The organism is Acidiphilium acidophilum (genome assembly GCF_033842475.1).
Lineage (GTDB): Bacteria > Pseudomonadota > Alphaproteobacteria > Acetobacterales > Acetobacteraceae > Acidiphilium > Acidiphilium acidophilum.
Genome location: NZ_JAWXYB010000018.1, coordinates 284896 through 342566, shown reverse-complemented (window position 1 = coordinate 342566; position 57671 = coordinate 284896). Strand labels below are relative to the sequence as shown.

Below are 57671 nucleotides of genomic sequence, written 5' to 3'. Positions count from 1 at the left end.
CAAGCGGTGTGGCAGCCAAGTCTTCGATCCCTTCAAATCCTTCGGTGACAAGCAGGCCGGCGATCACGTCGTCGACGTCGAGCGCATCGACGAAGAGATGCGACCGGCGACGGAATTCCTCCTGGCGGCGTTCGCTTTCCTCCGCCTCGGTCAGAATGTCGATATCCCAGCGGGTCAGCTGCGAGGCGAGCCGCACATTCTGCCCGCGCCGGCCGATCGCGAGCGACAACTGGGTATCGGGCACCACGACCTCGACCTTGCCGGCCTCCTCGTCAAGCACGACTTTCGACACTTCCGCCGGAGCGAGCGCATTGACCACGAAGGTCGCGGGGTTGGGCGACCAGGGAATGATGTCGATCTTCTCGCCCTGCAACTCGGCCACCACCGCCTGCACCCGCGAGCCGCGCATGCCCACACAGGCGCCGACCGGATCGATCGAGGAATCGCGGCTGATCACCGCCATCTTCGCCCGCGATCCGGGATCGCGCGAAACCGCCTTGATCTCGATGATCCCCTCGTAAATCTCCGGCACTTCCTGCGCGAACAGCTTGGCCAGAAAGCCGGGATGGGTGCGCGACAAAAAGATCTGCGGCCCGCGCGGCTCTTCGCGCACGTCGTAAATGAACGCCCGCACCCGGTCGCCATTGTGCAGATTCTCGCGCGGAATGGTTTCATCCCGCCGCAGCAGCGCTTCGGACCGGCCGAGATCAACCATCAGATTGCCGTACTCGGTCCGCTTGACCACCCCGGTGATGATCTCGCCGACCCGGTCCTTGAATTCGTCATACTGGCGCTTGCGCTCATATTCGCGCACCCGCTGCACGATCACCTGCTTGGCGGTCTGCGCCGCGATGCGCCCGAAATCGATCGGCGGCAGCGGATCGATCAGATGACCGCCCAACTCGATATCCGGCTTGAACTTCTTGGCGATATGCAGCGGAATCTGGGTCTCCTCGTTTTCCACCACCTCGACCGCCTCGGTCCAGCGGGACAGCCGGACATCGCCGGTCTTGCGGTCGATCGTCGCTCGAATGTCCTTCTCGTGCCCGTATTTGGCACGACCGGCCTTCTGGATGGCCTGTTCCATCGCTTCCAGCACTTCGTCGCGGTCGATCTGCTTCTCGCGGGCAACGGCGTCGGCGACGAGGAGCAGTTCGGGGCGGGCAATCGCGGTGTCCATGGAATTCTCGCTCTTTTGCTCTGGATAGTTCAGTTAGGGGGAGACGGCGTTTCGGTCGCCTTGATCAGATCTTCGGTCAGGACGAGCTTGGCCTTGCGGATATCATGATGCGGCAGATCGACCGTCTCGCCGGTATCGAGCTTGACCCGTGCGGCGGTGTCATCCGCACTCAGCACCGTCGCGGTCACCCGCTTGCGCCCGGCGGCGATCGGCACATCCATCTCGATCTTGGCGAGGTGTCCGGCAAACCGGTTCCAGTCCTTCACCCGGGTCAGCGGCCGGTCGATCCCGGTGGAACTGACCTCCAGGGTCCAGGCCGTGCTGATCGGATCATCGACATCGAGAACCGCCGACACCAGATGGCTGATCCGCTCGCAATCATCGAGCGAGAGCTGGGTCTGGTCCGCCCGGTCCGCCATGATCTGCACCGTCGGCGTCTGCTTGCCCATGATGGTGACGCGGACGAGTTCGTACCCGATCGATTCCAGCCCGGGGGCGATCAGATCGGCGATGCGGCCTTCGAGGCCGGTATGTTGCGGACGTGTCTGGTTCAAGCAATCGACTCGTATCAGGATCATCAAGTCTGGGTAACAGGCAACAAAAAAGGCGGCCCGTTGAGGCCACCTCCGTGAAGGTTGGAGTATTATTTTTCGTCTCTATAGACCCCGGGACGCACAAAGGCAATATGCGCCCCGGGGGTCGGGCGCTATGTCAACTCAGCCAGCCTGCATACGCGCAAGCTGCTGCTTCATCGCATCGAGCAGCGCGCTCACTTGGCCGCCATGATCATTGATCACACTGGAATATTCCGAACGCTCGGTCACCCGCAGCGAGGTTCCCTCGACCACGACGTCGACGATTTTCGGCTGGCCGCCCACAGTGTCGACCACCCATTGCACATGAGCGGGCGACTGGCCCTGACGGCTGACCTCGGTGCTGACCATCTCGCCCTCGGGCCCGGTGGTCGCCCGACCCGTGGTGAACGTGACACCTTTATAGGCGCGGATCTGGGTGGTGATGTTATAGGCGAGCGTCTGGTGGAACAGTTGCATATACTCGCTGCGCTGCGCCGGCGTCGCCACCTGCCAGTACCGCCCGAGGACGAATTTACCGATCTGATCGACCGCCACGATGTTATTGACCAACGCGCGCAGCCGGGCGGATTTCTCGCTGGTCGAGCCCGGCCCGTTGATGATCCCCACCAGTTTCTGGCCGGAATCATTGATGAAGGTTTTCGCGGCCGAGGCACTGGGGGACGCCGCGTAGGCACTGGTGGCGGCAATGATCGGGGCGGTGGCGAGCACCGGCATCACGGCGAAGGCGCCGAGCAGAACCCGGCGGAAATAGGCAGCCATAGGGCAGTCCTTTCTGAAGTTCGATCTAGTTCGAGGCGTCGTATTCTTCATGCCGCATCGCCTTGCGCTGCGCGGCGGAATACCAGGCCGGCGGCGTCGCGACATCGCGCTTGTTGATCTCCTTCAACAGTGCGGCACGATGTTGGCGATAAAGGCTCCGGAATGTGGCATAGGGGTCGAGCGAGGTTTTCCTGATATTGGAAATCGTCCCGTGCAGTTGCGCGCGGGTGTTCACCACGCTCAGCGCATCCGACCCGTAGTTGAAAATGGTCAGGCCGGTCGAGGGCGGGGCCGGGAAGGTCGGGGTCAGCACGATACTCGCCGGAATCCCGGTCGCGTCACGCAGATCCGAAGGTCCGGCGAAGGGCAGATAGAGATACGGCCCTTCCGGCACGCCATAACCCGCGAGGGTCAACCCCAGATCGGTATAGACCCGATGATACCCGAGCGCACCGGCGGGATCGAACAACCCGCCGATCCCCACGGTCGAATTGACCAGAAAACGCACCAGCGTGGTCCCGGCATCGCGCGGCTTTCCGGCGGCCATGAATTCCAGCAGCTGAGCCGGCGCATCGGTATTGCTCATGAAATCGGCCACATGCGCCCGAATGCCCGGCGTCGTCACATCGATATACCCGAGCGCGATCGGCTTCAGCACATAGGTGTCGAGCTTGTTGTCGAAATGATAGGAGACCTTGTTGAACGGCTTGAGCGGATCATTCTGCTGCTCATAGGCCTCGTAGGCCGCGTGATTGGACTGCGGCGGCGCGGTGGCACATCCGGCCAGGAGAGCACCCACCGCCAGCAGCGGCGCAACCGATTTTACCACGATGCCCATAGGCCTCCTTCATCGACCCCGAAAACCGGGACCGCCTTTCCATTATACGATCGTCACTATCACGACCGGCGCGTTCCGCCGAAGCCGGACGCGTTTGCGAGCCCGCCTAGTTCACTTTATGTAGCGCAGTGGTGCGGCTGATCAACCGCACCGCACAACGATCAGTCATGCCGCGCGCCGACCCGTTCGCGCCACGGCGTTCGAGCCTTGCCCCACCGATCGCTTGCTGCCACGAAATCGACCGAGGAGAAAGTGCGATGAACCACGAATCCCCAAGCCCGTTACCGCAGGCCTCGCTCGAACGCTGGCTCGCGAGCCCGCGCATCGCGCCGCTGCCCACCCGCGCGCCGCGCGCGCCCGCCCCGGCGATCTCGTTCGAGTTCTTTCCGCCCAAAACCGAGGCGCTGGAAACCCAGCTCTGGTCCTGCATCCGCCGGCTCGAAGCGCTGGCCCCGCAATTCGTCTCGGTCACCTACGGTGCCGGCGGCTCGACCCAGGAGCGCACCCACGCCACCGTCACCCGCCTCGTGCGCGAAACCAGCCTGACACCCGCCGCCCACCTCACCTGCGTCGGTGCCTCACGCGGCGAGGTCGACGATGTTGCCCGCCGCTACTGGGATGCCGGGGTGCGCCATATCGTCGCCCTGCGTGGCGATCCGCCGTCGAAAGCGCCCTACCAGCCCCATCCGCAAGGCTACGAATACGCCGCCGACCTCGTATCCGGGCTCAAGCGCGTCGCCGATTTCGACATCTCGGTCGCCGCCTATCCCGAAACCCACGCCCAGGCCGAAAATCCGCAGGCCGACCTCGACAACCTCAAGCGCAAGCTCGATGCCGGGGCCAGCCGCGCGATCAGCCAGGTGTTCTTCGAGACCGGAAACTTCCTCGACTTCCTCGACCGCGCCCTCGCCGCCGGGATCACCGCCCCGATCATCCCCGGCATCATGCCGGTCTCGAACTTCGCGCAGGCGAAGCGGATCAGCGAAATGGGCGGCACCTACGTCCCCGGCTGGATGGCCGAAATGTTCGACGGCCTCGACGACGATGCCGAAACCCGCCAGATGGTCGCCGCCGCCATCGCCGCCGAGCAGGTCCGCACCTTGCAGGCCAATGGGATCGACGAATTCCATTTCTACACGCTGAACCGGGCCGACCTCACCTACGCGATCGCGCGGATTCTGGGGGTGAAGGCGAAGGAGGCAAGCGCTTCTTTTTTTGAAAAAAAAGAAACAAAAAAACTTTGATCCCGATTGGCCCGTGCCGGTAAAATCTCCCATGCCCCAGACAACCGAAAGTTTTTTGTTTCTTTTTTCCAAAAAAGAAGCGCTTCCTGACCTTACCTGCCGCCGCGCATGACCGACTACCTCACCCGCCTGAACCAGGCCCAGCGCGAAGCGGTGGAAGCAACCGACGGCCCCGTCCTGGTCCTGGCCGGCGCCGGCACCGGCAAGACCCGGGTGCTGACCACCAGATTCGCGCATATCCTGCTCAGCCGCCGCGCCTTCCCCAGCCAGATCCTCGCGGTCACCTTCACCAACAAGGCGGCGCGCGAAATGCGCGAGCGGGTTTCGGCCCTGCTCGACCAGCCAGCCGAGGGCCTTTGGCTCGGCACCTTCCATGCCCTCGCCGCCCGTATGCTGCGCCGCTACGCCGAGCGGGTCGACCGCACATCGAGCTTCTCCATCCTCGATACCGACGATCAGTTGCGCCTGCTCAAACAGGTGATGGAAGCCCGCCGGATGGACACCAAGCGCTTCACCCCGCAGGGGCTGATGGGCACAATCCAGCGCTGGAAAGATCGTGCCCTGCTGCCGGATGCGGTGCCGCGCGATCAGGATATCGATTGGGGTGCCGAATCCGCCCGCGACCTCTATGCCGCCTATCAGGACCGCCTGCGCGCCCTCAACGCGTGCGATTTCGGCGACTTGCTGCTGCTCGCCTACGATCTGCTCCGCCGCGACCCCGAGGTTCTGGCCGACTACCATCGCCGGTTCCGCTACATTCTGGTCGATGAATACCAGGACACCAATCTGGTCCAGTATTACTGGCTCCGCCTGCTCGCCCAGCATTCCAGAAACATCTGCTGCGTCGGCGATGACGACCAGAGCATCTATTCCTGGCGCGGTGCCGAGATCGAGAACATCCTGCGCTTCGAGGCCGATTTCCCGGGCGCGAAAATCGTCCGGCTCGAAGCCAATTACCGCTCGACCGCCCCGATCCTCGCCGCCGCCTCCGGCCTGATCGCCCATAACGAAGGCCGCCTCGGCAAAACCCTGCACGCGGGCCGCACCGATGCCACCGGCGAGAACGTCGAGGTTTTCGCCTTCTGGGATTCCGACGAGGAATCCCGCGCCGTCGCCACCCGCGTCGAAACCCTCCGCCGCGAGGGGCACAAACTCGCCGAATGTGCCGTGCTGGTCCGCGCCGGGTTCCAGACCCGCGCCTTCGAGGAACGGTTCATCGCGATCGGCCTGCCCTACCGCATCATCGGCGGATTGCGCTTCTACGAACGCGCCGAAATCCGCGACGCCATCGCCTATCTCCGCGTCCTCGCCCAACCCGCCGACGACCTCGCCTTCGAACGCATCGTCAACACCCCCAAGCGCGGCCTGGGCGACACCGCCTTGCGCGCGATGCACGAACGCGCCCGCGCCGATGGCGTCCCCCTCGCCGAAGCCGCCGCCCGGATCGCGGCGGAAGCGACATTGCGGGGCAAGGCACGCGACGGGCTGCGCGACCTGATCGCCAAATTCGCGGACTGGCGAACAACCCTCAAACGCGACGGCCATGTCATCACCCTGTCCACCCTGCTCGACGAAAGCGGCATCATCGCGATGTGGCAGGAGCAGAAAACCCCGGATGCCGCCGGGCGGATCGAGAACCTCAAGGAACTCGTCCGCGCGCTGGCCGATTTCGACACGCTCGAAGGCTTCCTCGAACATGTTTCGCTCGTTATGGACAATGATAACGAGGTGGATGACGATAAAGTGTTCCTGATGACCCTGCATGCCGCCAAAGGTCTGGAGTTCGACACCGTCTTCCTGCCCGGCTGGGAGGAAGGCGTATTTCCCAACCAGCGCGCGCTCGACGAAGGCGGGGCCAAGTCGCTGGAGGAGGAACGCCGCCTCGCCTATGTCGGCATCACCCGCGCCAAACAGCGCGCGATCATCTCGCATTGCGCCAACCGGCGCATCTACGCCAACTGGCAATCGAGCGTGCCCTCGCGCTTCATCGGGGAACTGCCGGCCGATTTCATCACCCTCGGCGGCTCGGCGAGCCTCGCGCGCGACCAGCGCCTGTCCGCCCCGCCGGTATTCGCCACCGCAACCCCCCTGCTGGCCCGGCGTGACGACGCCTGGAACACCCCGTCCCGCCCGGCCCGCGCCGACAAACTCACCGAAGGAACCCGCGTGTTTCACCAGAAATTCGGCTACGGCATCGTCATCGACGCCGATGACGACCGGCTCGACATCCGGTTCGAGACCGCCGGCGAAAAACGCGTGCTCGACCGTTTCGTGGAGCGCGCGTGATGCCCCAACCCGAACATCTCGAACGCATCGTCCTCACCGTACCGGCCACCGCCCTCGAAGCCTTCGAGGCCGCGCTCGGCTGCTGCTGCCGCACCGTCGGCTTCTTTCTTAACGAAGCCACCAACACCTGGGTCGTCGAGGGATTGCGCGAAATCGACGGCTCGGACGGCGATCTGGTGACCGCGCTGATCCTCGCGGAAGCCGCGAGCGGCATCACCCCCGAGATAGAGCGGATCAGGGTTCCTGCCGGCGGCTGGCTCGCGCGCAGCTACCAGGGCTTTCCCGAACAGAAAATCGGCGATCGATTCGCCATTCGCGGCACGCACATCAAGGATAAAAAGCCCGCCGGGCGCCACAGCATCACGGTCGATGCCGGGCTCGCCTTCGGAACCGGCGAACACGGCTCGACGCGCGGCTGCCTGCTCGCCCTGGAAATGATGGCCAAGCGCCGCCGCCCGCTCAATATTCTCGATCTCGGCACCGGCTCGGGCGTGCTCGGGATTGCCGGGGTGAAAATCTGGGGCCGCCCGGTGCTCGCCACCGATATCGACGCGCGGGCGGTCCGGGTCGCCACCGCCAACGCGGCGCTCAACGGCACCGCCCGCCTGTTCCGCGCCCGCCGCGCCGATGGCTGGCTCAGCCCGGTGCTGCGCCGTCACGCACCGTATGATCTGGTCTTCGCCAACATCCTCGCCCGTCCGCTCACAGCGATGGCGCATCAGCTGGCGGCCAAACTCGCCCCCGGCGGCATCGCGATCCTCGCCGGCCTGCTCGACCGTCAGGCCCGCTGGGTGCTCTCGGCCCACCGACGACACGGGCTGGTGCTGAAATCACGGATCGACGATGGCGAATGGACCACGCTGATTCTCGAAAAGCCGATGCGCGCCCCCGCCATGCGCGCCCCCTCAATGCCCACCACAGCAAAAACCCGGATCGATCCCCCCTTCGCATGAAAGGGGAATCGACCCGGGTTTGCCTTGTCAGGCCCGCGCACCGGAATGCGACGGCCTGCGGTCGCAGTGGGTCAGACGCGCGTCGGGAACTTGCCGCGCACCACGTTGCGGATATCCGAGCGCGCGATGCCGAGATCGGCGAGTTCGCGATCGTTGAGCTGCGACAATTCGCGGAACGCCGCGCGTGCCGTGCTCAGCTGCACGAAATAATCCCGCACCCGGTCGAACATCGCGACGGTCCGGTTGAAATTATCGCGCAGCGCGGCATCGATCGCGGCGTTCTGCGAGGCGATCGCGTGCGCGACCGGCGAGGCGAGCTTGGTTGAGGTAGATGTCGAGGTGGCCATGGTATTTCACTTTCAGATCAGGGAACCGACGGCGATCCGGGAACTGTTTTCGTCGTTACCGATCGTTATCGTCGTCTTGCAGCGCAACATAGGCCTCCGGCCGCGCCTTGTGGAGCGAAGGATTCCTCGGTCAGCTATGCAAAAACATGATAGGAATTTGGTTAAGATATGATGAAAGAGCGCATCTCATCCTTGCGGGCGGCATTGCGGGCTCAGGGTCTCGACGGTTTCATCCAGCCGCGCAACGATGAATTCCTCGGCGAATACGTCCCCGATTCCGCCGCCCGCCTCGCCTGGCTGACCGGCTTCACCGGCAGCGCGGGCCTCGCCATCGTCCTCGCCGACAAGGCAGCGGTGTTCTCCGATGGCCGCTACACGCTCCAACTCGCCAGCCAGACCGATCCGGCGCTGTGGGAGCGCTGCCACATCACCGAAACCCCGCCCGAAACCTGGCTGAAAACCACCGCCCCCGGCGCCCGGATCGGCTACGATCCGTGGCTGATGAGCGCCAATACGGTCGCGAAATTCAGCGATGCCGGGCTGGTCATGGTGCCGGTCGCCAACCCGATCGACCCGTTCTGGAACGACCGCCCGGCCCCGCCCGCCGCCGCCGCCATGCCCCATCCGCTCGATTATGCCGGCGAGAGCGCGAGCGCCAAGCGTCTGCGCATCGCCGACATCATCGGGCGCGACGGCGCGGACGCCGTGCTGCTGACCGATCCCCACGCCGCCGCATGGCTGCTCAACCTGCGCGGCGGCGATCTGCCGCATACCCCGATCGCCTTGGCCTTCGCCTTGCTGCGTCGCGATTCCTCGGCGGTCCTGTTCATCGATCCCGCGAAAATCCCGCCGGAAACCGCGTCCCATCTCGGCCACTCCGTCACCATCGTCCCCCGCGACGCCATGGCCGAAACCCTCGCGACCCTGCGGGGCAAACGCGTCCGCCTCGACCCCGCCACCGCGCCGATCCGCCTGACCCAGATGCTGGGTGACGCCGGTGCCATCACCGTCTCGGGCGACGATCCCTGCGTCCTGCCACGCGCGATGAAAAACCCGGTCGAACAAGCCGGTGCCCGCGCCGCCCATCGCCGCGACGGCATCGCGATGTGCCGCTTCCTCGCCTGGTTCGCGGCCACCGCCCCCACCGGAACCCTCACCGAACTCTCCGCCGCCGCCCGGTTGCGCGAATGCCGCGCCGCCACGCCGGATTTCCGCGCCGAGAGCTTCAACCCGATCTCCGGTGCCGGCGAGCACGGGGCAATCATCCACTACGCCGCCGATGCGGCGAGCAACCGGCCGATCCACCCCGACGAAGTCTACCTGATCGACAGCGGCGGCCAGTACCCCGACGGCACGACCGACATCACCCGCACCCTCTGGACCGGCCCCGATGCGCCGCCCGCCCTGATCAGGGACCGGTTCACCCGGGTTCTCGCCGGCCATATCGCGCTGGCCCGGGCGCAATTCCCGCTCGGCACCACCGGCCCGCAGCTCGACGCCCTGGCCCGCGCCCCGCTCTGGGAGGCCGGGCTCGATTTCGATCACGGCACCGGCCACGGCGTCGGCTCCTATCTTTCGGTGCATGAAGGCCCGGTCAGCTTCCACAAACTGGCCAAACCGGTGCCGCTCGCGCCGGGCATGATCCTGTCGGACGAACCCGGCTATTACGAACCCGGTGCCTTCGGCATCCGGCTCGAAAACCTCCTCCTGGTCACCGAAGCCGCCATCACCGGCCCTCGCCGCTTCCTCAAATTCGAAACCCTCACCCTCGCCCCCTTCGACCGCACCCTGATCGACCCCGCCCTGCTCGACCCCGCCGCCCTCGCCTGGATCGACGCCTACCACGCCCATGTCCACCAAACCCTCGCCCCCGACCTCCAACCCCCCGAAGCCGCATGGCTCGCCACCGCCTGCGCGCCGCTCGACGGATAACCGATGCCTATGGCGCCGCGCTCGATCCTGATCACCAACATCACCCTGCGTACCCGTACCGGCACCGAGGTGATGACCGCCGAACTCGCATTCGCCCTCGCCGCGCGCGGCCACCACGTCGCCATCTACAGCCCCCGGATCGGCGACCTCGCCATGAGGGTGATGGCCCATGGCATTCCCGTGACCGATCGGGTCGAAACCCTGACCAGCCCCCCCGACATCATCCACGGCCACCACAATACCCCTCTGGCCGTCGCAATGGTCCGTTTTCCGGCGACACCGGCCATTTTCGTCTGTCACGATGTCGCCACACCATATGACGAACCGATCATCGCCCCCCGGATCGGCGCCTATATCGCCGTCGATCAAGGCAGCGCCGCCCGCCTGCTGACCCAGGGAGTGGAGGCGGCCCAACTGCACCTGATCCCCAACGCGGTGGACCTCGACCGATTTATCTGTCGAACGAATTTCGCCGCCACGCCACGTACCGCCCTCGCGGTCACCAAGGCACGCGCGCCCTGGTTGCCCGCCGTGCGCGAAGCCTGCGCCACCGCAGGAATCGCGCTTACCGAAGTCGGACCCGGAGTTAACCGCAGCGTCGATGACCTCCCGGCACGCATGAGGGACGCGGACATCGTGTTCGGCTGGGCGCGGAGCGCTATCGAAGCCGCAGCCACCGGTGCCAGCGTGATCCTGTGCTCCGAGTACGGATTCGGCGGCCTGCTCACCACCGCCATTGCCGAGCGCTACCCCGAAGGCCAACTCGGCCGCCAGATCCTGCCAATGGCGGTCACGCCGGCCAGCATTTCCGATGCCATTTTGCGCTACGACCCGGTCGATACCGCACGTGTCGCCACGATCGTCCGCCAGAAACTCTCGCTCGACGACATGACCACACGCTACGAAGCGATCTACGATCAGGTACTTGCCGCTCCCGCCGAAAGCGCAAGCACGGGTCTCGCGACCTTCCTCGAACGCACCTTTCCCCGCTTCGACCTGCCGTCGGATCTGCACCATGACGCGCTATCTCTCGACGCCCGCCTGATCCGCCTCGATGCCTGGCTGGATCGGCGGACCCGTCTCGAACAGCTCCCCGTGCCCGATCTGCCATTCGACAACATGAGTCCCGCTCTCGGCCTGCTCCACACCGGCTGGGCCGACCCCGAAGCCTGGGGGGTCTGGACCATCGCTCCGGTCGCGACGATCGACCTGCCGATCGCGCATCTGAACGCATGGGATGGCAATCTCGTTCTCCGCTGCAACCATTATTTCCCCGCCGGCGACGAACAAGACCGGCTGCGTCCCGTTGAAATCCGCGCCGCCGGTCGCCTGCTCGCCCGATTGAGCTTCCTGCGCCGCGACTACGGGCGCTCCGAAAGCATCATTCACCGCCTTGCGATCCCCGACTCGCTCTGGCGCGGCCAGTCCGGCGCGCTGCGTCTCGCGTTTCACATCCTCGCCCCCCAATCGCCGCTCGACGCGGGCGAGGGCGACGACCCCCGCCGCCTCGGCCTCGCGCTGGAGTCAATCTCCGGCCCGTAGACCACGCCTTGCAATCGCCGCCGAAATCGCCAAACTCATCCTATGTCCGGATTCGCCCCGCGCGTGAAAGCGGTGCTCGGCCCCACCAACACGGGCAAGACGCATCTCGCCATCGAGCGTCTGCTGGGCCACGCCTCAGGGATCATCGGATTTCCCCTGCGCCTGCTCGCCCGCGAAAACTACGACCGGATGGTCTCGATCAAAGGTGCCCGCCACGTGGCACTCATCACCGGCGAGGAAAAGATCGTCCCGCCCGACGCGCGCTGGTTCTCCTGCACCGTCGAGGCCATGCCGCTCGACCGCGCGGTCGAATTCATCGCCGTCGATGAAATCCAGCTCTGCGCCGACGCCGATCGCGGCCACGTCTTCACCGACCGGCTGCTCCACGCCCGCGGCATGGTCGAAACCATGTTTCTCGGAGCGGAAACTATCCGCAAGCTCCTCAAGCGCCTGGTCCCGGAAGCCGAAGTCGAAACCCGTCCCCGCCTGTCCCAGCTCAGCTTCGCCGGTCACACCAAACTCTCCCGCCTGCCGCCGCGCTCCGCCATCGTCGCCTTCTCCGCCGCCGAGGTCTACGCCATCGCCGAGGCGGTCCGCTCGCGCCGGGGCGGCTGCGCCGTGGTGATGGGCCGGCTCAGCCCGCGCACCCGCAACGCCCAGGTCGCCCTCTATCAGGACAAGGAGGTCGATTTTCTGGTCGCGACGGATGCGATCGGGATGGGGCTGAACATGGATGTCGACCACGTCGCCTTCGCCGGCCTCTCGAAATTCGACGGTCATCGCCCCCGCCCGCTCGCCGCCGCCGAAATCGCGCAGATCGCCGGCCGCGCCGGTCGCGGCATGCGCGACGGCACCTTCGGCACCACCGGCCGCTGCCGCCCGCTCACCGAGGAACTGGTCACCGCCGTCGAAACCCACGCCTTCGAACCGCTCGAACAACTCGCGTGGCGCAACGCAAACCTCGATTTCACCTCGATCGACGCGCTGCTGGCGAGCCTTCTCGCATCGCCCGAACGTCAGGGCCTCACGCGCGGCCATGACGCATCCGATCTCCTCACCCTGGTCAGCCTGTCCGGCGATGCCGCCACCCGCGACCGCACCCGAACCCCCCGCGCGGTCCGCCTGCTGTGGGATGCCTGCCAGATCCCGGATTTCCGTAAACTCGCGACCGATGCCCACACCAAACTCTGCGCCCGGGTCTTCCAGCACCTGCTCGATGACGGTTCCCTGCCCGAAGACTGGGTCGCGGCCCAGATCGCCGTCCTCGGCCGCACCGACGGCGACATCGACACGCTGATGCAACGCCTCGCCGATGTCCGGATCTGGGCCTATATCGCGGCGCGGCCCGACTGGGTCCGCAACGCCCTGGTCTGGCAGAACCGCGCCCGCGAAGCCGAAGACCTCCTGTCGGACGCGCTGCACGAAAAACTCATGGCCCGCTTCGTCGATCGCCGCGCCGCCAAAATCACCCGCAGCCTCGATGCCGGGGAACCCGCCGGCCTGATTTCCGCCGTGACCTCCAGCGGCGAAGTCGTGGTCGAGGGCCATCCGGTCGGCCGGATCGACGGATTCCGCTTCGAGCCGGACGCAACCATCGGCGGCGCCGACAAGCGCCTCGTCCTGCGCGCCGCCCGCCGCGCCCTCGGCGGCGAAATGCCCCGCCGCGTCGCCCGCGTCGAGGCCGCACCCGACGCCGACCTCGCCCTCCAGCCCGACGGCGTGATCACCTGGCGCACCGCCCCGATCGCCCGGCTCCGCCAGGGCAGTGCCCTGCTCGCCCCCGCCATCGAAATCATCGACAGCGAATTTCTCGACGGCGCCCAACGCGAAACCCTCCGCGCCCGCCTCGCCCGCTATGTCGAAACCGTCATCGCCCACGACCTCATGCCGCTCTTCGCCGCCGCCCGCGCGGCTGACTCCACGCCCGAACTGCGCGGCGTGGTCCACCGCCTCGCCGAACAGGCCGGAATCCTCCCCGCCACCCCGATCGATGCCGCCCTGCGCCCAGCCTTGCGGCGGATCGGCGTGCGCGCGGGTCACTTCGCCCTCTATCTGCCGGCCCTGCTCAAACCCCGCCCCGCCGCCCTGCGCGCGACCCTCTGGGCCGCATGGCGCAAACGCTGGCTGCCGCCGCTGCCCGCCCCCGGCCGCATCTCGATTGCAACACCCGACTGGCCCGCCGGCCTCGCCACCTATCTCGGCTGGCTCGATTGCGGCCCCCGCGCGATCCGGCTCGACATCGCCGAACGCATCGCCGCCGAACTCCGCCACGCTGCCCGCCGCCGCCCGGTGCCACTCCCCCACGGCCTCGCCTCGCGCCTCGGCATCGCCCCGGTCGACCTCGCCCCGGTGCTCCAGGCACTCGGCCTGCGGTTGATCCCGCCTGAAATTCTCGACGATGCCGCTTTCGGCCCGCCGCAAACCGCCCGCATCGCCATCACCGCCCTCCGCCGCCCCGCGACCGCATCACATGCCGAGCCTGCCCGCCCGCACAACCCCGACCACCCCTTCGCGGTCCTGGCCGCCTTCCGCCGTGAAGCCTCCTGACCCGCTCACCGAGGATGTCGGCTGGCAGCGGCTCGACAAATTCATGTTCCACGCCCGGCTGGCCAAATCCCGCAGCATCGCCGCGAGCCTGATCGGCGCCGGATGCGTGCGGATCAACCGCCAGATCACCGAAAAACCCCACGCGAAACTCCGCCCCGGCGATGTCCTCACCCTCGCTCTGCCGCGCGACGTGCGGGTCATCCGGGTCCGCGCGCTGGGTCTCCGCCGCGGTCCCGCCGCCGAGGCGCAAGGTCTCTACGAGGTCGTGGAAGCGCCGTAATCTTGCGTAAATGCCGGGGCGGGGGCATATCGCGATCAAGTTTTAATTGTCTCAGGAGTGCCCGATGACCTATGTGGTCACCGAAAACTGCATCAAGTGCAAGTTCATGGATTGCGTCGAGGTCTGCCCGGTCGACTGCTTCTACGTCGGCGAAAACATGCTCGTCATCCATCCGGACGAATGCATCGATTGCGGTGTCTGCGAACCGGAATGCCCGGCGGAAGCGATCGTGCCGGATTCGGACGACAAGGCCGCCGCCTGGCTGGAAAAGAACCGCGATTTCGCGATCGCCTGGCCCAACATCACCCGCAAGGGCACCCCGCCGGACGATGCCGACGAATGGAAGGACAAGCCCGGCAAAGCCGCCCTGTTCTCCGCGGAACCCGGCGTCGCCTGACCCGCCTGCCGGGCCGACGTTCCCGGCGCGGCAATTCTGTGATATGATCATGAGATTCAGCGGGCTCGATGCGCCGCGGCCGATGGGCGCGCGGCGGCGCATCCGCATCTCGATGGGGTTGATCATGACCGAAACCAAGCCGCGGTCGCGCGCGGCCGCCGCCAGCAAGGGCGCGTCGCGCAAAACCGGCGACACGTCAACCACTCCTTCCGAATCCAAGGCAAAACCGGCCCGATCCAAATCCGCTGCCCCTCCTCAATCGACCCGACCCGACAGCGCGGCTCCGCCGCCGGCAACGAAAAAAGGCTCCTCCCCCGACATGACCGCCGCTTCAAAAACCGCCGCCAAACCCACAGCGAAACCCGCCCCCGAGAGCGAGCCGCCGGACGATCAACCCGAGATGCCCGCGCCCGAGGCCGAAGCCGCCGCACCGGCGGTCGAACGCGATGCCATGCCGCCGCCCGGCCCCCGCCCGGTGCTGCCACAACGCGCGATCGCCAAGGCGGAAAACTTCAAACCCGGCGATCACGTGGTCTACCCGACCCACGGCGTCGGCAAGGTCGATCGCATCGCCGCCGAGGAAATCGCCGGCCAGAAACTCGAACTCATCCACATCACCTTCGATGAGAACCGCATGACCCTGCGGGTGCCGGTCAACAAGGCCCGCACCGCCGGCCTGCGCAAACTCTCCAGCAAAAAATCGTTCGACGAGGTGCTCGCCACCCTCAAAGGCCGCGCCCGGGTCAAACGCACCATGTGGTCCCGCCGCGCCCAGGAATACGAAGCCAAAATCAACTCCGGCGACCCGATGGCGATCGCCGAAGTCGTGCGCGACCTCCACCGCAACGCCGGCCAACCCGACCAGAGCTTCTCCGAACGCCAGATCTTCGAAGCCGCCCTCGAACGCCTCGCCGCCGAATACGGCGCCCTCGAAGGCCTCGGCAAACAGGAAGCCATCGATAAACTGCTGTTGTTTTTGAAGAGCGAGTAAGGAAGGCGGGGGGCTTTGCCCCCTCGACCCCCACTAAGGGCGGAGCCCTTAGAACCCGCTAGTTTTAGGCAAGGGGAGGGCGCTGCCTCGGATTTTCCAATGATCTGGCCCGGGTCGCCCTCCCCTTGCCTAAAACTGATGGATTTTAAAGGCTCCGCCTTTAACGGGGTCCAGGGGCGGAGGAGCCGAAGGTTCCAGCGATGCTCTTCATCGCTGGAATGGCTCCGGAGGGAGAGCCCCTGGCCTTCCTAAACCGCCCCTCAAATCCAACCTCAGCCTATCAATGCCGTGCTGCGAGCAGGGCGCGGGTCTTGGCGTGGGCCGGAGCATTGAACAATCGTTCGGGCGGCCCGTCCTCCACGATGCGCCCCCGGTCCATCACGATGATGCGGTCCGCCACCTGGCGCGCAAAGCCCATTTCGTGGGTCACGATCATCATGGTCATGCCGTCCTGCGCGAGCCCGCGCATCACGGCCAGCACTTCGCCGACCATTTCCGGGTCGAGCGCGCTGGTCGGTTCGTCGAACAGCATCACCGCCGGTTCCATCGCAAGGGCGCGGGCGATCGCGACGCGCTGTTGCTGCCCGCCCGAGAGCGAGGCCGGAAAGCTGCGCGCCTTCTCGGCCAGCCCCACCCGCGCGAGCAGCCGCATCGCTCGTCCGGTCGCCACCTCCCGGCTTTCGCCGCGCACCCGCATCGGCGCCAGAATGATGTTGTCGAGCACGCTCAGATTGGCGAACAGATTGAACCGCTGGAACACCATGCCGACATCGCGGCGCTGGCGCGCGATATTGCGCTCCCGATCCTCGATCAGCACGCCGCGCCGGTCCCGATAGCCGATCAGAAAACCATTGACCGTGATCCGCCCCGCCTCGATCTTTTCCAGATGGTTGATACAGCGCAGCAACGTAGTCTTGCCCGAGCCCGATGAGCCGATCAGCACCACGGTTTCGCCCCGCGTCACGGTGAAGCTGACACCATCGAGGATCTTGTTCGGGCCAAAGAATTTCTCGACCCTCTCCGCCTGCACCAGCACGTCCGCCATCAGATGTGCTCGCCCTGCAGCATACCGATCACCGCCGCATCGCCGCGCACGGCCCCGCGATCCATCCGCCATTCGACATAGCGCATCACCCCGCCCCAGATCGACGTCAGAGCCAGAAAATACAGCGCCAGCACCGAGTACAGCTCGAAGGTACGAAAGGTCGCCGAGTTGATCGTTTCGGTCACCAGCAGCATCTCGGAAACCCCGATCACGCTCACCAATGTCGAATTCTTCAGCATGATATTGAACTGATTGCCGATCGGCAACAAAATGATCCGCAACGCCTGCGGCAGCACCACGAACCGCAGGATCTGTCCCGGCACCATGCCGAGCGATTTCGCCGCCTCGGTCTGGCCGCGATCCACCGCATCGATCCCGGCGCGGAAAATCTCCGCCATATAGGCGCCCTCGTTCAGCCCGAGCGCCAGAATCCCCGCCTGCACATTGCCCGAAAGGGTGAACGGCCCGGCAGTGATATCATGAAACCGCAAAATCCCGGCTGCCGCCAGACCGGTATAGATGAACACGATCTGCACCAGCAGCGGCGTGCCGCGCATCAGAAAAATATAGAACCGCGCGGGCCACATCAGAAACACCGAAGCCGAACGCCGGGCCAGCGCCATCGGCAGGCCGATCACCAGACCAATGACCTGCCCGCCGACGCTGATCAGAATGGTCAGCCATAGCCCCTGCAGAAACGCACCGTCAGGCTCCAGCAACTGATGCCAGAAATACGGCCAGTCGAAATGCATCGGCCCTCAGCCACCTTCCGGCTTGATCATGTCGATCCCGAGATCCCACTTCTTGAAAATCGCCGCATAGGTACCGTTTTTCATCAGCGTCGCGAGTGCGCCCGTCAGCGCCTGATTGAGCGCGGTGTCGTTCTTGCGCAGGCCGATCCCGGTTGCGATCTTGAAATAGGGCGGTCCGCCCATCGCGAACTGACCGGGCACCTTGTGGACGTAATAACGCGCCGTCTCGTAAGCGACGCCATAAGCCGCGACCTGGCCGAACTGCAATTGCTGCAGGGCCTGGGTGTTTTCCGGAAACGCCACGATGTCGATCGGCGGCTTGCCCGCCGCCTTCAGGGCGACATTCGCCTTGTCGAGCAGCACCGTCGCCGTGGTACCGGTCACGGTTGCCACTTTCTTGCCCGACAATGCCTCAAGGTCGGGCACTTTCGGCGCGCCGGGTTTGAGCAGCACCGCCTCGTGCGAGACCATATAGGGGATTTCGTCGATCACCTGGAGCCGGGATTTCTTGATGAACAACTGCGAAATGATCGCGTCGCAATGATCCGCCAGCAGCGCGGGGATCAACCCGGCGAACGGCATATTGATATACACCGCCTTGAGCCCGAGGCTTTTCGCCAGCGCATCGCCAAGGTCGATGTCCACGCCTTCGGGTTTCGTCTGCGGACTCATGAACTCCATCGGCGGCAGATTGATCGCACTGCAGAACCGGATGGTCTTCGACTTCGCCATTGCCGGCGGCAGCGCCGCCCGTGCGCGAGGCGCGCCCGCAACCGCGAGGCTCAACGCCGCCACCGCGACCGCCACGATGGATCGACTCTTCATCACTCTCGCCATTCATCACTCCCGATTTCGATACCAATGGGTTTTTCCGCCGTCGCAGGAAACGTGTGACGCAAAAAACGTGCCGTCACGTGAACGGGCCGGATGCTGCCATCCGGCCCGCCCCTCATTCAGTCGATCCGCCTACACCACCGGCGGCGTGCCGTATGACAGCACAGGTGCCGCATGCGGCTGCTTGCACATGTCACCGCAATCGCTGTCGAGCGAGCAGCAGAGCGAGCAGATGCTTCCGGCATGGAACGGGCAGGAGGTCATGTCCTGTTTTTCGTATTCATAGCCGCAGGACACGCAGTTCAGCGTCGAGTGATCGACCCCGGCGGCATAGGTCGCCTCCCGCGCGATATAGTATTTGCCCTTGGTCGCGATCGCGATGATCGGCGAGGCGACGAAAGCGACACCGAGCGCGATGAAGGACGAGAACGCCGCCGCATAGGCGCCGAACAATCCGAAGAACGCCGCAACCGAAATGATCGAGGCAATCACCATCGAGCCGAACCCGACCGGGTTGAAATTATACAGATGCGCCCGCTTGAACTCGATATAGGACGGGCTGAGCTTGAGCAGCGGCTTGTTGATCACGAGGTCAGCGACCACCGCGCCGATCCAGGCGACCGCGACGTTGGAATAAAAGCCAAGGATCTTGCCGAGAAAGCTGAACATGTTGGCTTCCATCAGCGTCAGCGAGATGCCGATGTTGAGGAAAATATACACGATCCGCCCCGGATGGGCATGCAGCAGCCGCGAAAAGAAGTTCGACCACGAGAGCGAACCCGAATAGGCGTTGGTCACGTTGATCTTGATCTGCGACAGCACCACAAAAAAGGTCGCCACCGAAATCGCGACCATCCCGGCCCCGAACATCGCGGTGAACCCGGCGTGATACATCTGGATCGGCTCGTTCGCCTTGGCCAGCGGCGTGCCGTGGTTGAACGCGACCGAGGCGAAAAACGACCCCATCAGCTGCTTGGCCGCACCAAGAATAACCCAGCCCGGACCCGCGCCGAGCACGGCGAGCCACCAGCCGATCGAGTTCTGCTTGGTCTTGTCCGGCATGAACCGCAGATAATCCGCCTGCTCGCCGATCTGCGCGATCAACGACAGCGCGATGCCCGCCGCCGCACCGAACAGCAACGGATTGAACGCGGTGCCCGAAGGCGAAGACCCGGCAAAGCTGGTCCACTGGCTGATCGCATGGGGATCGACCGCGAGCACCGCGATCGGCGGCGAGAACAGCAGGAACAGCCAGACCGGCTGGGTCCAGACCTGCAATTTCGACAGCAGCGTCATCCCGAACGCCACCAGCGGAATAATCAGCAGCGAGGCGAGCGCATAGCCATAAGGCAACGGCAGGCCGAAATAGAGCAGGAAGGCCTGCGCCATGATCGAGCCTTCGAGGGCGAAGAAAATGAAGGTGAAACTCGCATAGATCACCGAGGTGATCGTCGAGCCGAGATACCCGAACCCCGCCCCGCGCGTCAGCAGATCGACGTCGACATTGTATTTCGCGCAGTAATACGCAATCGGGATGCCGGTGAGAAAAATCACCGTCGCCGCCGCGAGAATCCCGTAAAACGCATTGGTGAAACCGTACTGCACCGCAAGCGATCCGCCGATCGCCTGATCGGCCAGATAGGCGATGCCGCCAAGCGCTGCGGAAAACACCGCATATTGCGACCAGGTCCGGAAACTCTTCGGCGCATAGCGGAGCGAATAATCCTCGATGACCGGATTATTGACGAAGCGATTGAACTTTCGCTTCTTTGGTACCGCGCCGCCTTCCGGCTTTGGCACGCTCCCGCCTTCGGGCAAGGTAATCGACATGGCTGCACCTTTCGATCGATAAAATGAATTTTCAGTAAATCGATCAGGCCATGCCCGGCCCATCCGGCGGAATGGGCCTAATCGCGCCCCGTGCTGCGTAAAACTACGTAGAGCCCAGCGCGCGCATCGCAATCGAGACCGCCGAAGCCCGGTTCTCGACGCCCAGTTTCACGTAGATCTGTTCAAGATGTTTATCGACCGTGCGGGGGCTGACCGTCAAAATCGTCCCGATATCCCGGTTCGATTTGCCGCGCGCCAGCCAGAACAGCACCTCCGCCTCGCGCGGCGTCAGCGCCGCATGGGCGCGCAACCGCGCCAGATCCGCCTCGACATCCTGCTGGGTGATCCGCAACAGGAATTCATCGGTCCCGATCTGCCCGAGCAGCGCGATCTCGACCACCCGGTCCGCCAGATCGAGCATCTGCGTCTCGCTCGTGGTCTCGCGCGCGATCCGCTCGGCAAGCCACGCCGCAATCGCTGGCGGCAACGGCTCGCCGGTGCCGAGCCCGGCGAGTTTCGCCGCCTGGCGCGTGCTCCACAAAATCCGCCCGCTCCGGTCGCACGCCAGTAAAAACCGCCCCGCCGCATCCATCGCCGCCTGCACGCTGCGGGTCAGCCCGGCATTGGCCAGATGCACCTTGAGCCGCGCCGCGACCTCGTCGGGCCGCACCGGCTTGGTCACGTAATCCACTCCGCCCGCCTGCAACCCGTCGATCACATGATTGGTCTCGGCCAGCCCGGTCATGAAAATCACCGGCACCAGCGCGCAGGCCGGGCGCTGCTTGATCCGCCGGCAGGTCTCGAACCCGTCGATCCCCGGCAGCATCGCATCGAGCAGCACGGCATCCGGGGTGATCCGGTCGATGATGCTCAACGCCATCTCCCCCTGCAACGCGACCAGCACGTTATACCCCGCCGCCTCCAGCGTCTCGCTGAGCAGCCCGAGCATCGCCGGATCGTCGTCGACCACCAGAATCGTCGGGCGGAAATTCATGCCGCATCCCGATCGAGATCGGCGAGTGCCGCGATCAGTTCGGGCAACCGGAACGCATCGAGCAATCCCCGCAAATCCGCGAGTCCCGGTGCCAGCCCCGGATCGGCGGCGGCAATCTCGTCGAGCCGTTCGCGCAGCGGCCGCACGAACCCGATCTCGGCAAGCCGCCGCAACTCCCCGGCATAGGGCGCCAGCCGCTCCAGCGGCACAGCCACGCGCTCCGGCACCGCCCCTGGTACCACCCCCGGCACCACCTCATCCGACCAAGCAAGACCGAGCAACCGCCCGATCTCATCGATCAGGTCGCGCAAATCCACCGGCTTGACCATCACCGCATCGAACGGCGCGGGATCGGGCCGCAGCCGCGCCACCTCGCTGGCATCCGCCGAAATCAGCACCATCGGCGTCGCCGCATGCCCCGCCTCCCGCAACCGGCCGGCGAGCGTAATCCCGTCGCAATCCGGCATGGTCAGATCGAGCAGAAACAGATCGGGCCGCGCCGATCCGGCCAGTTGCACGCAGGTCTCCGCATCCGGCGCCGCCAGCACCTCGAACCCCAGCGGCGTCAGCGCATCCTCCAGCAACGCGCGGTGGGTCGCATTGTCATCGGTCACCAGAATCCGCCGCCTGACCCCCCGATACCCGCTCACCGCCCGGCGCGGCGGCGCGATCGCGACCCCCCGGCTCCGGTGCGACAGCATCAGCCGCACGCTGAAACTGCTCCCCTGCCCCGGCACCGACCGCACCGTGACATCGCCGCCGAGGATCTGCGCGAGCAGCTTGGTGATCGTAAGCCCCAGCCCGATCCCCGGCGGTGCCGCCCCCGCGCGCGGCGCGATCCGCTCGAACGGCTCGAAAATCCGCGCGAGTTGATCCGCCGCAATCCCCGGCCCGGTATCGCTCACGGTAAACTCCGCCACCTGCCCCGGCACCCGCACCGCCAGCCGCACCTCGCCCACGCTGGTGAACTTGATCGCGTTCGACAGCAGGTTGATCAGAATCTGGCGCAACCGGGTCGGATCGGTCATCACCGTCTCCGGCAAGGTCGGCGGGCAATCGAACACGAACCCGATCCCCCGCGCCGCCGCCTGATGGCTGAACATATCGGCAATCTGGCTCAAAAACTCATGCAACCGCACCTCGCGCCGCTCGATCTCGATCCGCCCCGCCTCGATCTTGGCAATATCCATCAACCCCTCGATCAACCCGGACAGATGCTCCCCCGAACGGCGGATCACCCGCACCGCATGGCGGCGCTTCTCCGGAATCGCCGGATCGATTTCCAGCAATTGCGCATACCCCAGAATCGCATTGAGCGGCGAGCGCAGTTCATGACTGATCCCGACCACGAAGCGGCTCTTGGCCAGATTGGCCGATTCCGCCGCCGCCCGCGCACGGGCCAGTTGCGCATCGGTGCGCCGGTGCGCCGCAATCTCGGCCAGCAGCAACCCGGTCTGCTGCGCGGTCTCCGCCTCGGCGGCGGCCCGCGATTCCCGCCCGAGCACGCCGAGCCACGCCACCACCCCGGCCACGATCGCCAGCAGGAAAAACGCCCGCCACAGCGCATGGGCAAGCAGCGCCGCCGCCCCCGCATCCGCCGGGCTCGCCAACTGATACAGCGCCGCCAGCAACCCGCCGAGCAGCAGCACCGCCACGGCGAACACGAAGGCAAACCGCAGCACCGGCGGCGACAATCGCCGTCGCACCCAATCCGGCAGCACCGGGGCGACCAGCGCGGATAATTGCGCGCCATACCGCCCCTGCGGCTTGCACGCATCATGGCACCGCGCCTCCAGCGTGCAGCACAGCGAACAGATCGGCGCGGCATAGACCGGGCAATGCGCCATATCCGCCGCCTCGAACGCATTGGCGCACACGCTGCAGATCAACGACCCCTTTCCCTGCCACGACGCCCGTGGCTTGCGCGCCAGATAGAACCGCCCGCCGGTCGCCGCCGCAATCGCAGGCGCCGCGCCGATCGCGATCACCAGCGCCAGAATCGGCGAAAACGCATGCGCCACCGGCCCGAGCCATCCCGCCATCGCGGCGCAGCCCGAAGCCACCGCCAGCCCCATCGCCCCCAGCCCGACCGGGTTGAGATCGAACAGATGCGCCCGCTTGAACTCGATCCGCCGTGGTGCCAGCCCCAGCGGCTTGGCAATCGCGATATCGCCGAAAATCGCCCCCACCCACGAACACGCCAGCACCGCATAGAACGCCAGAATATGCTCGATCGCCCGGTAAATCCCCAACTCCATCAGCAGCAACGCGATCGCGACGTTGAAAAACACCCACACGATCCGCCCGGGATGCCGATGCGTCAGCCGCGAGAAAAAATTCGACCACGCGATCGACCCGGCATAGGCATTGGTCACATTGATCTTCAACTGCGCCACCAGCACCAGCGCCACGGTCAGCGGAATCGCGAGAAACGCCAGCCCCTGCGGCAACACCAGCCCCCACGCGGCCCGATACATCGCGACCGGCTGACCCGCCTCGCCCAGCGCCGCCCCCGCCTGCACCGCCAGCACCGCCAGCAGCGATCCCGCCATCAGCTTGGCAATCCCCGGCACCACCCAGCCCGGCCCGGCAATGATCACCGCCCGCCACCACGCCGCCCGCTCGCCCACCCCCGGCGGCGGCAGAAATCTCAGGTAATCCACCTGCTCGCCGATCTGCACGATCAGCGACACGATCACCGAAACCGCCGCCCCGAAATCCAGCCAGTCGAACCGCGCGCCGTAATGCACCCACGGCGCAAGATCCACCCGCCCGCGCGCCGCGAGCGCCAGCAGCGCCACCAGCGGCAGAAAATTCAGCGCCAGCCACAATCCGCGCGTCCGCCACTGGAACCGGCTGATGAACGTGATCCCGAACGCCACCATCGGCAGCACCATGCACGCCGACACAATATACCCGAGCCACGCCGGCACCCCCAGGCAATAGCCCAGCATCCCCGACAATATCGACGCCTCGATGGCGAAAAAAATGAAGGTGAACGAGGCATAGATCAACGAGGTCACGGTCGAGCCCAGATACCCGAACCCCGCGCCGCGCGTCAGCAGATCGATATCCACCCCCGCCCGCGCCGCCACCAGCGCGATCGGCCCGGCGGTCAGCGCAATGATCAGCCCCGCCGCCAGTATCGCCGGCATCGCATTGGCGAACCCGTAGCGCAGCGTGATCGCCCCGCCGATCGCCTCCAGCGCCAGAAACGCCGTCGCCCCGAACGCGGTATCGGCCACCCGCCCCGCCGAAAACCGCCGCGCGCCCACGGCGGTGAACCGCAGCGCGTAATCCTCCATCGTCTCGTTCGCAACCCACTGATTATACGAACGGCGCGGCGCGGTAATCCGTTGGCGCAATGCCACGAGCCGACCCTTTCCCATCAAGGCGCGCCATCCCTCCGGTCCATCCGCCGCGGTCATCGCCCGCAGTCTCGCGCATGCCTATACGCCGAACCCCGTATTCAGCCCGGCCCGAATAAGCCGGACCCTGCCGCATCATTGACCGGTTTTTCAGGAGAATGCCATGACGGAAACGTTGATCAAGGTCGATCTCAGCCAATCCCCCTACGAAAACGACATGATCCACAACCGCTGGCACCCGGACGTGCCGATGGTCGCCACCGTCAAACCCGGCGACGATTTCATCCTGCAAACCTATGACTGGACCGGCGGCTTCATCAAAAACGACGACTCCGCCGCCGATGTCCGCGATATCGACCTCACCACCGTCCACTTCCTCTCCGGCCCGATCGCGGTCGAAGGTGCGGAACCCGGCGATCTCCTGGTGGTCGATATCCTCGACATCGGCACCCTCCCCGGCAACGAATGGGGCTTCAACGGCTTCTTCTCGAAAAACAACGGCGGCGGCTTCCTGACCGACCATTTCCCCCAGGCCCAGAAATCGATCTGGGACATAAAGGGCATGTTCACCTCCTCGCGCCACATCCCCGGTGTCCGCTTCGCCGGCCTGATCCACCCCGGCCTGATCGGCTGCCTGCCCGACCCCTCCCTGCTAGCGACCTGGAACAAGCGCGAGACCGATTTCATCGCCACCAACCCCACCCGCATCCCCCCGCTCGCCAACGCGCCCTTCGCCGCCACCGCCCATATGGGCCGCCTCAAGGGCGAAGCGCGCGACGCCGCCGCCGCCACCGGCGCCCGCACCGTCCCGCCCCGCGAACACGGCGGAAATTGCGACATCAAGGATCTGTCACGCGGCGCGCGGGTGTATTTCCCGGTCTACGTCAAAGGCGCCGGCCTCTCGGTCGGCGACCTCCATTTCAGCCAGGGCGACGGCGAAATCACCTTCTGCGGCGCCATCGAAATGCCCGGCTGGATTCACCTCGGCATCCACTCCCTCATCAAGGGCGGCGTCGCCAAATACGGCATCAAAAACCCGATCTTCAAACCCAGCCCGATCAAACCCGACTACAACGACTTCCTGATCTTCGAAGGCATCTCGGTCGACGACCAAGGCGGCCAGCACTACCTCGACGTCTTCGTCGCCTACCAGCAAGCCTGCCTGAACGCGATCAACTACCTGAAAAAATTCGGCTACTCCGGCGCGCAAGCCTACTCCATCCTCGGCACCGCCCCCGTCCACGGCCACATCTCCGGCGTGGTCGACATCCCCAACGCCTGCGCCACCCTCTATCTGCCCACCGAAATCTTCGACTTCGATATCAACCCAACCGCGGATGGACCGATCCCACGCGATATGGCAGGCTCGGATGTGCTGCTTGCGCCTGATCTCTGACGCGGGGGAAAAGGTCAGCAAGCACTTCTTTTTTTGAAAAAAAAGAAGCAAAAAAACTTTGCTCCTCTGGGTCCGTGCCGGTGAAAACGCCCGTGCCCAGTCAAAAAAGTTTTTTGCTTCTTTTTTACAAAAAAGAAGCGCTTGCTTCCTGTCCTCCCTTAGCCCACGGAGCCGACATGCCGGTCTACGAATACGAATGCCCCACCTGCGGCGGTTTCGAAACCATCGCCCCGATCGCCGCGTTCGATCAGCCGCAGCCCTGCCCCGAATGCGCCGAGGCCGCGCCCCGCGCCCTGCTGTCCGCCCCGATGCTCGCGATCATGGGATCAGCCCGCCGCCGCGCCTTCGCCACCAACGAGCGCAGCGCCAACGCCCCGGAAACCTCGCGCCGCACCGGCAGGCACCCCTCGGGCTGCGGCTGCTGCAAACCGCTCGTCCCCACCGCCAGCGTCAAGAAATCCTTCCCCGGCAAACGCCCCTGGATGATCGGCCACTGAACGCGCTGGCGCCCCGCATCACCAGCACCGCGCAGCGTTCCTCCGGGATCATCGCCCTGGCGGTGAAGCCGCGCGAGGGCGCGACCGTGCTCGACCGTCTGCACCAATCCGGCCCGCTCCGCCTGCGGATCATCCGCCCCGAACCCGGCACCGAAACCACCGCCATCCTGCTCAACACCGCCGGCGGCATCGCAGGCGGCGACCGCCACGACATCGCGATCACCGGCAGCGCAGCCACCACCCTCACCCTCACCACCCAGGGGGCCGAACGGGTCTATCGCGCCACCCCGTCCGACCCGCCTTCCCGCATCACCACCCGCATCGCCCTCGCCGATCGCGCCGCGCTCGACTATCTGCCGCAGGAAACCATCCTGTTCGACCGTTCCGCCCTCACCCGCCACCTCCGCATCGACCTCACCGGCACCGCGCGCTTTCTCGGCCTCGAAGCCCTGATCTTCGGCCGCACCGCCATGGGCGAAACCATCCACTCGCTCCACCTCACCGACACGATCGAACTCCATCGCGACATGCGCCTGATCTTCCGGGATTCCCTCCATCCCCCGCCCGATTTCGCAACCAGCCGCCACCGCGCCTTGTTCGGGACCGCCACCGCCCTCGCCACCATCCTGCTCGCCGCCCCGGACGCCGCCCGCCACCTCGACGCCGTCCGCGCCGCCCTCGGCACCGAACAGGCCGGCGCCAGCGCATGGAACGGCTTGCTTCTGATCCGAATTCTGGCCCAGACTGGGGCCACGCTGCGCGAGATCGTGCTGCGCGTGATGAATGTGCTGCGAGGGGGGCGGAAAATGCCGCGGGTTTGGGCGTGTTGAGGGAAGCAAGACTTCTTTTTTATAAAAAAGAAGCAAAAAATTTTCGAACCCGGGACCATGGGCACTGGCACTACCGTGCCTCCGGCCCAGCTAACAGAAGTTTTTTGGTTCTTTTTTTCAAAAAAGAACCCTTCTTCCCATGAACCTCTCCCCCCGCGAAAAAGACAAACTCCTCATCGCCATGGCCGCCATGGTCGCCCGCCGCCGTCTCGAACGCGGCGTCAAGCTCAACTACCCCGAAGCCATCGCCCTGATCACCGATTTCGTGGTCGAAGGCGCGCGGGACGGCATGAGCGTCGCCACCCTGATGGAACAGGGCGCCCACGTCATCACCCGCGATCAGGTGATGGACGGCATCGCCGCCATGATCCCGGACGTTCAGGTCGAAGCGACCTTCCCCGACGGCACCAAGCTGGTCACCGTCCATGATCCCATCCGATGAAGGGAACCGCGCCATGATCCCCGGCGAAATCATCTGCGCCGAAGGCGACATCGAGCTCAACGCCGGTCTCACCCCGCTCACCCTCACCATCGCCAACACCGGTGATCGCCCGATCCAGGTCGGCAGCCACTATCATTTCGCCGAAACCAACGCCGCCCTCCGCTTCGACCGCATCGCCGCACACGGCCGCCGGCTCGACATCCCCGCCGGCACCGCCATCCGCTTCGAACCCGGCCAGACCCGCGACGTCACCCTGATCCCCCTGCGCGGCGACCGCATCGTCTTCGGGTTTCGCGGCCTCACCATGGGCACGCTCTGATGGCCCGGCTCTCCCGCACCGCCTATGCCGACATGTTCGGCCCCACCACCGGCGACCGCGTCCGCCTCGCCGACACTGACCTCTTGGCCGAGGTCGAGCGCGATTTCACGATCTACGGCGAGGAAGTGAAATTCGGCGGCGGCAAGGTCATCCGCGACGGCATGGGCCAATCCCAGCGCAGCCAGGCCGAAGGCGCCGCCGACACCGTCATCACCAACGCCCTGATCATCGACCATTGGGGCATCGTCAAGGCCGATATCGGCATCACCGGGGGTCGCATCAGCGGCATCGGCAAGGCCGGCAACCCCGACATCCAGCACAGCGTCACCATCATCATCGGGCCGGGGACCGAAATCATCGCGGGCGAAGGCAAAATCATCACCGCCGGCGGCATCGATGCCCATATCCATTTCATCTGCCCCCAGCAGGTCGAGGAAGCCATCGCATCGGGCATCACCACCATGCTCGGCGGCGGCACCGGACCCGCGACCGGCACCGCTGCAACCACCTGCACCCCCGGCCCGTTCCATCTCGCCCGGATGCTCGAAGCGGCCGAGGGTCTGCCGGTCAATCTCGGCTTCGCGGGCAAAGGCAACGCCTCGCGCCCCGCCGCGCTGGAGGAAATGATCCGCGCCGGCGCCTGCGCCCTCAAGCTCCACGAAGACTGGGGCACCACCCCCGCCGCGATCGACACCTGCCTTTCGGTGGCCGATGCGTTCGACGTGCAGGTGATGATCCATTCCGACACGCTGAACGAAAGCGGCTTCGTCGAAGACACCATCGCCGCGTTCAAGGGCCGCACCATCCACGCCTTCCATACCGAGGGCGCGGGCGGCGGCCACGCACCGGACATCATCAAGGTCGCCGGCCTGCCCAACGTATTACCCAGCTCGACCAACCCGACCCGCCCCTACACGATCAACACGATCGACGAACATCTCGACATGCTGATGGTCTGCCATCACCTCGATCCCTCGATCCCGGAAGACCTCGCCTTCGCCGAAAGCCGCATCCGCAAGGAGACCATCGCCGCCGAAGACATCCTGCACGATCTCGGCGCGCTTTCCATGATGTCCTCGGACAGTCAGGCGATGGGGCGGATCGGCGAGGTCATCACCCGCACCTGGCAGACCGCGCATAAAATGAAAACCCAGCGCGGCAGCCTCGCGGGTGACACCCGCGCCGACAACGCGCGGATCAAGCGCTACGTCGCCAAATACACCATCAACCCCGCCATCGCCCACGGCTTATCCCGCGAGATCGGCTCGGTGGAAGTCGGCAAACTCGCCGATCTCGTGGTCTGGACCCCCGCCTTCTTCGGCGTCAAGCCCGACCTCATCGTCAAGGGCGGCGCCATCGCCTACGCCATGATGGGCGACCCCAACGCCTCGATCCCGACCCCGCAACCCATCCACGCCCGCCCGATGTTCGGCGCCTTAGGCCGCGCGATCGGCTCGACCTGCATCACCTTCGTCTCCCAGGCCGCGATCGACGATAACATCGCGAGCCGCCTCGGCCTCGCCCGCCTGATCCGCCCGGTCCTCAACACCCGCGGCGGCATCGGCAAAAAGGACATGATCCATAACGACGCCACCCCCGATATCGAGGTCGATCCCGAAACCTACGAGGTCCGCGCCGACGGCGAACTCCTGACCTGCGACCCCGCCGAGACCCTGCCGATGACCCAGCGCTACTTCCTGTTCTGATGCGCGCCACCAGCATCCTCCCGCAAGGCGACTGGCCCACCGCCGGCACCATCACGCTGGATTACGACCATCGCCACCGCCGCCGCATCCGCCTGCGCACCGATGCCGGGGCCGACCTCCTGCTCGACCTCGCCGAGACCACCCATATCCGCGACGGCGACGGGCTCGATTGCGGCGCGGACGGCATCATCCGCGTCATCGCCGCCGCCGAACCCCTCGCCGAACTCACCGGCCCGCCCGAACTGCTCATCCGCCTCGCCTGGCATCTCGGCAACCGCCATCTCGACGTCGCCTTTCGCGGCACCTCCCTGCTGATCCGCGCCGATCACGTCATCGAAGCGATGGTCACCGGCCTCGGCGGCACCGTCACCCGCAGCAACGCCGCCTTCGACCCGGAATCCGGCGCCTACGCCCATGACCATGCCTGAACGCGACAAGCCTGAACACGACACGCCTGAACCCGACACGCCGGGGGCCTTGCTACACCTCCTCACCTGGCTGTCCCCCGCCTTCCCGACCGGCGGCTTCGCCTACTCCCACGGGCTCGAATCCGCGGTCGAATCCGGCGGCGTCACCTCCGCCGACACCCTGCGCGACTGGATGACCGATCTGCTCCACCACGGATCGGGCCGCAACGACGCGATCCTCCTCCGTCACAGCTACCGGACCGACGATCTCGCCAGCATCGCCGCCTTCGCCGCCGCCTCTGCCCCCGCGCGCGAACTCGCCGCCGAAACCCTCCATCAGGGCAGCGCCTTCACCGCCGCCGCCCGGCTTTGGCTGCCCGATACCCTGGCCCGAACCTTCGCCGCCATCGGCCCGATCGCATACCCCGTCGCGGTCGGTGCCCTCGCCGCCGCCACCGGCATCGAGGAAGACGCCGCCACAATCGCCTACCTCCACGCCTGGACCGCCAACCTCGTCTCCGCCGGGGTCCGCCTGATCCCGCTCGGCCAGACCGCCGGCCTCGCCGTGCAGCACGCCCTCGAACCGGTCCTCCACGCCACCGCCGCCCTCACCCGCAACCTCCCGCTCGATGCCATCGCCAGCGCCTGCATCGTCGCCGAAATCGCCGCGATGCGTCACGAAACCCAATACACGAGGCTGTTCCGCTCATGAGCAAAACCGCATTACGCGTCGGCGTCGGCGGCCCGGTCGGCTCCGGCAAGACCGCACTGATGGACGCGCTGTGCCGCGCCTTCCGCGACCGGTTCGACATCGCGGCAATCACCAACGACATCTACACGCGGGAGGACGCCGAATTCCTCACCCGCGCCGGTTCGTTGATCCCCGAGCGCATCCTCGGCATCGAAACCGGCGGCTGCCCCCACACCGCGATCCGCGAGGATGCCAGCGCCAACCTCGCCGGCGTCGCCGACCTGCAACACCGCTTCCCCGCCCTCGATCTCATCCTGATCGAATCCGGCGGCGACAATCTCGCCGCCACCTTCAGCCCCGAACTCGCCGACATCACCATCTACGTGATCGACGTCTCGGCGGGCGACAAAATCCCCCGCAAGGGCGGCCCCGGCATCACCCGCAGCGACCTGCTGGTCATCAACAAAATCGACCTCGCCCCCTATGTCGGCGCGGATCTCGGCGTGATGGACCGCGATGCGAAACGCATGCGCGGCGAGCGCCCCTTCGTCTTCACCAATATCCGCACCGGTCAGGGCGTCACCGCCATCGCCGATTTCATCATCCACACCGGCGGCCTCGCCTGACGCAACGCAGGGATCACCCGGCGCGCCCCGCCGCAGGGTTTACCCCCGCACGCCGCATGCTATATGTAGCCAAGGCTACAAATCAGAGACCGATGCAGGATTGACCGCGTGAGCGAAACCCGAACCCGAACCCGCCTGAGCGACCGCACCGCCGCCGCGATCAGCGACCGTCTCTCCGGCACGGTCCGCCGCCGCAATCCGCTGCTGTTCGTCGGTCCCGCCGTCGTCGTCTCGATCGCCTACATGGACCCCGGCAATTTCGCGACCAACATCCAGGCCGGCGCCGCCTACGGCTACACCCTGCTCTGGGTGGTCGTCATGGCGAGCCTGATCGCCATGCTGTTCCAGGCCCTCTCGGCCAAGCTCGGCATCGTCACCGGCCGCAACCTCGCCGAACTCTGCCGCGACGAATTCCCGACCACCCTGACCATCCCGATGTGGATCGTCAGTGAAATCGCCGCGATGGCGACCGACCTCGCCGAATTCCTCGGCGGCGCCATCGGCATCTCATTGCTCACCCACATCCCGCTCTTCGCCGCCATGGTGATCACCGGCCTCATCACCTACGCGATCCTCCTGCTCGACCGGCGCGGCTTCCGCCCGATGGAAATCGCCATCGGCGCGCTGGTCGGGGTGATCAGCCTCTGCTACCTCGCCGAAATGTTCATCGCCCCGGTCGATTGGGGCCAGACCGCCCTGCATTCGGTCCTGCCGAACATCCCGAACGCCGCCGCCCTCACCATCGCGGTCGGCATCGTCGGCGCCACCGTCATGCCCCACGCGCTCTATCTCCACTCCGGCCTCACCGGGGGCCGCGTGGCCCCGCGCAACCCCGCCGAAAAGCGCCTGCTGCTCCGCTTCTCCAACCGTGAAGTCATCATCGCCCTCGGCATCGCGGGCTTGGTCAACATGGCCATGGTGATCATGGCCTCCAGCGCCTTTCATCTCGGCCATTCCGGCATCGCCGATATCGGCGCGGCCTACCACACGCTGGTCCCGCTGCTCGGTGCCGGAGCCGCCGCGATCTTTCTGGTCTCGCTGCTCGCCTCGGGCATTTCAAGCTCCGTGGTCGGCACCATGGCCGGTCAGCTCATCATGCAGGGCTTCGTCGGCTTCACCATCCCGATCTGGCTGCGCCGGGTTCTGACCATGATCCCCGCCTTCATCGTGGTCGGCCTCGGGGTCGATCCCACCCGCGCCCTGATCATCAGCCAGGTCATCCTCAGCCTCGCCCTGCCGGTGCCGATGCTGGCTCTGGTCTGGTTCACCCGCAAAAAATCACTGATGGGCGCTCACGCCAATCGCGGCATCACGGATGTCGCGGCCCTGCTCGGCGCCGCGATCATCCTGATCCTCAACCTCATCCTGATCGCCCAGACCTTCGGTCTGCCGATCCCGTTCCTCGGCTGATCAGGCCGCGAGCGCCGCAACCCCCGGCAGCGCCTTGCCTTCCATCCATTCCAGAAACGCACCGCCCGCGCTCGACACATAGGTCATCCGCTCGATGATCCCGGCCTGCTTGAGCGCCGCCACGGTATCCCCGCCGCCGCCCACCGAAATCATCCCGGCCTCGGTCGCCTCGGCCACCGCCGCCGCCAGCCGCATCGTCGCGGTATCGAAGGGCGGCGTCTCGAACGCGCCGAGCGGCCCGTTCCAGATCAGCGTCTTCAACCCCTTCACCGCCTCGATGATCTCATCTGTCGTCGCCGGCCCCACATCAAGCGCCATGGCGTTCGCCGGCACATTGCGCGCGGAGACCACCTCGGTCGGCGGATTGGCGGCGAAGGTCTCGCTCACCACGAAATCCACCGGCAACAATATCCGGCACCCGTGTTTCTCCGCCGCCGCCAGAATCTCCAGCGCGGTCGGATGCAGCGCGGTCTCCTGCAACGACTTGCCGAGTTCCGCCCCCTGCGCCGCCAGGAACGTATTGGCCATCGCCCCGCCGATCACCAGCAGATCGACCTTGGTGATCAGATTGGTCAGCAGATCGAGCTTGGTCGAGACTTTCGATCCGCCCACGATCGCGCCCACCGGTCGCTGCGGCGTGCCGAGCGCGGCATTCAGCGCATCGAGTTCCGCCTGCATCAGCCGCCCGGCATACGAGGGCAGCAGCCGCGCAATCCCCTCGGTCGTCGCGTGCGCCCGATGCGCCGCGGAAAACGCGTCATTGACGAACATCTCGCCATGCGTCGCGATCAGCATGGCAAGTGCCACGTCATTGGCTTCCTCGCCCTCGTGGAACCGGGTGTTCTCCAGCACGAGCACATCGCCGTCCTGCATCGCCCCGACCGCCGCGGCCACCGCATCGCCGACGCAATCCTCGACGAACCCGACCTCGCGCCCCAGCACCTCGCCCAGCGCGCCCGCCACCGGGCGGAGCGACATGCTCTCCACCCGTTTGCCCTTCGGCCGGTCGAAATGCGACAGCACGATCACCTTCGCACCCTTGCCGGACAATTCGACGATGGTGGGCGAAAGCCGCTCCAGCCGCGTGAGGTCGGTAATCCGCCCATCCCGCAGCGGCACATTGAGGTCCGCGCGCATCAGCACGCGTTTCCCCGCAACATCCACCCCGTCGAGGGTCCGGTACGCCGCCATCAGAGCGACCCGAACAACGCGACCGTGTCGCACATCCGGTTCGAGAAGCCCCATTCATTGTCGTACCAGCCCATCACCCGCGCCAGCGCATGATCGACCACGGCGGTCTGCGGCGCATCGAAGCTGCACGAATAAGCGACATGGTTGAAATCGGAGCTGACCAGCGCCTCGGTCGAATACCCCATGATCCCCTTGAGCTTGCCCTCGCTCGCCGCCTTCATGGCCGCGTTGATCTCGTCCTTGGTCGCATGCTTCTTCAAGTTCACATCGAGCGACACCAGCGAGACATTCGGCGTCGGCACCCGGATCGCGGTCCCGTCCAGCTTGCCCTTCAGATCCGGCAGCACCAGCCCCACCGCCTTGGCCGCCCCGGTCGAGGTCGGAATCATTGACAGCGCCGCCGCCCGCGCCCGGTGACGGTCCTTGTGCAGCGTATCCACCGTCTTCTGATCGCCGGTATAGGAATGGATCGTCACCATATATCCGCGCTCGATCCCGAACGCCTCGTGCAGCACCATCGCCATCGGCGCGAGGCAGTTCGTCGTGCACGACGCATTGGAAATGATCGTCATCTCCTTGGTCAGCGTATCGTGGTTCACGCCGTAGACGATCGTCGCATCCACCCCGTCCGCCGGCGCCGAAACCAGCACCTTGCGCGCCCCGGCCTCGATCAGCTTGGCCGCCGCCTCGCGCTTGGTGAACAGCCCGGTGCACTCCATCGCGACATCGACGCCCTGCAACGGCACCTTGCTCGGATCGCGCTCCGCCGAAACCTTGATCGGCGCATAGGCCCGACCGTTATGGGTGATGATGATGCTGTCACCCTTGACCTCGACATGCCCTGGAAAGCGGCCATGCACCGAGTCATACCGCAACAGATGCGCGTTATCCTCGACACTGCCCAGATCGTTGATCAGCACGCATTCGAGGTCGGTCCGCCCGCTCTCGATCATCGCCCGCAACAACAACCTGCCGATCCGGCCAAACCCGTTGATCGCGACTTTCACAGCCATGAATTCATTCTCCCGGTTAACGCATCAGTTTGATTGATTAAAGTTTCGCCTTCACAGCGGCAACGACGGCCTCGGCAGTAATTCCGAAATGCTGGTACAATTTCTGATAAGGCGCGCTCGCCCCGAAACTGTGCATCCCGATGAACGTGCCGTTATCACCCAGATACCGGTCCCAGCCATACCCGACCGCCGCCTCGATCCCGATCCGCGGCGCCTCACCGAGCACCTCTTCCCGATACCCGGCATCCTGCTTGTCGAACAGCTCGAAACTCGGCACCGAAGACACCGTCACATCGATGCCCTCTTTCGCCAGCATCTCATGCGCCTGCACCGCGATCGCCACTTCCGACCCGGTCGCAATCAGCGTCGCCTTGCGCTGATGCTTCGCCCCGATCACCACATACCCGCCACGCGCCGACAAGTTCTCGGCCCCATGATCGCGCGGCAGGGTCGGCATGTTCTGGCGGCTCAGCACCATCAGCACCGGCCCGTCCTTGTGATGCATCGCGACATCCCAGCACTCGGCGGTCTCCATCGCATCGCCCGGCCGCATCACCAGCACGTTCGGCATCGCCCGGAACGACGCCAGATGCTCCACCGGCTGATGAGTCGGCCCATCCTCGCCCAACCCGATACTGTCATGCGTGAGCACAAAGATCGACCGCGCCCGCATCAGCGCCGCCAGCCGGATCGCCGGACGGCAGTAATCCGAGAAAATAAAGAACGTCCCGCCATACGGAATCAGCCCGCCATGCAGCGCCAGCCCGTTCAGCGTCGTGCCCATCCCATGCTCGCGCACCCCGAAATGGATGTACCGCCCGGAATAATCCCCCGGCAGGCACGTCCCCATCGATTTGACGAACGTGTTGTTCGAGGGCGTCAGATCCGCCGACCCGCCGACCATCTCCGGCACCACCGGCACGATCGCATCGAGCGCCATCTGGCTCGCCACCCGTGTTGCAAGATTGGGCTTGGTCTCGGCGATCTTCGCGCGCAGCGCGTCCATCGCCTCGCTGTAGGCCGCCGGCAATTCGCTCGCCATCGCGGCATCGAACTCGGCGCGGCGATTGCTCCCCGCCAGCCGCTTCAGCCACGCCCGCCGCGCGCCCTCGCCTCTGGCCCCCGCCGCACGCCACGGCGTCAGCACCTCTTCCGGCACCACGAACGGCGGCGCGGTCCAGCCGAGCAACGCCTTCGCCGCCGCGGCCTCGTCATTGCCCAGCGGCGAGCCATGCGTGCCCGAGGTCCCCGCCTTGGTCGGCGCGCCGAACCCGATGATCGTCTTGCACGCGATCAGCGTCGGCTTGCGGTTCCGCATCGCCCACTTGATCGCCTCCTCGATCGCCACCGGATCATGCCCGTCGATCCGCTTGGCCGCCCAGCCATACCCGATAAACCGCCTGACCACGTCATCGGTCATCGCAATCTCGGTACTGCCATCGATCGAGATCGAATTATCGTCGTACAGCACGCAAATCTTGTTCAGCGCCAGATGCCCGGCAATCGCGCAGGCCTCGTGGCTCACGCCCTCCATCATGTCGCCGTCGGAGGCGATCACCCAGGTCCGGTGATCCACCAGCGACTTGCCGAACCGCGCCGCCAGCATCTTCTCGGCGAGCGCAAACCCCGTCGCGGTCGAAATCCCCTGGCCCAGCGGCCCGGTGGTCATCTCGATCGCCGGATGCTCCTCGCGCTCCGGATGCCCGGCGGTATGCGAGCCCAACTGGCGGAAATTCTTCAGATCCTCGATCGACATATTCTCGTAGCCGGTCAGATGCAGCAGCGAATACAGCAGCATCGAGCCATGGCCCGCCGAGAGAATGAACCGGTCCCGATCCGCCCAATGCGGGTCGGCCGCATCGTATTTCATGAACTTGGTCCACAACACCGTCGCCACGTCCGCCATGCCCATCGGCATGCCCGGATGACCGGAATTGGCCTTCTGCACCCCATCGATCGCCAGAGCGCGGACGGCATTCGCCATCATCCGCACCTCGGTCATCGGGCGCGACAACACCTTCTTCTGGAATTCGAGCGCAATTTCATTACTGGCATGGTCGCCGCTGCTGGCCATATCGTTCCTCCTGTTGCGGAAAGCTCATAAGGGGCGACGGCCATCACGGCAATAGATAAATTACATACATTCAGTATGAATGAATGTGAATCCAGCCCGCCACCCCGTCATACCCTTGGCATCCCCCACCCCGAGTTCAAGCCAATCAAGCGTGAAGGGAGCCCGCCGGACAGAGCCAGGCAAGGCCTTCTTCTTGTGACCAAAACAAGGCCCAGCCAGCGCACTCAGCCGCGCCGCACCGGATTGACGATCTCGATCCCCGCGAAATCCTTCTCATTATCCGTCACCACCACGCAATCATTGGCCAGCGCGGTCGCTGCGATGATCATGTCGAACGCACTCCGCGGATGCCCCCGCGCCCTGCCCTCGGCCATCAACCGCGCCCAGATCAAGCCCGCCGCCACATCGAACCCCAATACCCGCCCGGCAAACAGCGCCTGCGGCCCCTCCGCCCCACTGAACCACGCCTCCAACCCATCGCGCCGCCGCCCCTCCGGCATCTCCAGCACCCCGCGCCTGATCTCCGCAACCGTCAGCGAACTGATGAACAAGTCCGCATCATGCCGCGCCGCCATCCACCCCATCAGCCGGTCGGACGGCACCGGCCTCGTGATATTGCTGATGATATTGGTATCGAGCAGATACCGCATCAGAACGTCACATCACGCCCGCCCTCGCGCACCCGCCCGATCTCCAGATCGGCCCCGACCAGCGGCGACCGCCGCAACGCCGCAACGATCCCCCCGGTTTCCGCCCCCGCCCCGGTCAACCGCTCACTGACCGCTTCCCGCAACCGCGCCGCCTCCGGCCCCGATTCCGCCAACCGCCGCGCCAGCGCCCGGATCAACGCCCGATCCGCCTCGCACCCCACCACCTCGAACCGCGCCAGACCCCGCGCCCCAAGCCGGCTTCGATACGCCTGAACAGCCTTCTTCTGCGACGACCCCATGACCCACTCCACATCTATACCCGGAAATATGCCCGGTCATAATGCGCCAGTCAACGCCCGCGCACCGTCATCCGCCCCCCGAACCCCGCAACCCACCCCTGACAACCTCGTGATCCCCACCCGATCTTTTTCCCTTGACGCCCAGCCCCGCCCCCGCAATCAATCCTGATGTTCTCCTTTTTCGAATCCCTCCTCAACCCCACCGCCCGCCCGCCTCACCGCACCCTGCCGGTGCTCGGCGAACCCCGCGCCCTCGTCCGCTTCTACGTCCATTTCCTCCGCCAGGCCCCGTGGCTGATCGTCGGCCTGTTCGTCTCCGGCATCATGGTCGCCGGACTCGATCTCACCCTGCCGCTCTTCATCGGCCAGATCACCGCCATGCTTACCCACACCGCGCCGAAACAACTCCTCGCCACCCACTGGCGCGAACTCCTCCTCATGGCCGTCGTCGTCCTGCTCCTGCGCCCCGGCGCCCGCCTGATGCAGGATCTCTTCACCAACCAGGCCATCAACCCCGGCCTCACCAACCTCATCCGCTGGCAGAACCACTTCCACCTCGTCCGCCAGAGCTGGACCTTCTTCCAGAACGACTTCGCCGGACGCATCGCCAACCGCGTCATGCAGACCGGACCGGCCCTGCGCGAATCCATGGTCTCCGCCACCAACGCGGTCTGGTACTTCATCGTCTACGGCACCGCCGCCATCCTCGTCCTCACCCACGCGGACTGGCGGCTCGGCCTGCCCATCCTCGCCTGGCTGCTCGCCTATATCGGCCTCATGATCTACACCGTCCCCCGCCTGCGCGAACGCTCCCGCGCCGTCTCCGAAGCCCGCTCCGCCCTCACCGGCCGCATCGTGGACAGCTACACCAACATCCTCACCGTCAAACTCTTCGCCCGCTCCGCCGACGAAGATGCCTTCGTCCAGGAAACCGTCGACAGACACACCAAAATCTTCCGCCGCCAGACCCGCATGGTCACCGGCTGGATCTTCTCCCTCACCACCCTCAACGCGCTGATGATCGCCGGCACCGCCACCGTCGCCCTCGCCCTCTGGGTCAACGGCAAAATCGCCCTCGCCGCCGTCGCCACCGCCCTGCCGATGGCCTGGAACATGGCGAACTTCTCCGGCTGGATCTCCATGAACATCTCCGCCATCTTCGAAAACCTCGGCGTGGTGCAGGACGGCATGCGCTCCATCGCCCAACCCCGCCAGATGGGCGATGCCCCGGACGCAACCCCCTTCAAATTCCACCAGGGCCGCATCGAATTCGACCACGTCACCTTCGATTACGGCCGCATCCGCGACCAGGGTGCCCGCGGCGGCGTCCTGCACGACCTCAGCCTGACCATCGAACCCGGCGAACGCGTCGGCCTCATCGGCCGCTCCGGCGCCGGCAAATCAACCCTGGTCAACCTCCTGCTCCGCTTCCACGACCCCGCCACCGGGCGCATCACCATCGACGGGCAGAACATCAAAACCCTCACCCAGGAATCCCTGCGCGGCGCCATCGGCATGGTCACCCAGGACACCTCCCTCCTCCACCGCTCGATCGCCGAAAACATCCGCTACGGCCGCCCCGAAGCCTCCATGCAGGACGTGATCGACGCCGCCCGCGAAGCCCACGCCTTCGATTTCATCGAGGAACTCGAAGACTGGGACGGCCGGCGCGGCTTCGACGCCCATGTCGGCGAACGCGGCGTCAAACTCTCCGGCGGCCAGCGCCAACGCATCGCCATCGCCCGCGTCATCCTCAAGGACGCCCCCATCCTCGTGCTCGACGAAGCCACCTCCGCCCTCGATTCCGAAGTCGAAGCCGCCATCCAGGAACAACTCGCCGGCCTCATGGAAGGCCGCACCGTCATCGCCATCGCCCACCGCCTCTCCACCATCGCCCGCATGGACCGCCTGATCATCCTCGACGCCGGCCGCATCGTCGAAACCGGAACCCACGACTCCCTCCTGAACCAGAACGGCATCTACGCCAGCCTCTGGCGCCGCCAATCCGGCGCCATGCAAATCGACGCGTGACGGCCCGGCGCGGGACCAAGGCAAGGGCAAGGCAAGCACTTCTTTTTTGCAAAAAAGAAGCAAAAAACTCTTTTGAATCCGAGTGCTGTTGAAAGCTTGCTTGCCTCGGTCCAACCAGATCGGCCCGAACCGACCGCATGTTGAGCGTCGTTCGGTGTCGGACATGGCCTTGCAACAACCTCCTGCCCCGCCCGCCATGCGCGTGTAACGAGCCGCCGCCCCGAACATCACCCTTGCCCGCGCCAGCCCACAGCCCTAAATATGACCATTGTAGTCTCATCTTGTTCGGAGTCGGCCATGCGGGAAATCCAGCTTCGCGACGCCAAGGCCAGCCTGTCCGCCATGGTGGACGATGCAGTACGCGGCGAACCCGCCATCATCACCCGCCACGGCAAACCCGAGGCCGTACTATTAAGCTTCGCGGAATGGCAACGTCTCTCGCACGTACCCTCCTTCGGCCAATTGCTGATGGCAGCACCTCTCGACGAAGCCGATCTCCCACCCCGCAACACCACCCCACCCCGTGATAGCGGCCTCTGATCATTGTACCTCGTCGACACCAACGTCATCTCGGCCCCCGCGCCCTCACGCGTTCCCCTGCCCGAACTGACCACCTGGATGCACGCCCACTCAGCCGACTTGTTCCTCTCCACCGTCACGATCGCCGAAATCGAGAATGGCATCGCCAAAGCCAAACGCGAGGGAGCAACCCGCAAAGCAATCAACCTCGCCGCCTGGCTCGAAACCACACTCCACCTCTACGCGCCCCGCATCCTCCCGTTCGACCTCCCAACCGCCCGCCTCGCCGGTCATCTATCAGACCAAGCCCGAGCCCAGGGACACGCCCCAGGCTTCGCCGACATCATCATCGCCGCCACCGCACAACACCACGGAATGACGATCCTGACCCGCAACCTGCGGCACTTCGCCCCATTGGGAATACCCGTGCACGACCCGTTCGCCCGCTTGCCCTGAGCATATTGCGAGGGCAGCGGAGCGATCACAGCCGACGGTGGTAGGCTTCTTCAATGTGACCTCAATGTATGTCTATCCAATTTCACTCGTTGTTGTATTCGTCCTCGTGATACCGACGAACGAGAGCATCTACATCAACGTGTTCTTCAGGCACTATGCCAAAAAACTCGATTGGATCCTCCTCTTCTACAGTAGTAAAAATCTGACCAAGATTTGCTTCCAACAGCTCTTGATAACCATCCAATTTTAACCCGCAGGTCGGACACGTAAGGGCGTGTGGAAGCACTCGAACTTCACGTGTAATCGTCGCAGCCGCCTCGTCGATCTGGACAGGCCCGCGATTTTGCGACTCGCCTGACAGAGCCGCGTTAAACCCGCAAGACGGACATTTAGTTGCCTTACGCAGAGCACTTTTGGCCACCCACGAAACCAGCATTTCCTGAGCCTTAGATGCTCGTTCGCTTTTTTCTTGCCCGTTAAGGGTTTCAAAAGCTTTACGTGCCGCCGCAATCTTCGACTGAACTTCCGACTTTGTCTGGCTGCGTCGATCTTTCAGCATCATTTGCGCGACGCGCGCCTGTTCATTTCCAAACAGACCAGTAAAATCGTCGTCGAGGTATTTTAGGAGTACCTCCATGACTCCGTATGTCTGCGGTAGCCAAGTCGAGGCATCATGGCCTTCGAAAGCCGCCACACCCGTATGTAGTTCGCGATTTCGCCGATCTGCGAGAATGAGACAATGCGCCGACATCTTATCCGTATATCCGGGGACAAATATTGAACATCGGGCAAATACAGTTTTAGCCTGAACCGACCGAACATTTCCTTTTGGAATTATGCCAAAAGAATAATGGATGTTGCCTTCATCGCGGGGGTCGGCCAAGAGAACAGGGTGGAGCTTAGCGAGGGCTGCTCGCGCCAGTAATTCAAGGCATAAACTCATCCAAAACCCGAACTGAGCTGATTCGATCTGCTGCTCGTGGGCGCGCTGACCATATAGCTTCGCCTTGGCCTTAAGAGTGTCAGCGCTCCAATCCATTATAAATCTCCCGAAGTCCAGCGTGATAATTGACGTAGTAAAGCCCCCCCGGCACCGGAGCCACGCGCGTGAAGTGTGCGCCAGTTATCGATCAAAATTGTATCCCCAACCTCACTCATCCCCTCATTACGTAGCCGGCATGGAATTGCCGAATATGCCGCTGCTGCGCAGCATTTCCGTGAACCGCCGCATCAGGGGCAGTAGCCGGTGCTTCGGCATGTTCGGGATCAATTCATAGAGCATGCACCCCTGACGGAACAACGAGTGTGAGCGGGTCTTCGAAGTGTTGGACTTGAGCTGTCGATCCATTCCCAGGCTCTCGCCTGCCGTCCCGAGCATGGTCAGCAGCGCCATCGCAAACGCGCTGATGAGCAGCAGCCGATCGCGCCGCTCTGGTTCGGCGATGCGGATCTCAGCCATCCCCATCCCAAAACGCAAATCCTTGACGTCCCTGAAGCTGGGTTCGATCGTCCAGCGCCGGGAATATTGCTTGATCAATGTCCCTGCAGACGCCACGGCGTCACTGCTCGCCAGGCACCACGGCTCCTTCATGTCACGCGCATGTACGCACACCACGGCACCGACCTGATAGGCGTGCGAGGCGGTGACGCGCGCACCACGCAGTTTGCGCGCCCGGCCCGATTTGCCGACCCAGTCCGCCGCGGTTCGCGTCTCGCCTGCGGCATCGGTGACATGGATGTTGCCGCGGAAGCGAATGATATAGGCAAAGCCAAGCTCCGTAAGATACGCGAACAGCTTGTGGTCACCGAAGCCGCGGTCGGCCAGGATGGTCACGCGGCAGCCGGGCGGGACAACCTCCGACAGGCGGCGCAGGCAAGTATCCTCGATGGCGTTGCGCTGATCTTTCAATTCCTCTTTCCACATCGACAGCCACAACAGAGGCATCGCCCGGCCATGCTTGCTCACCAGGTTGAGCGCCAACGTTGCCTGATCGTCGCCGTCGAAATCCGTCCAGTCCATGGCAACGACGATGTCGGTCTGCGAACCCACCAGATGCGGTACCCAACGGGCGAAGCTTTCCCAGACGTCGATACTCTCGTTACTGAGCATGCGATCAACCTGCTTGATCGCGTGCTTGGTCACCAGCCCGCGCGCCTGTGCCAACGCCTGACCGATCATCGCGACGGCGAGCGACGCGCCGGTCATCACGCCCAGTGTCGCAGCAGACAGGGAGTCAACGCGTTTGGCGTGGAGATCGTGGGCATACAACTCGTCAATGAATGCGCGGATGTCCTTCAACCGCCCACCATCACGCTTTTTCGATGCTGCAATTCCCATGATCCACCCTCATCCATGCATTCCAACGCTTGGTAGAGAATCGCAGCGAATCGGCGCAATACCTGGACCTATGGAAAATGGGGGGATTCCTGAGATCCCCAACGGACCACTCATACCGCGATTCAATTGAATTCGCGATAAGCGATTGCCCCACTTCGCCAATTGCGTTGGGTATGCTCGGTAATGACATACAAATCGGATCAAACCTTATCCGAAAGAGTCCAGCATGCATGAATTCAAGAACCTGACTGTAGAATTTCATGCTTGCAGAGCGGCGGACAACCCATCCCGGTTGCAGAAGCAATTTTGGTGGTGAGAGCGTCAAAGCCTTTTTATCTAGGCTCCACAAAACTGTCGGGCAGGGTTCGGCACCGATTGCGTCACATCGAAGTGCGATGTAGCGCGGCGGCGATACAAGGTGAGCTCCGTCTGTGTGAGGTGGCTGGGGACCAAGCCCCGTTACCGAAGACATTGTGCCACGTTTAGCGTCTGCCCTGCTTTTTGGTCGCAAAAAATATCGTGCTGGACGCAACGAATCGGTGCCCAACAGATCGCGATGACGCTCGTTAAGCACCATTGTGGATATGCCGTCCCAACTCTCAGGAATCCCCCCATTTTCCATAGGTCCAGGTATTGCGCCGATTCGCTGCGATTCTCTACCAAGCGTTGGAATGCATGGATGAGGGTGGATCATGGGAATTGCAGCATCGAAAAAGCGTGATGGTGGGCGGTTGAAGGACATCCGCGCATTCATTGACGAGTTGTATGCCCACGATCTCCACGCCAAACGCGTTGACTCCCTGTCTGCTGCGACACTGGGCGTGATGACCGGCGCGTCGCTCGCCGTCGCGATGATCGGTCAGGCGTTGGCACAGGCGCGCGGGCTGGTGACCAAGCACGCGATCAAGCAGGTTGATCGCATGCTCAGTAACGAGAGTATCGACGTCTGGGAAAGCTTCGCCCGTTGGGTACCGCATCTGGTGGGTTCGCAGACCGACATCGTCGTTGCCATGGACTGGACGGATTTCGACGGCGACGATCAGGCAACGTTGGCGCTCAACCTGGTGAGCAAGCATGGCCGGGCGATGCCTCTGTTGTGGCTGTCGATGTGGAAAGAGGAATTGAAAGATCAGCGCAACGCCATCGAGGATACTTGCCTGCGCCGCCTGTCGGAGGTTGTCCCGCCCGGCTGCCGCGTGACCATCCTGGCCGACCGCGGCTTCGGTGACCACAAGCTGTTCGCGTATCTTACGGAGCTTGGCTTTGCCTATATCATTCGCTTCCGCGGCAACATCCATGTCACCGATGCCGCAGGCGAGACGCGAACCGCGGCGGACTGGGTCGGCAAATCGGGCCGGGCGCGCAAACTGCGTGGTGCGCGCGTCACCGCCTCGCACGCCTATCAGGTCGGTGCCGTGGTGTGCGTACATGCGCGTGACATGAAGGAGCCGTGGTGCCTGGCGAGCAGTGACGCCGTGGCGTCTGCAGGGACATTGATCAAGCAATATTCCCGGCGCTGGACGATCGAACCCAGCTTCAGGGACGTCAAGGATTTGCGTTTTGGGATGGGGATGGCTGAGATCCGCATCGCCGAACCAGAGCGGCGCGATCGGCTGCTGCTCATCAGCGCGTTTGCGATGGCGCTGCTGACCATGCTCGGGACGGCAGGCGAGAGCCTGGGAATGGATCGACAGCTCAAGTCCAACACTTCGAAGACCCGCTCACACTCGTTGTTCCGTCAGGGGTGCATGCTCTATGAATTGATCCCGAACATGCCGAAGCACCGGCTACTGCCCCTGATGCGGCGGTTCACGGAAATGCTGCGCAGCAGCGGCATATTCGGCAATTCCATGCCGGCTACGTAATGAGGGGATGAGTGAGGTCCCAACTGGGTAGCTTTGCCCATCCCTTTTCATTCATCTCTTCGCGAATGCTGCGCAAGCTGAGCCCCCTCGGCGTCATTATAGAGGTGAAAGTTCAATTGGGGCAAAGGTTCTACGCGACGGCCGTCCGACCCCCTTTGAAGCACTGCATTGTGACGTAGATTTTGGACGCTCCGCAATGTCTTCTTACTTCATATTCTATCTCAAAGACAGCTAGCCCTTCCCCCCATCACCCTCTGCCGAAACAATAGGAACAGCCATAATCCACCCATCACCACGCCACCGTCACCCCATGCCGGTCGATGAAGCGCAACCCCGGCACCCCCTGTTGCGCCAGCAGCGTTTCCACCAATTGCGGAATCGTCTCGTCCATGCTGAAGGGCGCGCGCGGCCCCCCGAGGTCCGCGCGAATCCAGCAAACCGTAGGATGGGCAGAGCCCTTGCGAAGCCCATCGATCACAACCCCAAAACCCATCCACCTGCCTCCCGCAGAAAGGCGAGGCGAGGCAATGAGTTCTTTTTTGCAAAAAAGAACCAAAAAACTCTCTGACTCGGGGCACGTGCCTCTCGAACGCCCGTGCCCCAACTAACAAAAGTTTTTTGCTACTTTTTTTCAAAAAAGTAGCCCCCCCTCGCCTTCCTTACCTTCCCCTAACCTTTTCCCGCTTTCTCACCCCCCGCCCGTTATGCTTATAGTCCCATGTGACCGAAGCACCCCGCCCTCATGAAGCCTTGACCGAAACCCTCAAAGCCATCTTTGCGGGCTTTCATCGCGAGGCGGTCCGGCTGGCCCACCACCACCGGGCCGCAATGCCGATGGTCACCCTGTTGCTGGGTTATTTCAACCGCGTGGTGATCCGCTTCGCCCGCTCCGCCGCCAAACCCGCAGCGCCACCGCGCCCGATCCGCGAAGCCACACCGGACAACCCCGAGACCGCGCCGCCGAAACCCTCCCGCCCGCGCAAACCCTCGCCGTTCTCCACCCAATTCGCCTGGCTGCTGCACCTGCTGCCGACCACCCCGACCACCGGCGTCGTCGCCGCACAGGCCCATTACGACCTGATCGCGTTCGTCAATTCCCCCGAGTTGATCGCTTTGCTCGCCGCCAAGCCAAGCCTCGGTCGCATCCTCCGCCCGATCTGCCGCATGTTCGGCGTGAACCTCCCCGACCACCTCCGCCCGCCACCCCGCCAACGCCGCGAGCGCAAACCCAACCCCAACCCGAAACCCAAACGCATCATCTGGCCGATTCCCCTCGACCCCGCCGACATCCGCATCCCCGCCGCCAACTACCACGGCGTCCATTTCGGCCCCGGCAACCGCTTCTGGCCACCCCGACGAAAATACCGAAAAATTTACGCCTGACCGAAGGCAACTTCGCACGCCTAAATCGTTACGTTATCGTAACTAATAAGCACAACGCATGATGGGTAGCGCGTGCTACCCATCAGTTTTTGTCGAATCAGGAAAAAAAGCCAAGGCAAGACTTCTTTTTGTGAACAAAAAGAAACAAAAAAACTTTGCTCCTTTGGGCCCGTGCCGGTTTCAACGCCCGTGCCTCAGCGAAGGGAAGTTTTTTGCTTCTTTTTTACAAAAAAGAAGCCTTCCTACCTCCCCTGAACCCCGACCGTCCCGCTCTAACGCATCCCGCCATGATACCCGAGCCCACCAGCCAGCCACACGATGATCAGCACGATCAGCACGATCCCCAGCACGCCGCCGAGCCCACGGCCGCCGTACCGATTATACCCATAATAACCACCGCCGCCGCCAAATAAAATGACCAGCAGAATGATCAGCAGAATAAGTCCCACGACAACCTCCGTAAAATTATATTGACACGAAAGACGCTTCCAAAGTCTACCCAGGACTCATCCTCCAATCCTCATTCATCCCCTCATATTGAATTCGCAACTATCGTTTAAAGAGAATCGAGAGGGCCGGGTTGGATTTTCGGAAGGAATCGGGATCGGTTGATCCAGGTTCTTTTCGTTCGAATTTTCTGGCTGCCCTTGTTCCTCGGTGCACGATTCCAAGGTTGCCCGGCAATCAGTCTGGTTTCTGGAGGATCGGATGGCTGCCAGGAGGAGACCCATGTCGTTTGACGATGTTCAGCGCTTTCTGGAAGGTTTGCTGGGGGAGGACCTGCATGCCAAGCGGATCCTGTCCCTGGCAGGAGCAACACTGGGGGTCATCGAGACCGCATCGCTGGCGATTGGCGCGATTGGCCAGGGGCTGGCTCTGGCACGTGGGCGACTGACCAAGCATGCGATCAAGCAGGTCGATCGCATGCTCTCGAACCCCGGGATTGATCTGGACGTCGTGCTGCGGCGGTGGGTATCGTTCGTGATCGGGACGCGTGAGCGTATCGTTGTCGCGATGGATTGGACCGAATTCGACGCCGATGGGCAGGCGACGCTGATGCTCTCGCTGCTGAGTTCGCACGGTCGCGCGACGCCGCTGATCTGGCATACGGTTGATAAGGCCAATCTGAAGAACCGGCGCAATGAAGAGGAATACCGCTTGCTGGTCGCGCTGGCGGAAATCGTGCCGGCCGAAACAAGCGTCTGCATCGTCGCCGATCGTGGGTTCGGCGATCATAAGCTCTACCGGGTGCTGACGGAGGAGTTGAAGTTCGACTACGTGATCCGCTTTCGCGGCAATATCCTGGTCACCGCGGCGAGCGGCGAGGCCAGACCAGCCGCTGAGTGGGTGATGGCCGCCGGACGCGCCAGAACACTCCGCGCAGCCGCCGTCACCGCGGAACGGTTCACCGTCGGCACGGTGGTTTGCGTGCGGGACAAAGGTATGAAGGAACCGTGGTGCGTGGCCGCGAGCACCACCGATGATACCGCGCGCCAACTGATCAATCTCTACGCGAAACGCTGGACCATTGAACCGGGTTTCCGCGACACCAAAAATTTGCGCTTCGGCATGGGGATGGGCGCCCTCCACGTCAGCACCCCGGAGCGGCGCGATCGCCTGTGGCTGCTCAATGCCTTCGCTGTCGCCCTGCTCACTCTGCTCGGTGCCACCGGAGAAGAACTTGGCTATGACAGGCACCTCAAATCCAATACCTCAAAGCGGCGGACCCACTCGCTCTTTCGGCAAGGATGCATGCTCTACGAGCTCATCCCCAATATGCCAGAGCATCGTCTCCGCCCATTGATCGAAAACTTCGCCCAAAACCTCGCTCAACAGTCAGTTTTCAATGGAACCTTCGGTACGATATAGGAATGAGGGGAGTCCTGAGCCTCCAATCGCAAAATGGTGAGTGCATCACCTCCCAACAAGCGCCCGGCGGATGCATTACCAAATCGTATCCAACCCGCCGCGCATGGACGCAACATGACGCGACCTCACGCTTGATTGCCTTGTCCCACCCGCCCATATCCGCAACATCACGGCCCGCTCGTCCTTACCCGCAGGATCGGCGCGCGGGTCTGCACCATTGCGGAACCCGCCTCCACCGCACAGGGGATTTGAATGAATGACCGACGATCGGCCCACCAAGCAGCCCCCGGCCAGATGAACCCACGCATCTCCACCGGCAGCGAGGGGCTCGACGATATTCTCGGCGGCGGCCTCGATGCCGATCGGGTCTATCTCTACGAAGGCCGCCCCGGCACCGGCAAAACCACCCTCGCCCTGCAATTCCTGCTCGAAGGAGTCCGCCACGGCGAACGCACCCTCTACGTCACCCTCTCGGAAACCCGCGTCGAACTCTTCGGCGTCGCCGAGCGCCACGGCTGGTCCCTCGAAGGGATCGACGTTTTCGAACTCTCCGCCCCCGAAAGCCTGCTCGATCCCGGACGCGAACTGACCGTCCTGCACCCGGCGGAAATGGAGCTGAACGAAACCACCAAAATGGTGTTCGACCGCGTGACCGAAACCAACCCCACCCGGGTGGTGTTCGACAGCCTCTCCGAAATGCGCCTCCTCGCCCAGAGCCCGCTGCGCTACCGCCGCCAGATCCTCGGCCTGAAACATTTCTTCGCCGGCCGCAGCTGCACCGTCATCCTGCTCGATGACCTCTCCTCCTCCCAGAACGACCTCCAGGTCCATTCGATCTCCCACGGCGTCGTCCTGCTCGAACAACTCGCCATCGATTACGGGGCCGAGCGCCGCCGCCTGCGCGTCATAAAAATGCGCGGCATCAAATTCCGCGGCGGCTTCCACGATTTCACCATCGAAACCGGCGGCCTCGCCATCTACCCGCGCCTCATCGCCGCCGAACACCACCGCGATTTCGACAACAGCTTCACCGAAAGCGGCAACCCCGATCTCGACCGCCTGCTCGGCGGCGGCCTCGAACGCGGCACCAACACCCTGCTGATCGGCGCCGCCGGCGTCGGCAAATCCTCCCTCGCCCTCACCTACGTCATGGAAGCGGCGGAACGCGGCGAACACTCGGTACTCTTCGCGTTCGACGAAGGTGCCAGCACCATCCGCGCCCGCGCCAAAGCCCTCGGCATGGACCTCACCACCGCGATCGAGGCCGGCCTGGTCCATATCCGCCAGGTCGATCCCGCCGAACTCTCCCCGGGCGAATTCGCCCAGCAGGTCCGCCACGAGGTCGAAGTCGGGCACGCCCGCATCGTCGTGATCGACAGTCTGAACGGCTACCTCAACGCCATGCCAGACGGCAGGTTCCTCGTCCTGCAGATGCACGAACTGCTCAGCTACATGAGCCAGCTCGGCGTTCTCACCATCATGATCCTCGCCCAGCACGGGCTGGTCGGCACCACGGAAACCCCGCTCGACATCAGCTATCTCAGCGATTCCGTCGTCCTGCTCCGCTACTTCGAAGTCGCCGGCACCATCCGCCGCGCCCTCTCGGTCGTGAAAAAACGCAGCGGTCCCCACGAACACACCATCCGCGAATTCCGCCTCACCGCGCAGGGCATCGTGATCGGCGCACCCCTCACCCAGTTTACCGGCATCCTCTCCGGCACCCCGGTCTATACCGGCGGCCCGGAGCCGCTCCTCAATGAGGCCGAGCCCGACGCGACCACCTATCACCCGGCCGATCATGCCGAATCCTGAAAAGCAGCCGGAGACCCCGTTCGAAGCCCGCATCGCCGTCCTCGCCCCGATCGGGCGGGACAACGCTGCCATCACGGATGTGCTGGGCCGCGCCGGGGTCATCGCCGAATCCTGCGCCGATGCCGCCTGCCTGATCCGCGTGCTCGAAGATGGTGCAGGTGCGGCGATCGTCACCGAGGAATCCCTGTTCGGCGCCGGTGCCGACGCCGTCGCCGCGTGGGTCGAAGCCCAACCCCCCTGGTCCGATCTTCCCTTCATCGTGCTCACCAGCCGCGAGGTCCGCGCGGAAGTGCAGATCTGGCGTCACCGCACCCTCGGCGCCCTTCGCAACGCCTCGATGCTCGAACGCCCGCTCGATGCCCTCACCTTGTCGAGCGCCGCCACCTCCGCGCTGCGCGCCCGCCGCCGCCAGTACGAAGTCCGCCACTACCTCGCCTCCCGCGCCCAGGTCGCGGTCAGGCTCGAACAACTGGTGGAGGACCGCACCCGCCGGCTCGAAGCCACCAATGCCGAACTCCTCCAGCAGATCACCGAACGCGAGAAGACCGAAGCCGCCCTCCGTCAGGCCCAGAAAATGGAGGCGGTCGGCCAGCTCACCGGCGGCCTCGCCCACGACTTCAACAACATGCTCGCCGGTATCACCGGCAGTCTCGAACTCATGCGCCGGCGGATCGACCAGGAACGCTACGCCGATCTCGGCCGCTACGTCGACATCGCCGCCACCGCCGCCAACCGCGCCGCCGCCCTCACCCACCGCCTGCTCGCCTTCTCGCGCCGCCAGACCCTCAGCCCGAAACCGACCGACACGGTCGCCCTGCTGGAATCCATGACCACGCTGATCACCGGCACCGTCGGCCCCACCATCCGGGTCGACCTGCCGCAAGCCGACGATATCTGGCCGACCCTCTGCGATCCGCACCAGCTCGAAAGCGCCATCCTCAACCTCGTGATCAACGCGCGCGACGCGATGCCCGAAGGCGGGGTGCTCACCATCGAACTCGGCAACGTCAACCTCGATACCCCCTACGCCCAGGGGAATCGCACTTGAAATTTTCAGAATAAGGGGGGCTTGCGTGACTGAGCGGGAGCGATTCTACCGACGGCGTGTGAAACACTTCAGGGGAGGACACGTTGGAGGAATTTGCTGCGTGCTGGCAGGGTTTGGAAGATCCGCGGACCAGTAATGCCGCTTTGCACAACTTCCATGAGCTTTTGATGATAGCCTTGTGCACGGTTCTGTGCGGTGGCCAATGCGCTGTCGACATGGCGCTGTTTGCCCGCGCGAAAGAGTCGTTTCTGCGGGGGTTTCTGAAGCTTGAGAACGGACTACCCAGCCATGACACGTTCAGCCGGCTATTTCGTCAGATCGATCCGGAGCAGTTCAGCGCTGCGTTTCAGCGGTTCATGGCTCGATTTTCCAAGACGATCGAGGGTGTTGTGGCGATCGATGGGAAAGTCCTTCGTCGATCTTTCGATCATGCCCGCGGCAAATCGGCGTTGCATATGGTCAGCGCTTGGGGTTGCGAACAGCGTCTCGTGCTGGCGCAGATCGCCACAGACGTCAAATCCAATGAAATCACCGCAGTGCCGAAACTGTTGAAGTTGCTATCATTGAAAGGCACGATCGTGACAACCGATGCGTTGAACTGCCAGCGTGCGATCGCGCAACAAATCGTCGATCAAGGAGGTGATTACGTTCTCGCGCTGAAGGGGAACCAAGGCAACTTGCATGGTGATGTCTCCATGTTTCTCAACGGCGTGCCGTGCGACGAAACCAATACGACGCGCACAGTCGATGCTGATCATGGTCGTATCGAGACCCGCACCGCAACCGTTTCAGACGATATCGCCTGGTTGCAGGAGGGACACCGATGGCCGGGTCTTGCCGCCATCGGCAAAATTGTCCGTATGCGCGAAACCTCCACCAAAACCACGACTGAGACCGCCTACTACCTGCTCAGCACTGTGCTCTCCAGCGAACGCTTCAATGAGGTTGTCCGGTCACATTGGGGCATTGAAAACCGGCTCCATTGGAGGCTCGATGTCGTCATGAACGAGGATCAGGATCGAAGCAGATTGGGCAATAGCCCAAATAATCTCGCAGTCCTGCGACATATGGCCCTGAACGTCATGCAAAAAGAGAACGCCACCAGGGGCTCCCTGCGCGGCAAATTCAAACGGGCCGGATGGGATGATGCCTACCTCACCAGCCTCCTACAACTATTCTGAAGTGCGATTGCCCTGCCCCTACGCCGCCGCCCACGGCGACCTCGACCCCGGCGACTATGTCGTCCTCAGCGTCAGCGATACCGGCACCGGCATGTCACCCGAAATCGTCGCCCGCGCGTTCGATCCGTTCTTCACCACCAAGCCGCTCGGCGCCGGCACCGGCCTCGGCCTGTCGATGGTCTATGGCTTCGCCAAGCAATCGAGCGGCCATCTGCGCATCTACAGCGAAGTCGGCCAGGGCAGCACCATCCGCATCTATCTGCCCCGCCATCGCGGCGTGGTGGCCGATCCCGCAGCCCGCTTCGCGACCATCGGCATGCCGCGCGCCGAAGCGGGCGAGACCGTGCTGATCGTCGATGACGAATCGGCCATCCGCGTCCTGGTCCGCGAGGTTCTCGCCGAACTCGGCTACGCCGCCCTCGAAGCCGAGGATGGCAGCCACGCGCTGAAAATCCTGCGCTCGACCAACGGGATCAATCTTCTGATCACCGATGTCGGCCTACCCAACGGCATGAACGGCCGCCAGCTCGCCGACGCCGCCCGGCAGAACCAGCACGATCTGCGCGTCCTGTTCATCACCGGCTACGCCGAAAAAGCCGCGGTCGGCAACGGCCTGCTCGAACACGGAATGGACGTGATGACCAAACCCTTCGCCCTGCACGCGCTCGCCAGCAAGATCCGCGAAATGATCCACTGACCGCGCCGCACCGCCTCAGGCGGTGAGGTAGCGAGCCGTCAGGTGCGCCTCGAAATCCGCCGGATCGAGTGGCTTGCCGGTCGCCTGTCGCAGCAGATCGTTGAACCCGTAAGCCGCGCCGTGCCGATGCACATGGGTCCGCAGCCAGCCAAGCAGCGGCCCGAAATCGCCTCGCGCCAGCCCGGCATCGATCGTCGGCACCGCCGCCCGCGCCGCCGCCATCAGTTGCGCCGCCGCCATCGCGCCCAGCGTATAGGACGGAAAATAGCCGAACAGGCCGCAATACCAGTGAATATCCTGCAGGCACCCGCGCGCATCGTCGGGCGGGGTGATCCCCAACAAATCCCGCATCCCCTCGTTCCACGCGCCCGGCAGGTCCGTCACCGCCAGATCCCCCGCGATCATCGCAGCTTCGAGCCGATACCGCAGGATCACATGGGCCGGATAGGTCATTTCATCGGCCTCGACCCGGATGAAACTCCGCCCGACATGCCGCAACCGTGCCGCGAGCCGGTCCGGCGCGAAGGCCGCGACCTCCTGACCGAACGCTTCGGCCAGAACCGGTCCGAGAAATCCCAGATACGCGTCCGACCGCGCCGCCTGCATCTCGATGATGAGCGACTGACTCTCATGCGCCGCCATCCCCGCCGCGGTGCCGACCGGTTGGCGGGCATGGTCGCGCGGCAGACCCGCCTCGTAAAGCGCATGCCCGGTCTCATGGAGCACGCCCATCAACGCCGACGCGAAATCGGCCTCATCGTAGCGCGTGGTGATCCGGATATCGGTCGGCGTGCCGCCACAGAACGGATGGGTCGAGCGGTCGAGCCGCGCCCCGGTGAAATCGAGCCCCACCTGCGCCGCGAGTCGGCGGCACAACGCCTCCTGCGCCGCTTCGGCAAACGGTGCCGCACCGGGCCGCTGGTGATCCCGCGCCGCTTGCAACGCCTCGGCACGCGGCAGCGCCTCCCGGAGAAACGCCTCGTACCGCGCGAAAACCGGCGTAATCTCCCCGGCGGTGATCCCGGGCTGATACGTGTCGATCAGCGCGTCATACCGATCGAGCCCTGAGACCGCCGCCAGCGCCGCCGCCTTCTCGCGGGTCAGGGCGAGCAGGTCCGCGAGCGGCGTTGCGACCATTTTGAAATCGGACGCCTTGCGCGCCCCGCGCCAGATATTCTCGCAGGTCGCGGCATGGCGGGTCAGCGCCTCGACCAGATCCCCCGGCACGGCGTTAGCTTGCCGATGGGCCCGGCGCATCAGTTCCAGATTGCGGCGTGCTGCCGGATCACCGGGCGGGGCCGCTTCCGCGGCATCGAGATCCTCAGCGGCCACGGTGTCGGTCAGCATGGTATGGGCGAGGCCTGAAAGCACGGCAAGTTGATCGGCCCGCGCATCGGAGCCGCCATCCGGCATCACCGCCGCCTGGTCCCAGCCGAGCATCGACATCGCCTCCTCCACCGTTGCCATTCGGGCAAACCGGGCGGTCAGGCGGTCATAGGCGCGGGGATCGGTGTTGGTTGCCATATCGTTCATGCGGGGTCTCTCAATCGCTTTCGGGCGTAGAACAGGAACTCGATTACGACGACAATGGCAAGCCCGAACCATGTCAGCGCATATTGCTGGGAGTTGTTCGGCGGCTCGGGCAGGCTCGCCGCCGGCACCGGGCCACCCGCGATCGGCTTGGGTCCCAGCACGATCAGGGTGTAGGGCGCGACACGATCGAGGCCCAGCGCCGCACCGATCCGGACCGGATCGAGCGTATAGAAAATCCCCTTCGCCGGATCGCTCTTTGCGGCGAAAGGACCGAAATTCTGCGCCCTCTGGATATAGCCCGAAACCATCGCGGGCCCCGCCGGCACCGGGGCCGGGCGCGGCGAGCGTCCCTCGACCCATCCGAGATCGACCATCACGACATCGCCATTGTCGCGCCTGAACGGCATGACGAGTTGCGCGCCCTGTAATTCCCCGGCGGGCGAATTCCTGATCTGATCCCCGTAGAACGCCGCTTTGTCGGCCAGCCAATGGCCGGTGATCGCGACTTTCTGATAGGGCGTCGGGTGATCCGGCAGCGGTATCGGCGGCAACATCTGCGCCGCCACGATTTCGCGCTGGATGCGGTCCTTGTAATGCCAGCGATGCACCTGCCAGATGCCGAGGGCCATCAGCAGCACGAACATCACAAGGCTGAAGATCCCCATTCCGATCAGGCGCCGCCACCGCGCGCGCGGCGGCGCCGACCGGTTGAAGCTGTCAGGCATCAATCATGCCGCAGTGATGGCGCTGGCACCGAAATAATAGATGCAGACGAACAGGAACAGCCACACGACATCGACGAAGTGCCAGTACCAGGCCGCCGCCTCGAAGCCGAAATGGCGCTTGACGCTGAACTGCCCCTTGAGCGCCCGGAAGAAATTCACGGTCAGGAAGGTCGTGCCGACGATGACATGGAACCCGTGGAACCCGGTGGCGATGAAAAACACCGAGGGAAAGATCCCGCCATGATAAAAATTGAACGGCGAATGGGTATATTCGTAACCCTGACCGCACAGGAACGTGATTCCCAGCAGCACGGTCACGCCCAGCCCCATGATCATGCCGCGGCGATCGTTCTCAAGCAGAGCATGGTGCGACCAAGTGATGGTGGTGCCGGAGAGCAGCAGCACCATCGTGTTGAACAGCGGCACCGCAAACGGATCGATCGTGGTGATATGCTGCGGTGGCCAGACCGCCGCGAACGCGTATCCCATATGGCTGGGAAAGAAGAAGAAGTTGAAATAGGCCCAGAAGAACGAGACGAAAAACATCACCTCGGAGGTGATGAACAGCGCCATGCCGTAGCGCATGCCGATTTGGGTCACCAGCTTGTGCAGGCCGGGGGTGCGGCTTTCGCGCACCACATCCCGCCACCACACCGCCATCGTGCTGACCGCGCCGACGAAGCCGAAGCCGAGGAACCAGTAATCGTCGTAATGAGCGACGAAAATGATCCCGGTGGCGATCAGGATAGCCGAAACCGCCCCGAACAGCGGCCAGATACTCGGCTCCACCATATGATAGGGATGCGGCACCGTGCCGGCTATCTGGCTTTCGGCGGTATGGATGTCAGCACTCATCGAATATTCCTCCCAGAATTCCGCCAACCGCCTGTGGTTTCACCACATATGGCCGGCATGATAGAGCTTGACCACGGCAATTGCATAGATCAGGGCGCACAGCGCGGCCATTGCGGCGAACAGTGCCCAGTTGCGACCCCGCCGGCGCTTGTTGAACTCGGCCTTCTGCTCCTCCGTCCATTGCGGCGTCGTGACCGAAACGATGACCCGATCGGGATCGGTCACAGGAAATGATCCACCACAAGGGCGCCGAAGATCATGAACAGATAAAGGATCGAGTATTTGAACGCTGCCTTGGCCGGGGCATCGCGCGTCAGGCTGACCCCCGCGGCGTCCTGCTTGTCACGCACCACTCCCAGCGAATACCAGACGAACACGAGACCGAGGATCAGCGCGCTCGCGCCATAGAACGGTCCTGCGAGATGCAGCACATAGGGCAGCAGCGAAATCGGCACCATCCACAACGTATAGCGCATCACCGCCAGCCGGGTCGCTTTGGCACCGGCAACCACCGGCAGCATCGGCACACCTGCCTTTTCGTAATCGGCCGAGGCGAACAGCGACAGCGCCCAGAAATGCGGCGGCGTCCAGATGAAAATGATGGCGAACAGCACGATCGGCATCAGCGCCAGATGCCCGGTGACCGCGACCCACCCGATGATCGGCGGAAAGGCGCCGGCGGCACCACCGATCACGATGTTCTGCGGGGTCCGCCGCTTCAGCCACATCGTGTAGATGAACACATAGAACGCGATCGAAATCGCCAGCACCACGGCTGCCAGAAAATTGGTCGCGAGCCACATCAGCAGGACTGACAGCACCGACAACCCGACACCGAAGCCGAGCGCGCCGGAGGGCGAAATCCGCCCCGAGGGGACCGGGCGCTTCGCAGTCCGGCGCATGATCGCGTCGATATCGCGGTCGTACCACATATTGATCGACCCCGCCGCACCCGCCGCCATCGCGATACACAGGATGGCGGTGAACGCGATGATCGGGTTGATCGGCCCGGGCGCGATCAACAGGCCGGCGGCACCGGTATACACCACGAGATAGAGCACACGTGGCTTGAGCAGAGCGAGCCAGTCCCGCG

54 protein-coding genes (2 of these 54 only partly in view) are annotated in these 57671 nt (G+C 64.3%); 29 read left to right on the top strand and 25 right to left on the bottom strand.

Features of this window, described 5'->3' with window-relative positions:
• From nusA to SIL87_RS04235, 4 genes are all read right to left on the bottom strand, one after another.
• Positions 1-1180 carry the 5' portion of a transcription termination factor NusA gene (gene nusA, locus SIL87_RS04250; protein ID WP_319612963.1) on the bottom strand. It extends 335 nt beyond the left edge of the window, so 1180 of the gene's 1515 nt are visible here — the first part of the coding sequence; the start codon lies at positions 1178-1180; the stop codon falls past the left edge of the window.
• A gap of 29 nt (positions 1181-1209) precedes the next feature.
• Positions 1210-1758 (bottom strand): ribosome maturation factor RimP, encoded by a 549-nt coding sequence (gene rimP, locus SIL87_RS04245; RefSeq protein WP_319612962.1) that lies wholly within the window; start codon positions 1756-1758, stop codon positions 1210-1212.
• Positions 1759-1896: 138 nt separating this feature from the next.
• Positions 1897-2535 (bottom strand): MlaC/ttg2D family ABC transporter substrate-binding protein, encoded by a 639-nt coding sequence (locus SIL87_RS04240; protein ID WP_319612961.1) that lies wholly within the window; start codon positions 2533-2535, stop codon positions 1897-1899.
• Between the two features lie 25 nt (positions 2536-2560).
• Positions 2561-3373, bottom strand: a complete 813-nt coding sequence (locus tag SIL87_RS04235; protein WP_319612960.1) for an MlaA family lipoprotein — start codon at positions 3371-3373, stop codon at positions 2561-2563.
• A gap of 257 nt (positions 3374-3630) precedes the next feature.
• Between SIL87_RS04235 and metF the strand changes: the two genes are divergently transcribed.
• From metF to SIL87_RS04220, 3 genes are all read left to right on the top strand, one after another.
• Positions 3631-4617: a methylenetetrahydrofolate reductase [NAD(P)H] gene (gene metF, locus SIL87_RS04230; protein WP_319612959.1), complete on the top strand. Its 987-nt coding sequence runs from the start codon at positions 3631-3633 to the stop codon at positions 4615-4617.
• A 108-nt stretch (positions 4618-4725) separates the two neighbouring features.
• Complete coding sequence (locus SIL87_RS04225) at positions 4726-6903, top strand: ATP-dependent helicase (RefSeq protein WP_319612958.1); 2178 nt, start codon at positions 4726-4728, stop codon at positions 6901-6903.
• Complete coding sequence (locus SIL87_RS04220) at positions 6903-7856, top strand: 50S ribosomal protein L11 methyltransferase (RefSeq protein WP_319612957.1); 954 nt, start codon at positions 6903-6905, stop codon at positions 7854-7856. Before SIL87_RS04225 ends, SIL87_RS04220 begins: the two co-directional genes overlap by 1 nt.
• A 71-nt stretch (positions 7857-7927) precedes the next feature.
• Here SIL87_RS04220 and SIL87_RS04215 read toward each other — a convergent pair whose 3' ends face one another.
• Positions 7928-8203 (bottom strand): DUF1127 domain-containing protein, encoded by a 276-nt coding sequence (locus SIL87_RS04215; RefSeq protein WP_319612956.1) that lies wholly within the window; start codon positions 8201-8203, stop codon positions 7928-7930.
• Positions 8204-8371: 168 nt separating this feature from the next.
• Between SIL87_RS04215 and SIL87_RS04210 the strand changes: the two genes are divergently transcribed.
• The 6 genes from SIL87_RS04210 (at position 8372) to SIL87_RS04185 (ending at position 15892) form a co-directional block, all read left to right on the top strand.
• The gene (locus SIL87_RS04210) at positions 8372-10135 is read left to right on the top strand and encodes an aminopeptidase P family protein (protein ID WP_405055208.1); all 1764 of its coding nucleotides are present in this window, start codon (positions 8372-8374) and stop codon (positions 10133-10135) included.
• Between the two features lie 3 nt (positions 10136-10138).
• A complete protein-coding gene (locus tag SIL87_RS04205; RefSeq protein ID WP_319612955.1) occupies positions 10139-11677 on the top strand; it encodes a glycosyltransferase in 1539 nt (512 codons plus the stop codon).
• 42 nt (positions 11678-11719) lie between these two features.
• Positions 11720-14224 carry a helicase-related protein gene (locus SIL87_RS04200; RefSeq protein WP_319612954.1) on the top strand — a complete coding sequence of 835 codons (2505 nt, stop codon included), beginning with the start codon at positions 11720-11722 and terminating at the stop codon, positions 14222-14224.
• Complete coding sequence (locus SIL87_RS04195; RefSeq protein WP_319612953.1) at positions 14211-14504, top strand: RNA-binding S4 domain-containing protein; 294 nt, start codon at positions 14211-14213, stop codon at positions 14502-14504. Before SIL87_RS04200 ends, SIL87_RS04195 begins: the two co-directional genes overlap by 14 nt.
• Positions 14505-14568: 64 nt before the next feature.
• Complete coding sequence (gene fdxA / locus SIL87_RS04190; protein WP_319612952.1) at positions 14569-14901, top strand: ferredoxin FdxA; 333 nt, start codon at positions 14569-14571, stop codon at positions 14899-14901.
• Positions 14902-14950: 49 nt separating this feature from the next.
• Positions 14951-15892: a CarD family transcriptional regulator gene (locus SIL87_RS04185; protein WP_319612951.1), complete on the top strand. Its 942-nt coding sequence runs from the start codon at positions 14951-14953 to the stop codon at positions 15890-15892.
• Positions 15893-16172: 280 nt separating this feature from the next.
• Here the strand turns inward: SIL87_RS04185 and SIL87_RS04180 are convergent, their stop codons facing one another.
• From SIL87_RS04180 to SIL87_RS04155, 6 genes are all read right to left on the bottom strand, one after another.
• Positions 16173-16937, bottom strand: coding sequence for an amino acid ABC transporter ATP-binding protein (locus tag SIL87_RS04180; protein WP_319612950.1), 765 nt, complete (start codon positions 16935-16937; stop codon positions 16173-16175).
• Positions 16937-17689 carry an amino acid ABC transporter permease gene (locus tag SIL87_RS04175; protein WP_319612949.1) on the bottom strand — a complete coding sequence of 251 codons (753 nt, stop codon included), beginning with the start codon at positions 17687-17689 and terminating at the stop codon, positions 16937-16939. The genes SIL87_RS04180 and SIL87_RS04175 overlap by 1 nt, the downstream gene beginning before the upstream one ends.
• A 6-nt stretch (positions 17690-17695) precedes the next feature.
• Positions 17696-18514, bottom strand: a complete 819-nt coding sequence (locus SIL87_RS04170) for an ABC transporter substrate-binding protein (protein WP_319612948.1) — start codon at positions 18512-18514, stop codon at positions 17696-17698.
• 141 nt (positions 18515-18655) lie between these two features.
• The gene (locus SIL87_RS04165; RefSeq protein ID WP_319612947.1) at positions 18656-20353 is read right to left on the bottom strand and encodes a purine-cytosine permease family protein; all 1698 of its coding nucleotides are present in this window, start codon (positions 20351-20353) and stop codon (positions 18656-18658) included.
• A gap of 103 nt (positions 20354-20456) precedes the next feature.
• Positions 20457-21347, bottom strand: a complete 891-nt coding sequence (locus tag SIL87_RS04160; protein ID WP_319612946.1) for a response regulator — start codon at positions 21345-21347, stop codon at positions 20457-20459.
• Positions 21344-24736 carry a hybrid sensor histidine kinase/response regulator gene (locus SIL87_RS04155; protein WP_319612945.1) on the bottom strand — a complete coding sequence of 1131 codons (3393 nt, stop codon included), beginning with the start codon at positions 24734-24736 and terminating at the stop codon, positions 21344-21346. Before SIL87_RS04155 ends, SIL87_RS04160 begins: the two co-directional genes overlap by 4 nt.
• A 142-nt stretch (positions 24737-24878) precedes the next feature.
• Between SIL87_RS04155 and fmdA the strand changes: the two genes are divergently transcribed.
• The 10 genes from fmdA (at position 24879) to SIL87_RS04105 (ending at position 33039) form a co-directional block, all read left to right on the top strand.
• Entirely contained in the window at positions 24879-26111 is a 1233-nt protein-coding gene (fmdA, locus tag SIL87_RS04150) for a formamidase (RefSeq protein ID WP_319612944.1), read from the top strand.
• Positions 26112-26287: 176 nt separating this feature from the next.
• Positions 26288-26608, top strand: coding sequence for an FmdB family zinc ribbon protein (locus SIL87_RS04145; protein ID WP_319612943.1), 321 nt, complete (start codon positions 26288-26290; stop codon positions 26606-26608).
• A 62-nt stretch (positions 26609-26670) separates the two neighbouring features.
• Entirely contained in the window at positions 26671-27438 is a 768-nt protein-coding gene (locus tag SIL87_RS04140; protein ID WP_319612942.1) for an urease accessory protein UreD, read from the top strand.
• Between the two features lie 139 nt (positions 27439-27577).
• Positions 27578-27880 (top strand): urease subunit gamma, encoded by a 303-nt coding sequence (locus tag SIL87_RS04135; RefSeq protein ID WP_319612941.1) that lies wholly within the window; start codon positions 27578-27580, stop codon positions 27878-27880.
• 13 nt (positions 27881-27893) lie between these two features.
• Positions 27894-28199: an urease subunit beta gene (locus SIL87_RS04130; protein WP_319615901.1), complete on the top strand. Its 306-nt coding sequence runs from the start codon at positions 27894-27896 to the stop codon at positions 28197-28199.
• Positions 28199-29905: an urease subunit alpha gene (gene ureC / locus SIL87_RS04125; RefSeq protein ID WP_319612940.1), complete on the top strand. Its 1707-nt coding sequence runs from the start codon at positions 28199-28201 to the stop codon at positions 29903-29905. Before SIL87_RS04130 ends, ureC begins: the two co-directional genes overlap by 1 nt.
• Complete coding sequence (locus tag SIL87_RS04120; RefSeq protein WP_319612939.1) at positions 29905-30333, top strand: urease accessory protein UreE; 429 nt, start codon at positions 29905-29907, stop codon at positions 30331-30333. Before ureC ends, SIL87_RS04120 begins: the two co-directional genes overlap by 1 nt.
• Positions 30320-31024, top strand: a complete 705-nt coding sequence (locus SIL87_RS04115) for an urease accessory protein UreF (protein WP_319612938.1) — start codon at positions 30320-30322, stop codon at positions 31022-31024. Before SIL87_RS04120 ends, SIL87_RS04115 begins: the two co-directional genes overlap by 14 nt.
• Positions 31021-31629: an urease accessory protein UreG gene (ureG, locus tag SIL87_RS04110; protein ID WP_319612937.1), complete on the top strand. Its 609-nt coding sequence runs from the start codon at positions 31021-31023 to the stop codon at positions 31627-31629. Before SIL87_RS04115 ends, ureG begins: the two co-directional genes overlap by 4 nt.
• 108 nt (positions 31630-31737) lie before the next feature.
• Entirely contained in the window at positions 31738-33039 is a 1302-nt protein-coding gene (locus SIL87_RS04105) for an Nramp family divalent metal transporter (RefSeq protein ID WP_319612936.1), read from the top strand.
• On the opposite strand, the gene SIL87_RS04100 is transcribed toward SIL87_RS04105, so the two are convergent.
• The 5 genes from SIL87_RS04100 to SIL87_RS04080 all read right to left on the bottom strand — a co-directional run bounded on the left by SIL87_RS04100 (position 33040) and on the right by SIL87_RS04080 (position 38266).
• Positions 33040-34230 (bottom strand): phosphoglycerate kinase, encoded by a 1191-nt coding sequence (locus tag SIL87_RS04100; protein WP_319615900.1) that lies wholly within the window; start codon positions 34228-34230, stop codon positions 33040-33042. It lies immediately after the preceding gene.
• Positions 34230-35243: a type I glyceraldehyde-3-phosphate dehydrogenase gene (gene gap, locus SIL87_RS04095; RefSeq protein ID WP_319612935.1), complete on the bottom strand. Its 1014-nt coding sequence runs from the start codon at positions 35241-35243 to the stop codon at positions 34230-34232. Before gap ends, SIL87_RS04100 begins: the two co-directional genes overlap by 1 nt.
• 37 nt (positions 35244-35280) lie before the next feature.
• The gene (gene tkt, locus SIL87_RS04090) at positions 35281-37317 is read right to left on the bottom strand and encodes a transketolase (protein ID WP_319612934.1); all 2037 of its coding nucleotides are present in this window, start codon (positions 37315-37317) and stop codon (positions 35281-35283) included.
• A gap of 224 nt (positions 37318-37541) precedes the next feature.
• Positions 37542-37967: a PIN domain-containing protein gene (locus SIL87_RS04085; protein ID WP_319612933.1), complete on the bottom strand. Its 426-nt coding sequence runs from the start codon at positions 37965-37967 to the stop codon at positions 37542-37544.
• On the bottom strand, positions 37967-38266 hold the full coding sequence (locus SIL87_RS04080) for a hypothetical protein (RefSeq protein WP_319612932.1): 300 nt from the start codon (positions 38264-38266) through the stop codon (positions 37967-37969). Before SIL87_RS04080 ends, SIL87_RS04085 begins: the two co-directional genes overlap by 1 nt.
• A 168-nt stretch (positions 38267-38434) precedes the next feature.
• Between SIL87_RS04080 and SIL87_RS04075 the strand changes: the two genes are divergently transcribed.
• The 3 genes from SIL87_RS04075 to SIL87_RS04065 all read left to right on the top strand — a co-directional run bounded on the left by SIL87_RS04075 (position 38435) and on the right by SIL87_RS04065 (position 41272).
• On the top strand, positions 38435-40297 hold the full coding sequence (locus tag SIL87_RS04075) for an ABC transporter ATP-binding protein (protein ID WP_319612931.1): 1863 nt from the start codon (positions 38435-38437) through the stop codon (positions 40295-40297).
• 297 nt (positions 40298-40594) lie between these two features.
• A complete protein-coding gene (locus SIL87_RS04070) occupies positions 40595-40837 on the top strand; it encodes a type II toxin-antitoxin system Phd/YefM family antitoxin (RefSeq protein ID WP_319612930.1) in 243 nt (80 codons plus the stop codon).
• A gap of 3 nt (positions 40838-40840) precedes the next feature.
• Positions 40841-41272, top strand: coding sequence for a type II toxin-antitoxin system VapC family toxin (locus tag SIL87_RS04065; RefSeq protein WP_319612929.1), 432 nt, complete (start codon positions 40841-40843; stop codon positions 41270-41272).
• Positions 41273-41354: 82 nt separating this feature from the next.
• On the opposite strand, the gene SIL87_RS04060 is transcribed toward SIL87_RS04065, so the two are convergent.
• Together SIL87_RS04060 and SIL87_RS04055 are read right to left on the bottom strand one after the other, a co-directional pair.
• The gene (locus SIL87_RS04060) at positions 41355-42311 is read right to left on the bottom strand and encodes a hypothetical protein (protein WP_319612928.1); all 957 of its coding nucleotides are present in this window, start codon (positions 42309-42311) and stop codon (positions 41355-41357) included.
• 126 nt (positions 42312-42437) lie between these two features.
• Positions 42438-43610 carry an IS4 family transposase gene (locus SIL87_RS04055; protein WP_319612376.1) on the bottom strand — a complete coding sequence of 391 codons (1173 nt, stop codon included), beginning with the start codon at positions 43608-43610 and terminating at the stop codon, positions 42438-42440.
• A 692-nt stretch (positions 43611-44302) separates the two neighbouring features.
• Here SIL87_RS04055 and SIL87_RS04050 point away from each other — a divergent pair.
• A complete protein-coding gene (locus tag SIL87_RS04050) occupies positions 44303-45475 on the top strand; it encodes an IS4 family transposase (protein WP_319612376.1) in 1173 nt (390 codons plus the stop codon).
• A 289-nt stretch (positions 45476-45764) separates the two neighbouring features.
• Here the strand turns inward: SIL87_RS04050 and SIL87_RS04045 are convergent, their stop codons facing one another.
• Positions 45765-45968 carry a Rossmann-fold NAD(P)-binding domain-containing protein gene (locus SIL87_RS04045; RefSeq protein ID WP_319612927.1) on the bottom strand — a complete coding sequence of 68 codons (204 nt, stop codon included), beginning with the start codon at positions 45966-45968 and terminating at the stop codon, positions 45765-45767.
• Between the two features lie 257 nt (positions 45969-46225).
• On the opposite strand from SIL87_RS04045, the gene SIL87_RS04040 reads away from it, so the two are divergent.
• A complete protein-coding gene (locus tag SIL87_RS04040; RefSeq protein ID WP_319612926.1) occupies positions 46226-46858 on the top strand; it encodes a hypothetical protein in 633 nt (210 codons plus the stop codon).
• A gap of 272 nt (positions 46859-47130) precedes the next feature.
• On the opposite strand, the gene SIL87_RS04035 is transcribed toward SIL87_RS04040, so the two are convergent.
• Positions 47131-47307 (bottom strand): DUF3309 family protein, encoded by a 177-nt coding sequence (locus SIL87_RS04035; protein ID WP_319612925.1) that lies wholly within the window; start codon positions 47305-47307, stop codon positions 47131-47133.
• A 259-nt stretch (positions 47308-47566) separates the two neighbouring features.
• Here SIL87_RS04035 and SIL87_RS04030 point away from each other — a divergent pair, with 259 nt between their 5' ends.
• The 5 genes from SIL87_RS04030 (at position 47567) to SIL87_RS04010 (ending at position 53465) form a co-directional block, all read left to right on the top strand.
• Positions 47567-48727, top strand: coding sequence for an IS4 family transposase (locus tag SIL87_RS04030; protein WP_405055207.1), 1161 nt, complete (start codon positions 47567-47569; stop codon positions 48725-48727).
• Between the two features lie 252 nt (positions 48728-48979).
• Positions 48980-50539: an ATPase domain-containing protein gene (locus SIL87_RS04025; RefSeq protein ID WP_319612923.1), complete on the top strand. Its 1560-nt coding sequence runs from the start codon at positions 48980-48982 to the stop codon at positions 50537-50539.
• Entirely contained in the window at positions 50526-51587 is a 1062-nt protein-coding gene (locus tag SIL87_RS04020; protein WP_319612922.1) for a histidine kinase dimerization/phospho-acceptor domain-containing protein, read from the top strand. The genes SIL87_RS04025 and SIL87_RS04020 overlap by 14 nt, the downstream gene beginning before the upstream one ends.
• Positions 51588-51670: 83 nt before the next feature.
• Positions 51671-52768, top strand: a complete 1098-nt coding sequence (locus SIL87_RS04015; protein WP_319612416.1) for an ISAs1 family transposase — start codon at positions 51671-51673, stop codon at positions 52766-52768.
• Positions 52734-53465: a response regulator gene (locus tag SIL87_RS04010; RefSeq protein ID WP_319612921.1), complete on the top strand. Its 732-nt coding sequence runs from the start codon at positions 52734-52736 to the stop codon at positions 53463-53465. Before SIL87_RS04015 ends, SIL87_RS04010 begins: the two co-directional genes overlap by 35 nt.
• Positions 53466-53480: 15 nt before the next feature.
• On the opposite strand, the gene SIL87_RS04005 is transcribed toward SIL87_RS04010, so the two are convergent.
• The 5 genes in view from SIL87_RS04005 to SIL87_RS03985 are tightly spaced (at most 39 nt apart) and all read right to left on the bottom strand, a layout consistent with a single transcriptional unit that may run on beyond the window.
• Positions 53481-54998 carry a carboxypeptidase M32 gene (locus SIL87_RS04005; RefSeq protein ID WP_319612920.1) on the bottom strand — a complete coding sequence of 506 codons (1518 nt, stop codon included), beginning with the start codon at positions 54996-54998 and terminating at the stop codon, positions 53481-53483.
• Complete coding sequence (locus tag SIL87_RS04000; RefSeq protein ID WP_319612919.1) at positions 54995-55723, bottom strand: SURF1 family protein; 729 nt, start codon at positions 55721-55723, stop codon at positions 54995-54997. The genes SIL87_RS04005 and SIL87_RS04000 overlap by 4 nt, the downstream gene beginning before the upstream one ends.
• A 3-nt stretch (positions 55724-55726) precedes the next feature.
• Positions 55727-56578, bottom strand: a complete 852-nt coding sequence (locus SIL87_RS03995; RefSeq protein WP_319612918.1) for a cytochrome c oxidase subunit 3 — start codon at positions 56576-56578, stop codon at positions 55727-55729.
• 39 nt (positions 56579-56617) lie between these two features.
• Positions 56618-56803 (bottom strand): hypothetical protein, encoded by a 186-nt coding sequence (locus SIL87_RS03990; RefSeq protein WP_319612917.1) that lies wholly within the window; start codon positions 56801-56803, stop codon positions 56618-56620.
• Positions 56800-57671 carry the 3' portion of a heme o synthase gene (locus SIL87_RS03985; protein ID WP_319612916.1) on the bottom strand. It continues 85 nt past the right edge of the window, so 872 of the gene's 957 nt are visible here — the last part of the coding sequence; its start codon lies off the right edge, out of view — the gene reads right to left on this strand; it ends in the stop codon at positions 56800-56802. Before SIL87_RS03985 ends, SIL87_RS03990 begins: the two co-directional genes overlap by 4 nt.

Bases quoted from the DNA above. Each gene is read 5' to 3' on its own strand.
- rimP (WP_319612962.1), bottom strand. From the start codon at position 1,758: ATGATCCTGATACGAGTCGATTGCTTGAACCAGACACGTCCGCAACAT.
- SIL87_RS04240 (WP_319612961.1), bottom strand. From the start codon at position 2,535: ATGGCTGCCTATTTCCGCCGGGTTCTGCTCGGCGCCTTCGCCGTGATG.
- SIL87_RS04235 (WP_319612960.1), bottom strand. From the start codon at position 3,373: ATGGGCATCGTGGTAAAATCGGTTGCGCCGCTGCTGGCGGTGGGTGCT.
- metF (WP_319612959.1), top strand. From the start codon at position 3,631: ATGAACCACGAATCCCCAAGCCCGTTACCGCAGGCCTCGCTCGAACGC.
- SIL87_RS04225 (WP_319612958.1), top strand. From the start codon at position 4,726: ATGACCGACTACCTCACCCGCCTGAACCAGGCCCAGCGCGAAGCGGTG.
- SIL87_RS04220 (WP_319612957.1), top strand. From the start codon at position 6,903: ATGCCCCAACCCGAACATCTCGAACGCATCGTCCTCACCGTACCGGCC.
- SIL87_RS04215 (WP_319612956.1), bottom strand. From the start codon at position 8,203: ATGGCCACCTCGACATCTACCTCAACCAAGCTCGCCTCGCCGGTCGCG.
- SIL87_RS04210 (WP_405055208.1), top strand. From the start codon at position 8,372: ATGATGAAAGAGCGCATCTCATCCTTGCGGGCGGCATTGCGGGCTCAG.
- SIL87_RS04205 (WP_319612955.1), top strand. From the start codon at position 10,139: ATGCCTATGGCGCCGCGCTCGATCCTGATCACCAACATCACCCTGCGT.
- SIL87_RS04200 (WP_319612954.1), top strand. From the start codon at position 11,720: ATGTCCGGATTCGCCCCGCGCGTGAAAGCGGTGCTCGGCCCCACCAAC.
- fdxA (WP_319612952.1), top strand. From the start codon at position 14,569: ATGACCTATGTGGTCACCGAAAACTGCATCAAGTGCAAGTTCATGGAT.
- SIL87_RS04185 (WP_319612951.1), top strand. From the start codon at position 14,951: ATGAGATTCAGCGGGCTCGATGCGCCGCGGCCGATGGGCGCGCGGCGG.
- SIL87_RS04180 (WP_319612950.1), bottom strand. From the start codon at position 16,937: ATGGCGGACGTGCTGGTGCAGGCGGAGAGGGTCGAGAAATTCTTTGGC.
- SIL87_RS04175 (WP_319612949.1), bottom strand. From the start codon at position 17,689: ATGCATTTCGACTGGCCGTATTTCTGGCATCAGTTGCTGGAGCCTGAC.
- SIL87_RS04170 (WP_319612948.1), bottom strand. From the start codon at position 18,514: ATGAAGAGTCGATCCATCGTGGCGGTCGCGGTGGCGGCGTTGAGCCTC.
- SIL87_RS04165 (WP_319612947.1), bottom strand. From the start codon at position 20,353: ATGTCGATTACCTTGCCCGAAGGCGGGAGCGTGCCAAAGCCGGAAGGC.
- SIL87_RS04160 (WP_319612946.1), bottom strand. From the start codon at position 21,347: ATGAATTTCCGCCCGACGATTCTGGTGGTCGACGACGATCCGGCGATG.
- SIL87_RS04155 (WP_319612945.1), bottom strand. From the start codon at position 24,736: ATGGGAAAGGGTCGGCTCGTGGCATTGCGCCAACGGATTACCGCGCCG.
- fmdA (WP_319612944.1), top strand. From the start codon at position 24,879: ATGACGGAAACGTTGATCAAGGTCGATCTCAGCCAATCCCCCTACGAA.
- SIL87_RS04145 (WP_319612943.1), top strand. From the start codon at position 26,288: ATGCCGGTCTACGAATACGAATGCCCCACCTGCGGCGGTTTCGAAACC.
- SIL87_RS04135 (WP_319612941.1), top strand. From the start codon at position 27,578: ATGAACCTCTCCCCCCGCGAAAAAGACAAACTCCTCATCGCCATGGCC.
- SIL87_RS04130 (WP_319615901.1), top strand. From the start codon at position 27,894: ATGATCCCCGGCGAAATCATCTGCGCCGAAGGCGACATCGAGCTCAAC.
- ureC (WP_319612940.1), top strand. From the start codon at position 28,199: ATGGCCCGGCTCTCCCGCACCGCCTATGCCGACATGTTCGGCCCCACC.
- SIL87_RS04120 (WP_319612939.1), top strand. From the start codon at position 29,905: ATGCGCGCCACCAGCATCCTCCCGCAAGGCGACTGGCCCACCGCCGGC.
- SIL87_RS04115 (WP_319612938.1), top strand. From the start codon at position 30,320: ATGACCATGCCTGAACGCGACAAGCCTGAACACGACACGCCTGAACCC.
- ureG (WP_319612937.1), top strand. From the start codon at position 31,021: ATGAGCAAAACCGCATTACGCGTCGGCGTCGGCGGCCCGGTCGGCTCC.
- SIL87_RS04100 (WP_319615900.1), bottom strand. From the start codon at position 34,230: ATGGCGGCGTACCGGACCCTCGACGGGGTGGATGTTGCGGGGAAACGC.
- gap (WP_319612935.1), bottom strand. From the start codon at position 35,243: ATGGCTGTGAAAGTCGCGATCAACGGGTTTGGCCGGATCGGCAGGTTG.
- tkt (WP_319612934.1), bottom strand. From the start codon at position 37,317: ATGGCCAGCAGCGGCGACCATGCCAGTAATGAAATTGCGCTCGAATTC.
- SIL87_RS04085 (WP_319612933.1), bottom strand. From the start codon at position 37,967: ATGCGGTATCTGCTCGATACCAATATCATCAGCAATATCACGAGGCCG.
- SIL87_RS04080 (WP_319612932.1), bottom strand. From the start codon at position 38,266: ATGGGGTCGTCGCAGAAGAAGGCTGTTCAGGCGTATCGAAGCCGGCTT.
- SIL87_RS04075 (WP_319612931.1), top strand. From the start codon at position 38,435: ATGTTCTCCTTTTTCGAATCCCTCCTCAACCCCACCGCCCGCCCGCCT.
- SIL87_RS04070 (WP_319612930.1), top strand. From the start codon at position 40,595: ATGCGGGAAATCCAGCTTCGCGACGCCAAGGCCAGCCTGTCCGCCATG.
- SIL87_RS04060 (WP_319612928.1), bottom strand. From the start codon at position 42,311: ATGGATTGGAGCGCTGACACTCTTAAGGCCAAGGCGAAGCTATATGGT.
- SIL87_RS04055 (WP_319612376.1), bottom strand. From the start codon at position 43,610: ATGGGAATTGCAGCATCGAAAAAGCGTGATGGTGGGCGGTTGAAGGAC.
- SIL87_RS04050 (WP_319612376.1), top strand. From the start codon at position 44,303: ATGGGAATTGCAGCATCGAAAAAGCGTGATGGTGGGCGGTTGAAGGAC.
- SIL87_RS04045 (WP_319612927.1), bottom strand. From the start codon at position 45,968: ATGGGTTTTGGGGTTGTGATCGATGGGCTTCGCAAGGGCTCTGCCCAT.
- SIL87_RS04030 (WP_405055207.1), top strand. From the start codon at position 47,567: ATGGCTGCCAGGAGGAGACCCATGTCGTTTGACGATGTTCAGCGCTTT.
- SIL87_RS04025 (WP_319612923.1), top strand. From the start codon at position 48,980: ATGAATGACCGACGATCGGCCCACCAAGCAGCCCCCGGCCAGATGAAC.
- SIL87_RS04020 (WP_319612922.1), top strand. From the start codon at position 50,526: ATGCCGAATCCTGAAAAGCAGCCGGAGACCCCGTTCGAAGCCCGCATC.
- SIL87_RS04010 (WP_319612921.1), top strand. From the start codon at position 52,734: ATGCCTACCTCACCAGCCTCCTACAACTATTCTGAAGTGCGATTGCCC.
- SIL87_RS04005 (WP_319612920.1), bottom strand. From the start codon at position 54,998: ATGAACGATATGGCAACCAACACCGATCCCCGCGCCTATGACCGCCTG.
- SIL87_RS04000 (WP_319612919.1), bottom strand. From the start codon at position 55,723: ATGCCTGACAGCTTCAACCGGTCGGCGCCGCCGCGCGCGCGGTGGCGG.
- SIL87_RS03995 (WP_319612918.1), bottom strand. From the start codon at position 56,578: ATGAGTGCTGACATCCATACCGCCGAAAGCCAGATAGCCGGCACGGTG.